62 protein-coding genes and 1 pseudogene (1 of these 63 cut by a window edge) are annotated in these 56,980 nt (G+C 45.1%); 54 read left to right on the forward strand and 9 right to left on the reverse strand.

Translation table 11 applies throughout. The annotated features are described in order from the left end of the window. Together BBA02S_RS21150 and pssA are read right to left on the reverse strand one after the other, a co-directional pair. A pseudogene (locus tag BBA02S_RS21150) lies at positions 1-181 on the reverse strand (hypothetical protein); the annotation flags it as partial. A gap of 271 nt (positions 182-452) precedes the next feature. Continuing rightward, on the reverse strand, positions 453-992 hold the full coding sequence (gene pssA, locus BBA02S_RS00005; RefSeq protein ID WP_041097377.1) for a CDP-diacylglycerol--serine O-phosphatidyltransferase: 540 nt from the start codon (positions 990-992) through the stop codon (positions 453-455). A 121-nt stretch (positions 993-1,113) separates the two neighbouring features. Between pssA and BBA02S_RS00010 the strand changes: the two genes are divergently transcribed. After that, positions 1,114-1,893 (forward strand): phosphatidylserine decarboxylase, encoded by a 780-nt coding sequence (locus tag BBA02S_RS00010; protein ID WP_041097375.1) that lies wholly within the window; start codon positions 1,114-1,116, stop codon positions 1,891-1,893. A gap of 33 nt (positions 1,894-1,926) precedes the next feature. Here BBA02S_RS00010 and BBA02S_RS00015 read toward each other — a convergent pair whose 3' ends face one another. Continuing rightward, positions 1,927-2,064, reverse strand: coding sequence for a sporulation histidine kinase inhibitor Sda (locus BBA02S_RS00015; RefSeq protein ID WP_061786744.1), 138 nt, complete (start codon positions 2,062-2,064; stop codon positions 1,927-1,929). A gap of 369 nt (positions 2,065-2,433) precedes the next feature. Between BBA02S_RS00015 and BBA02S_RS00020 the strand changes: the two genes are divergently transcribed. Genes BBA02S_RS00020 through BBA02S_RS00055 form a run of 8 tightly spaced genes read left to right on the forward strand, consistent with a single transcriptional unit; the run spans position 2,434 to position 7,439 of the window. Next, complete coding sequence (locus tag BBA02S_RS00020; RefSeq protein WP_041097373.1) at positions 2,434-2,955, forward strand: YqeG family HAD IIIA-type phosphatase; 522 nt, start codon at positions 2,434-2,436, stop codon at positions 2,953-2,955. Continuing rightward, a complete protein-coding gene (gene yqeH / locus BBA02S_RS00025) occupies positions 2,952-4,058 on the forward strand; it encodes a ribosome biogenesis GTPase YqeH (RefSeq protein ID WP_041097371.1) in 1,107 nt (368 codons plus the stop codon). The genes BBA02S_RS00020 and yqeH overlap by 4 nt, the downstream gene beginning before the upstream one ends. Positions 4,059-4,074: 16 nt before the next feature. Next, complete coding sequence (gene aroE, locus BBA02S_RS00030) at positions 4,075-4,923, forward strand: shikimate dehydrogenase (RefSeq protein ID WP_041097369.1); 849 nt, start codon at positions 4,075-4,077, stop codon at positions 4,921-4,923. Further along, positions 4,910-5,203 carry a ribosome assembly RNA-binding protein YhbY gene (gene yhbY / locus BBA02S_RS00035; RefSeq protein ID WP_041097367.1) on the forward strand — a complete coding sequence of 98 codons (294 nt, stop codon included), beginning with the start codon at positions 4,910-4,912 and terminating at the stop codon, positions 5,201-5,203. The genes aroE and yhbY overlap by 14 nt, the downstream gene beginning before the upstream one ends. Then, the gene (locus tag BBA02S_RS00040) at positions 5,200-5,772 is read left to right on the forward strand and encodes a nicotinate-nucleotide adenylyltransferase (RefSeq protein WP_041097365.1); all 573 of its coding nucleotides are present in this window, start codon (positions 5,200-5,202) and stop codon (positions 5,770-5,772) included. The genes yhbY and BBA02S_RS00040 overlap by 4 nt, the downstream gene beginning before the upstream one ends. Continuing rightward, on the forward strand, positions 5,762-6,334 hold the full coding sequence (gene yqeK / locus BBA02S_RS00045) for a bis(5'-nucleosyl)-tetraphosphatase (symmetrical) YqeK (RefSeq protein WP_041097363.1): 573 nt from the start codon (positions 5,762-5,764) through the stop codon (positions 6,332-6,334). The genes BBA02S_RS00040 and yqeK overlap by 11 nt, the downstream gene beginning before the upstream one ends. Then, positions 6,334-6,690 carry a ribosome silencing factor gene (gene rsfS, locus BBA02S_RS00050; protein ID WP_041097361.1) on the forward strand — a complete coding sequence of 119 codons (357 nt, stop codon included), beginning with the start codon at positions 6,334-6,336 and terminating at the stop codon, positions 6,688-6,690. The genes yqeK and rsfS overlap by 1 nt, the downstream gene beginning before the upstream one ends. After that, positions 6,687-7,439, forward strand: a complete 753-nt coding sequence (locus BBA02S_RS00055; protein ID WP_041097358.1) for a class I SAM-dependent DNA methyltransferase — start codon at positions 6,687-6,689, stop codon at positions 7,437-7,439. Before rsfS ends, BBA02S_RS00055 begins: the two co-directional genes overlap by 4 nt. 208 nt (positions 7,440-7,647) lie before the next feature. On the opposite strand, the gene comER is transcribed toward BBA02S_RS00055, so the two are convergent. Beyond that, positions 7,648-8,472, reverse strand: coding sequence for a late competence protein ComER (gene comER, locus BBA02S_RS00060; protein ID WP_041097356.1), 825 nt, complete (start codon positions 8,470-8,472; stop codon positions 7,648-7,650). Between the two features lie 70 nt (positions 8,473-8,542). On the opposite strand from comER, the gene BBA02S_RS00065 reads away from it, so the two are divergent. From BBA02S_RS00065 to BBA02S_RS00075, 3 genes are all read left to right on the forward strand, one after another. Next, positions 8,543-9,199 carry a helix-hairpin-helix domain-containing protein gene (locus BBA02S_RS00065; protein ID WP_169799342.1) on the forward strand — a complete coding sequence of 219 codons (657 nt, stop codon included), beginning with the start codon at positions 8,543-8,545 and terminating at the stop codon, positions 9,197-9,199. A 74-nt stretch (positions 9,200-9,273) separates the two neighbouring features. Then, a complete protein-coding gene (locus BBA02S_RS00070; protein WP_041097354.1) occupies positions 9,274-9,684 on the forward strand; it encodes a deoxycytidylate deaminase in 411 nt (136 codons plus the stop codon). Between the two features lie 22 nt (positions 9,685-9,706). After that, a complete protein-coding gene (locus BBA02S_RS00075) occupies positions 9,707-12,004 on the forward strand; it encodes a DNA internalization-related competence protein ComEC/Rec2 (protein ID WP_041113265.1) in 2,298 nt (765 codons plus the stop codon). A 61-nt stretch (positions 12,005-12,065) separates the two neighbouring features. Here the strand turns inward: BBA02S_RS00075 and BBA02S_RS20050 are convergent, their stop codons facing one another. Further along, on the reverse strand, positions 12,066-12,197 hold the full coding sequence (locus BBA02S_RS20050; RefSeq protein WP_041097350.1) for a YqzM family protein: 132 nt from the start codon (positions 12,195-12,197) through the stop codon (positions 12,066-12,068). A 283-nt stretch (positions 12,198-12,480) separates the two neighbouring features. Between BBA02S_RS20050 and holA the strand changes: the two genes are divergently transcribed. Then, a complete protein-coding gene (gene holA / locus BBA02S_RS00080; protein ID WP_041113266.1) occupies positions 12,481-13,503 on the forward strand; it encodes a DNA polymerase III subunit delta in 1,023 nt (340 codons plus the stop codon). A 137-nt stretch (positions 13,504-13,640) separates the two neighbouring features. On the opposite strand, the gene rpsT is transcribed toward holA, so the two are convergent. Then, entirely contained in the window at positions 13,641-13,895 is a 255-nt protein-coding gene (gene rpsT, locus BBA02S_RS00085) for a 30S ribosomal protein S20 (protein WP_041097348.1), read from the reverse strand. A gap of 191 nt (positions 13,896-14,086) precedes the next feature. Between rpsT and gpr the strand changes: the two genes are divergently transcribed. From gpr to BBA02S_RS00270, 38 genes are all read left to right on the forward strand, one after another. Further along, positions 14,087-15,190, forward strand: coding sequence for a GPR endopeptidase (gene gpr, locus BBA02S_RS00090; RefSeq protein ID WP_041097346.1), 1,104 nt, complete (start codon positions 14,087-14,089; stop codon positions 15,188-15,190). A gap of 140 nt (positions 15,191-15,330) precedes the next feature. Further along, positions 15,331-16,500 (forward strand): stage II sporulation protein P, encoded by a 1,170-nt coding sequence (spoIIP, locus tag BBA02S_RS00095; RefSeq protein WP_041113267.1) that lies wholly within the window; start codon positions 15,331-15,333, stop codon positions 16,498-16,500. A 24-nt stretch (positions 16,501-16,524) separates the two neighbouring features. Beyond that, entirely contained in the window at positions 16,525-16,803 is a 279-nt protein-coding gene (locus BBA02S_RS00100) for a hypothetical protein (RefSeq protein WP_041097342.1), read from the forward strand. 143 nt (positions 16,804-16,946) lie between these two features. After that, entirely contained in the window at positions 16,947-18,779 is a 1,833-nt protein-coding gene (gene lepA, locus BBA02S_RS00105; RefSeq protein WP_041097340.1) for a translation elongation factor 4, read from the forward strand. Between the two features lie 72 nt (positions 18,780-18,851). After that, complete coding sequence (hemW, locus tag BBA02S_RS00110; protein WP_041097338.1) at positions 18,852-19,997, forward strand: radical SAM family heme chaperone HemW; 1,146 nt, start codon at positions 18,852-18,854, stop codon at positions 19,995-19,997. A 108-nt stretch (positions 19,998-20,105) separates the two neighbouring features. Next, a complete protein-coding gene (gene hrcA / locus BBA02S_RS00115) occupies positions 20,106-21,134 on the forward strand; it encodes a heat-inducible transcriptional repressor HrcA (protein WP_041113268.1) in 1,029 nt (342 codons plus the stop codon). Positions 21,135-21,238: 104 nt separating this feature from the next. Further along, complete coding sequence (grpE, locus tag BBA02S_RS00120; RefSeq protein WP_041097334.1) at positions 21,239-21,808, forward strand: nucleotide exchange factor GrpE; 570 nt, start codon at positions 21,239-21,241, stop codon at positions 21,806-21,808. Between the two features lie 32 nt (positions 21,809-21,840). Continuing rightward, complete coding sequence (gene dnaK, locus BBA02S_RS00125) at positions 21,841-23,673, forward strand: molecular chaperone DnaK (protein ID WP_041097332.1); 1,833 nt, start codon at positions 21,841-21,843, stop codon at positions 23,671-23,673. A 148-nt stretch (positions 23,674-23,821) separates the two neighbouring features. Beyond that, positions 23,822-24,934, forward strand: coding sequence for a molecular chaperone DnaJ (gene dnaJ, locus BBA02S_RS00130; protein ID WP_041097330.1), 1,113 nt, complete (start codon positions 23,822-23,824; stop codon positions 24,932-24,934). A 22-nt stretch (positions 24,935-24,956) separates the two neighbouring features. After that, on the forward strand, positions 24,957-25,898 hold the full coding sequence (gene prmA / locus BBA02S_RS00135) for a 50S ribosomal protein L11 methyltransferase (RefSeq protein ID WP_041097328.1): 942 nt from the start codon (positions 24,957-24,959) through the stop codon (positions 25,896-25,898). Between the two features lie 64 nt (positions 25,899-25,962). Beyond that, a complete protein-coding gene (locus BBA02S_RS00140) occupies positions 25,963-26,715 on the forward strand; it encodes a 16S rRNA (uracil(1498)-N(3))-methyltransferase (RefSeq protein WP_041098213.1) in 753 nt (250 codons plus the stop codon). A gap of 5 nt (positions 26,716-26,720) precedes the next feature. After that, on the forward strand, positions 26,721-28,064 hold the full coding sequence (gene mtaB / locus BBA02S_RS00145) for a tRNA (N(6)-L-threonylcarbamoyladenosine(37)-C(2))-methylthiotransferase MtaB (RefSeq protein WP_041097326.1): 1,344 nt from the start codon (positions 26,721-26,723) through the stop codon (positions 28,062-28,064). Between the two features lie 521 nt (positions 28,065-28,585). After that, complete coding sequence (deoC, locus tag BBA02S_RS00150) at positions 28,586-29,269, forward strand: deoxyribose-phosphate aldolase (RefSeq protein WP_082028133.1); 684 nt, start codon at positions 28,586-28,588, stop codon at positions 29,267-29,269. A 135-nt stretch (positions 29,270-29,404) separates the two neighbouring features. Next, positions 29,405-29,578 carry a 30S ribosomal protein S21 gene (gene rpsU / locus BBA02S_RS00155; RefSeq protein WP_041097322.1) on the forward strand — a complete coding sequence of 58 codons (174 nt, stop codon included), beginning with the start codon at positions 29,405-29,407 and terminating at the stop codon, positions 29,576-29,578. Positions 29,579-29,597: 19 nt separating this feature from the next. Beyond that, positions 29,598-30,044, forward strand: a complete 447-nt coding sequence (locus BBA02S_RS00160; RefSeq protein WP_041097319.1) for a GatB/YqeY domain-containing protein — start codon at positions 29,598-29,600, stop codon at positions 30,042-30,044. A 201-nt stretch (positions 30,045-30,245) separates the two neighbouring features. Then, complete coding sequence (locus BBA02S_RS00165) at positions 30,246-30,806, forward strand: short-chain dehydrogenase (RefSeq protein ID WP_041113269.1); 561 nt, start codon at positions 30,246-30,248, stop codon at positions 30,804-30,806. A gap of 272 nt (positions 30,807-31,078) precedes the next feature. Continuing rightward, positions 31,079-32,359 (forward strand): NfeD family protein, encoded by a 1,281-nt coding sequence (locus BBA02S_RS00170; RefSeq protein ID WP_041097316.1) that lies wholly within the window; start codon positions 31,079-31,081, stop codon positions 32,357-32,359. Between the two features lie 14 nt (positions 32,360-32,373). Beyond that, on the forward strand, positions 32,374-33,372 hold the full coding sequence (floA, locus tag BBA02S_RS00175; protein WP_041097314.1) for a flotillin-like protein FloA: 999 nt from the start codon (positions 32,374-32,376) through the stop codon (positions 33,370-33,372). Between the two features lie 28 nt (positions 33,373-33,400). Further along, positions 33,401-33,793: a hypothetical protein gene (locus BBA02S_RS00180; protein WP_041113270.1), complete on the forward strand. Its 393-nt coding sequence runs from the start codon at positions 33,401-33,403 to the stop codon at positions 33,791-33,793. A gap of 57 nt (positions 33,794-33,850) precedes the next feature. Continuing rightward, positions 33,851-34,135 (forward strand): sporulation protein YqfC, encoded by a 285-nt coding sequence (gene yqfC, locus BBA02S_RS00185; protein WP_041097310.1) that lies wholly within the window; start codon positions 33,851-33,853, stop codon positions 34,133-34,135. Positions 34,136-34,147: 12 nt separating this feature from the next. Continuing rightward, positions 34,148-35,389, forward strand: coding sequence for a sporulation protein YqfD (gene yqfD, locus BBA02S_RS00190; RefSeq protein ID WP_041113271.1), 1,242 nt, complete (start codon positions 34,148-34,150; stop codon positions 35,387-35,389). Next, positions 35,340-36,302 carry a PhoH family protein gene (locus BBA02S_RS00195; RefSeq protein ID WP_041097306.1) on the forward strand — a complete coding sequence of 321 codons (963 nt, stop codon included), beginning with the start codon at positions 35,340-35,342 and terminating at the stop codon, positions 36,300-36,302. Before yqfD ends, BBA02S_RS00195 begins: the two co-directional genes overlap by 50 nt. Positions 36,303-36,475: 173 nt before the next feature. Beyond that, positions 36,476-36,949 carry an rRNA maturation RNase YbeY gene (gene ybeY / locus BBA02S_RS00200; RefSeq protein WP_041113272.1) on the forward strand — a complete coding sequence of 158 codons (474 nt, stop codon included), beginning with the start codon at positions 36,476-36,478 and terminating at the stop codon, positions 36,947-36,949. Next, the gene (locus BBA02S_RS00205) at positions 36,927-37,316 is read left to right on the forward strand and encodes a diacylglycerol kinase family protein (protein ID WP_041113273.1); all 390 of its coding nucleotides are present in this window, start codon (positions 36,927-36,929) and stop codon (positions 37,314-37,316) included. Before ybeY ends, BBA02S_RS00205 begins: the two co-directional genes overlap by 23 nt. 90 nt (positions 37,317-37,406) lie before the next feature. Continuing rightward, positions 37,407-37,805, forward strand: coding sequence for a cytidine deaminase (locus BBA02S_RS00210; protein WP_041097299.1), 399 nt, complete (start codon positions 37,407-37,409; stop codon positions 37,803-37,805). Then, positions 37,798-38,718 (forward strand): GTPase Era, encoded by a 921-nt coding sequence (era, locus tag BBA02S_RS00215; RefSeq protein ID WP_041097297.1) that lies wholly within the window; start codon positions 37,798-37,800, stop codon positions 38,716-38,718. The genes BBA02S_RS00210 and era overlap by 8 nt, the downstream gene beginning before the upstream one ends. Positions 38,719-38,828: 110 nt before the next feature. After that, positions 38,829-38,984 (forward strand): YqzL family protein, encoded by a 156-nt coding sequence (locus BBA02S_RS20060; protein ID WP_065849526.1) that lies wholly within the window; start codon positions 38,829-38,831, stop codon positions 38,982-38,984. A 24-nt stretch (positions 38,985-39,008) separates the two neighbouring features. Beyond that, positions 39,009-39,785: a DNA repair protein RecO gene (gene recO / locus BBA02S_RS00220; RefSeq protein ID WP_041113274.1), complete on the forward strand. Its 777-nt coding sequence runs from the start codon at positions 39,009-39,011 to the stop codon at positions 39,783-39,785. Positions 39,786-40,152: 367 nt separating this feature from the next. Next, positions 40,153-41,043 (forward strand): glycine--tRNA ligase subunit alpha, encoded by an 891-nt coding sequence (gene glyQ, locus BBA02S_RS00225; protein WP_041097293.1) that lies wholly within the window; start codon positions 40,153-40,155, stop codon positions 41,041-41,043. Beyond that, complete coding sequence (glyS, locus tag BBA02S_RS00230) at positions 41,036-43,108, forward strand: glycine--tRNA ligase subunit beta (protein WP_041113275.1); 2,073 nt, start codon at positions 41,036-41,038, stop codon at positions 43,106-43,108. The genes glyQ and glyS overlap by 8 nt, the downstream gene beginning before the upstream one ends. A gap of 219 nt (positions 43,109-43,327) precedes the next feature. Beyond that, positions 43,328-43,963, forward strand: coding sequence for a transcriptional regulator CcpN (ccpN, locus tag BBA02S_RS00235; protein ID WP_041097289.1), 636 nt, complete (start codon positions 43,328-43,330; stop codon positions 43,961-43,963). 30 nt (positions 43,964-43,993) lie between these two features. Next, positions 43,994-44,800 carry a pyruvate, water dikinase regulatory protein gene (locus tag BBA02S_RS00240; RefSeq protein ID WP_041098209.1) on the forward strand — a complete coding sequence of 269 codons (807 nt, stop codon included), beginning with the start codon at positions 43,994-43,996 and terminating at the stop codon, positions 44,798-44,800. Positions 44,801-45,318: 518 nt separating this feature from the next. Further along, on the forward strand, positions 45,319-47,133 hold the full coding sequence (gene dnaG, locus BBA02S_RS00245) for a DNA primase (protein WP_087903730.1): 1,815 nt from the start codon (positions 45,319-45,321) through the stop codon (positions 47,131-47,133). A 40-nt stretch (positions 47,134-47,173) separates the two neighbouring features. Beyond that, on the forward strand, positions 47,174-48,295 hold the full coding sequence (gene rpoD / locus BBA02S_RS00250) for an RNA polymerase sigma factor RpoD (protein WP_041097285.1): 1,122 nt from the start codon (positions 47,174-47,176) through the stop codon (positions 48,293-48,295). A 255-nt stretch (positions 48,296-48,550) separates the two neighbouring features. Then, a complete protein-coding gene (locus BBA02S_RS00255; protein ID WP_041097283.1) occupies positions 48,551-49,084 on the forward strand; it encodes a hypothetical protein in 534 nt (177 codons plus the stop codon). Between the two features lie 166 nt (positions 49,085-49,250). Next, positions 49,251-49,619 (forward strand): cytochrome c550, encoded by a 369-nt coding sequence (gene cccA / locus BBA02S_RS00260; protein ID WP_041097281.1) that lies wholly within the window; start codon positions 49,251-49,253, stop codon positions 49,617-49,619. Between the two features lie 98 nt (positions 49,620-49,717). Further along, positions 49,718-50,446, forward strand: coding sequence for a tRNA (adenine(22)-N(1))-methyltransferase (locus tag BBA02S_RS00265; RefSeq protein WP_041097279.1), 729 nt, complete (start codon positions 49,718-49,720; stop codon positions 50,444-50,446). Beyond that, positions 50,424-51,542: a Nif3-like dinuclear metal center hexameric protein gene (locus BBA02S_RS00270; protein ID WP_041113406.1), complete on the forward strand. Its 1,119-nt coding sequence runs from the start codon at positions 50,424-50,426 to the stop codon at positions 51,540-51,542. Before BBA02S_RS00265 ends, BBA02S_RS00270 begins: the two co-directional genes overlap by 23 nt. Positions 51,543-51,698: 156 nt before the next feature. Here the strand turns inward: BBA02S_RS00270 and BBA02S_RS00275 are convergent, their stop codons facing one another. Both BBA02S_RS00275 and vrrA read right to left on the reverse strand, forming a co-directional pair. Then, positions 51,699-52,655 (reverse strand): 4-hydroxy-3-methylbut-2-enyl diphosphate reductase, encoded by a 957-nt coding sequence (locus tag BBA02S_RS00275; RefSeq protein WP_041097277.1) that lies wholly within the window; start codon positions 52,653-52,655, stop codon positions 51,699-51,701. A gap of 91 nt (positions 52,656-52,746) precedes the next feature. Next, positions 52,747-53,289, reverse strand: a complete 543-nt coding sequence (gene vrrA / locus BBA02S_RS00280) for a VrrA/YqfQ family protein (protein ID WP_041113276.1) — start codon at positions 53,287-53,289, stop codon at positions 52,747-52,749. 170 nt (positions 53,290-53,459) lie between these two features. Here vrrA and BBA02S_RS00285 point away from each other — a divergent pair, with 170 nt between their 5' ends. Both BBA02S_RS00285 and BBA02S_RS00290 read left to right on the forward strand, forming a co-directional pair. After that, positions 53,460-54,779, forward strand: a complete 1,320-nt coding sequence (locus BBA02S_RS00285; RefSeq protein WP_041113277.1) for a DEAD/DEAH box helicase — start codon at positions 53,460-53,462, stop codon at positions 54,777-54,779. Positions 54,780-54,993: 214 nt separating this feature from the next. Continuing rightward, complete coding sequence (locus BBA02S_RS00290; RefSeq protein ID WP_156141423.1) at positions 54,994-55,890, forward strand: deoxyribonuclease IV; 897 nt, start codon at positions 54,994-54,996, stop codon at positions 55,888-55,890. A gap of 140 nt (positions 55,891-56,030) precedes the next feature. Here the strand turns inward: BBA02S_RS00290 and BBA02S_RS00295 are convergent, their stop codons facing one another. Beyond that, a complete protein-coding gene (locus BBA02S_RS00295) occupies positions 56,031-56,285 on the reverse strand; it encodes a DUF2624 family protein (protein WP_041097269.1) in 255 nt (84 codons plus the stop codon). Positions 56,286-56,395: 110 nt separating this feature from the next. Here BBA02S_RS00295 and BBA02S_RS00300 point away from each other — a divergent pair, with 110 nt between their 5' ends. After that, on the forward strand, positions 56,396-56,980 hold the 5' portion of the coding sequence (locus tag BBA02S_RS00300) for a YitT family protein (protein ID WP_041098205.1). 288 nt of this gene lie beyond the right edge of the window; the window shows 585 of its 873 coding nt (coding positions 1-585); the start codon lies at positions 56,396-56,398; its stop codon lies beyond the right edge, outside the window.

Consider the following 56,980-nt stretch of genomic DNA (forward strand, 5'->3'; position numbering starts at 1 on the left):
GGGGTCTCGCCTGTCCCGCAGCTCCCGCTGGAGTCTTTGCGCCTTCCATTCCAATTAACAGGTTGTATAAAAAGAGGATAGCTGTATAAAACGCTTGAGGTGAGGAAGGGGCTTTCAAGCGAATGGCTTTTATTGATGACTTGACGGAAGCGGGGTACGCGAAAATGGGCCCTGTAAGCATGGCTCCTGTTGGTGTTGTGATTAAAAGGATATTTGTTACACATGAATGAGGCAGATGTGTAAGAAGCCGATCCTCTCCGCTGTCATGAGTCTAAAGACAATGGCCAGGTGGACTTGGCAGGGGCTAGAAATGACCTGAATAAGTGACCTGGAGAGGCTTATTTTTTTCTCAGATGGCTTGAAAGTTATTTTAAAAAAAGAACGAGGTTCGGAATGATTTCATTCCGAACCTCGTTTGTTTGGTGATAAACTGAAACCGGAAAATCCGGTTTTTATACTTTTTTCAATTTGAAAGGACTGACCATTAATAAGGATAATGAAATAATAATAACCATAAATAAAGGCATTGGGAGATATGGAATGGCTAAATAGCTGAGGGTTAGCAAGCAGCCGGCTGCTGTGATCGGCAAGCCATGAAAATAGCCATTATTCTCGGAAATATTGAAGCGTGCCAGCCTAAAGGCACCGCAACCAATATAAAATACCGTGAAAAACCAGCCGGGGAAGCCGAATTCAGATAATATGCCGGTATACAATAGTAGAGCGGGGGCCACACCAAAAGAAATAATATCGCACATAGAGTCCAATTGTTTGCCCAGTTCAGATTCAATATTCATTTTTCGTGCGACCATTCCATCAAAGCGATCAGCTAAAGCGGCGACAAAAATAAGCAGCAGGCCCAAGTGATGTTGTCCATGCATCGTCATCAGGATGGAAAAGCCGCCTAAAGCCAAGTTCCCCATTGTAAGTACGTTAGCTGTTTGAGCTTTTATTTTTTTTATAGTGACGTCTATGACTTGAGAAATAAACAAATTTACACTCTCCTCGAATTTAGCAGGGAATCTGCCGGTAGTTTATTATATAATAATATTTTAACGATGATCTATTATACCATAAAGTGGATTGGATTTTTAAATTTTTGGAGGTTAAACCGTGCAACGGCATTTATATCGTTTTTTTATTGAGTTAACAAATAAAAGATGGTCTTCGCGATTGCTGGAGCGCTATACAAGCTCTTCTGTAAGCAAGCCGATGATCCGTCCCTTTATTAAAGCTTACCGAATCAATGAAGAGGAGATGGCCCATCCGGCTGATCATTACCAGACACTTCACGATTTCTTTATTCGTCAGCTGCTGCCCGAAGCAAGGGTGATTGAGTACGGGAAAAACCAAGTGGTCAGCCCGGTTGATGCTCTGCTCGCAGAAACAGGGGTGATTACAAGCCACTGTGAGATCGTAGTCAAGGAGAAGCCTTATTCTGTAGCTGAGATGCTCGGCAGCAGAGAAAAAGCTGCTGATTATGAAAACGGCACGTTTCTTGTTTTTTATTTAAGCCCTGGCCATTATCATCGAATCCATAGCCCAATTGATGGACAGGTGACGGAAACATGGGCGCTTGGCAGGCACTCTTATCCTGTGAACAGCCCCGGGTTGAAATATGGCAAAGCACCGCTTGCCAAGAATTACCGTGAAATTACCGAGCTGACCTTTGAGGGCGGGAAGTTGGCTGTAGTGAAAGTAGGAGCGATGTTCGTTAACTCGATTGAGCGTTCCCATAACAGGCCAACATGGAAGCAAGGGGAAGAGGTAGCCTATTTCAACTTTGGTTCTACGGTTGTCCTCTTGTTTGAGCCAGGTACATTTAGATTGAATGAACAATTGGCTGTGCCTTGCGAAGTAAAGGTCGGTGAGACCGTCGGCACTTTTGCATAAAAAAAAGCACTGCTTGAGCGAGTGCTTTCTATATTAGTGCGCTTGTACTTGGAAGTAAAGAGCTCTCTTTTTTAATTCGTCTTCGATTAATAAGATAAAATCGCGGCTAAGATCCAGCTTGCGTGCTTTTGCATAAGCTTCTAAAAGAACATCATCAGAGATGCGGTGCATGTCTTATTCACCTCCAAAGAAATAAGTGGTCTATAATAGGTGAAGTGGCATAAGATGGTAGGTTCAAGTTGTTTACTACCCCACTGTACTAAATATAAACAAAAAGAACAAGTGTTCCTTTATCCACAGAGTTAGGTGGATAAATTGTGGATAGATTGTGTTTAAGTAGGGGGAAAGGGCAGAAAACTAAAAGGATAATGTGTATAAAGTTATCCACATTTTAAAAGTGAAAAAAATGTCGGAAAATATTTTTCGTTTTTTAAAAAAATTTACAGTTTACTGTTGGGTGTTTTAACGTTTTATTTTGTCACGACAGCTAAAATCAGCTATGATAAAGGCAATGAAAGCCTAGAGAACGGAGTGTAGGGATTGTTAAAGAAATTTTTGCCGAGCGAGCATGTTAAAAGCATTTTTCACATTACACCGGAATATTTGAAGTCCAAAGGGGTGAAAGCCATCATTACCGATTTGGATAATACACTTGTATCTTGGGATCGCCCCGATGCAACGCCGGAATTACTGGAATGGTTCAAGGAAATGAAAAAAGCAGGCATTAAAGTGCTAATTGTTTCCAATAATAATCAAAAACGCGTAAGCACCTTTTCGCAGCCTATTGATATTCCATACATCTTTGAAGCCCGCAAACCAATGGGAAAAGCGTTTCGAAGAGCTGTAAAAATATTAGGCACGAAAAAGGAAGAAACTGTCGTAATCGGTGATCAGTTGCTGACAGATGTATTTGGCGGCAACCGAAACGGCTTTTATACCATTTTAGTGGTGCCGGTCGCCCAGACGGATGGTTTCTGGACGCAGTTCAACCGCCGGATTGAACGGCGGATTATGAACTTCTTTAAACGAAAAGGTTTAATTCAATGGGAGGAAAGTAAGTGAATAACGAAAAGATTATTTGTATAGGATGCGGAGTCAGCGTACAATCAGAAGATCCGGCCGGCCTTGGTTATGCGCCGGCTTCTGCTCTGGAAAAAGAAGAGATTGTCTGCCAGCGTTGTTTTCGCTTGAAGAACTATAATGAGGTTCAGGATGTTTCTTTGACGGATGACGACTTTTTAAACATCTTGAACACACTTGGACAAACAGACAGCTTGATTGTAAAAGTTGTTGATATTTTCGATTTTAATGGAAGCTGGCTGCCTGGCTTGCACCGTTTTGTCGGGAAGAATCCGGTTCTTTTGATTGGCAACAAAGCAGACCTTTTGCCTAAGTCAGTGAAGAAAAACAGGTTGATTAACTGGATGAAACAGCAAGCCAAAGAGCTTGGCTTAAAGCCAATTGACGTTCTGCTTGTCAGTGCGGCAAAGGGAGCCTCCATGCAAGAGGCAATGGAGGCAATTGATCATTATCGCAATGGAAAGGATGTATATGTCGTTGGGTGCACGAATGTAGGCAAATCCACGTTTATTAACCGTATCATTAAAGAGGGCACGGGAGACAAGGATGTAATTACCACGTCTCATTTTCCAGGAACGACGCTTGATATGATTGAGATTCCGTTAGATGACGGCCATTTTCTTGTGGATACGCCGGGGATCATTAATCACCATCAAATGGCTCACTTTGTTGATAAACGGGACTTAAAATACATTACGCCGAAAAAAGAAATCAAGCCGAAGATTTTTCAGTTAAACGAGCAGCAAACATTATTTTTTGGCGGTTTGGCTCGCTTTGATTATCTTTCAGGAGGGCGCCGTTCCTTCACGTGTTATTTGTCCAATGAATTAATGATTCATCGGACAAAGCTCGAGAAAGCAGATGAATTGTATGCTTCTCATGCAGGAGAATTGCTTACTCCGCCGCGCAGAGAGGAAATGGAAGGCTTTCCGGAATTTACCCGCCAGGAATTCATGATTAAGGAAGAAAAAATGGATGTTGTCTTCTCAGGCCTTGGCTGGGTGACCATTAATGAACCGGGCGCCAAAGTAGCCGCTTATGTGCCAAAGGGAGTTAGTGTCTTTCTGCGGAAATCCTTAATTTAGAAGGGGGAGAGAAGCCGTGAGAAAATTATTTGGGGTTATAGGCGATCCAATTGCTCATTCCATGTCTCCGCTGATGCATAACGATGCATTTGCCCAGCTTGGCATCGACGGATATTACCAGCCTTTTCATGTGAAATCGGCTGATTTAGCCGCTGCTGTTCACGGCATGAAGGCGATCGGTGTGCAAGGATTTAATGTGACAATTCCCCATAAAACAGCGATTATGCCCTTGCTTGACCAGATTGATCCGCTTGCGAAGGCAATCGGCGCCGTTAATACAGTCGTCCGCGAAAACGGCGGATGGACGGGATATAACACAGATGGAGCAGGTTTTGTGCAAGGGCTGCGCGAGGAGTGCGGCGGGCCGCTTGAAGACAAGAGGGTATTGCTCATCGGCGCAGGAGGAGCCGCGCGTGCCATTTATTATACGCTGGCTTCAGAAAAGGTCAATCAGATCGATATTGCCAACCGTACGCTTGAAAAAGCAGCCAGTCTTGCGGAGAGCTGCCCTTATTCTGTTGCTGGCACGGTAAAAACAACGCAGGAAGCGGAAGCGGAGCTGGCGGCATATGATATTATTATCCAGACCACTTCAATCGGCATGCTGCCGCTTATTGAAGCAGCTCCGCTGTCTGTTGAAAATATAAAGCCGGGCGCCTTTGTCTCTGATATTATTTATAATCCTTTTGAAACGAAGCTCCTGCAGGAAGCGAAAAAACAGGGAGCCCGTATACAAAATGGGCTGAAAATGTTTGTTTACCAAGGAGCGCTCGCTTTTGAAAAATGGACAGGCCAAACACCGGATATTGAACGAATGGCAGACATTGTACGACATCAACTAGGAGGAAACTATGTTAACAACTAAGCAAAAAACATTTTTACGCTCGAAAGCCCATCATCTGGATCCTATTTTTCAAGTAGGAAAAGGCGGGGTAAATGAAAATATGGTGAAACAAATCGCCAATGCGCTTGAAGCGCGCGAATTAATTAAAGTCAGTGTGCTGCAAAATTGCGGAGAAGATAAGCAAGAGGTGGCAAAGCTATTAGCGAAAGGAGCCCGTGCCGAGCTCGTGCAGGTCATTGGCAGCATTATTGTGCTGTATAAAGAATCGAGAGAAAACAAAAAAATCGAGCTGCCAAGATGAAGAAAAAAGCAGGCATTTTAGGGGGAACATTCAATCCCCCTCATTTGGGCCATTTAATGATCGCCAATGAGGTGCTTGAGGCCCTTCAGTTGGATGAGGTCCGCTTTATGCCGAACTATCATCCGCCGCATAAAGAGATGGATCATCGTGTGACTGATGAAGACCGCATCCATATGCTCCAAGCGGCTATTGACGGGCACCCGCGTTTTGTACTTGAGCTGATAGAAATGGAGCGTAAAGGTACTTCTTATACGTTTGACACGATGAAGGCGCTGCAGGAGCAGGAGCCTGAAACGGAATTTTACTTTATCATCGGCGGCGATATGATTGAATACTTGCCGAAATGGTACAAAATTGCCGAGCTTAGCCGGATGGTTACGTTTGCCGGGGTGCGCCGGCCGGGGTATTCCGTGGAGACCCCCTATCCGGTGAAGTTGGTTGACACACCGGAAATCTATCTGTCTTCTACCATGCTCAGACAAAGGGCTGCAAGTGGAGGCACGCTGCGCTATTTGCTCCCTGAGAAGGTAATCGCTTATATAAAGGAGAATCGTCTATATGAAGCGTGAAGAGGCACTCTCGCTAGTGAGAGATCAAATAACCGAGCATCGCTATACACATACTCTCGGGGTGGTAGATACCGCCATTATGCTGGCCGAGAAGTACGGGGCTGATGTTCAAAAGGCCGAGCTGGCTGCAATCTTTCATGATTATGCCAAGTTCCGCTCCAAAGAGGAGATGGCGGCTATCATTAAGCAGCAAAAAATGGACCCGCAGCTGCTTTCTTTTCATTCAGAGCTATGGCATGCTCCGGCAGGCGCTTATTTAGTGCAAAAAGAAGCTGGCGTGACGGATGAAGCTGTTTTGAATGCGATCCGTTACCATACGTCAGGAAGAATTGGCATGACGTTGCTTGAAAAAGTGGTTTATGTTGCAGACTATATTGAACCGGGTCGCCGCTTTCCGGGTGTCGAGGAAGTACGTGAGTTGGCGCAGCAAGATTTGGATGCTGCGCTCATTCAGGCACTAAAAAACACGATTCAGTTTTTGATGAAGAAAAATCAGCCGGTGTATCCGGATACTTTTCATACGTACAATGATTTAACGATGAAAAAAGAGGAGGCTAATTAATGGATCAACCAGAAATTTTACAACGGGTCGCTAATGCGGCAGACGATAAGCGTGCAGAAAATATTGTGGTGCTAAACATGAGGGGAATTTCGCTTATGGCCGACTACTTTATGATCTGTCATGGAAACTCTGATAAACAGGTGCAAGCCATTGCCCGTGAGATTAAAGAGCAGGCAGAGGAGCTTGGTTATGAAGTCAAGCGGATGGAAGGCTTTGATGAAGCACAGTGGGTGTTAATTGACTTGGGAGACATCATTGTTCATGTATTCCATCGTGAGGAGCGCCTCTATTATAACTTGGAACGCCTTTGGGGAGATGCTCCGGAGCTGGATGTGGAGAGAGAATTACTTTCATGACCTATGAACGCTTCGCCTATGTGTATGACTTTTTAATGGAAGATGTGCCGTACGGAGAATGGCTTGCTTTTTTCCGGCGGCATACATCGGCCTTATCAGGGAAAAAGGTGTTAGACCTTGCATGCGGCACTGGAGAATTTACTTGGCGGCTTGCGGAAGCCGGCTGGGACGTCACTGGGGCAGATTTGTCAGACAGTATGCTGCTTGCCGCCCGGCAGAAAATGGACAGCAAAGGGCTGATGATTCCGCTGTTCCAGCAGGATATGCGCAGCCTTGAAGGTCTCGGTCTTTTTGATGCTGTTACGATTTTCTGTGATTCCCTTAATTATTTAACAGAGGAGGAGGACATCAAGCGTACGTTTCAAGGAGTGAAAAAGCACTTGAAACCGGGCGGCTCGCTTTTATTTGATGTTCATTCCTTATATAAAATGCGTGCGATTTTCAAAGACGGTACATTCACGGCTGTCGATGATTCGGTTTCTTACATTTGGAATTGTTTTGATGGAGAGTATCCCGATAGCGTAGAACATGAACTGACCTTTTTCGTTCGTGAGGACAAGCTCGGTTTATATGAACGATTTGATGAGCTGCATGTCCAGCGTGCATTTGCTATTGAACAGTATAAAGCATGGCTTGAGGAAGCTGGTTTTACCAACATTGCCATAACAGCCGATTTTACTGATCAGCCGCCGGACGAAGCAAGTGAGAGAATTTTCTTCTCTTGTACAAGCGGCTCCGTCCGTCCATAAATGGAGAGAGGCCTGTCCAACAAGTCTCTGAAATAAAAACAGGCAGAGAAAAGGAGCCGCCTCAAAAGGTCGTTTTTCATGACCCTTTGGGGCAGCTCTTTCTTTTTTATGAAAATGACTGAAGCTCCCATTTTTTAATTGACCGCCGGGAAAGCCTATACGCCTATCGAAAAAATAAAAAGGATTTTCTGATTCAGCGGCGAATAAATTAAGGGATTCCAAATTGCGCCGCTGTTTCCTGTTTGTCTTCAGCAAACTTCTTATGGGTGGCTTGAAACAGCTTCGTGAACATATCCCCTGTCTCCGCTTCTAAAACAGCAATCCCTTTTCCGGTCACTCCTCCTTTTACGCATACTTTTTCTTCTAACTCGGCTAGTGTATACTCTTTTTGTTTAAATAACTCTCCAAGGCCGGCAAGCATGGATTCTGCCAGTTTTTCTGCTGTTTCTGCCTCCATTCCGGTTGTTTCGGCTCCTTCGATGAATTTCCTCGTCAGAAAGCTGATAAATGCCGGGCCGCAGCTGACAAGGTCAGAGGCCGCACGTGTCACTGCCTCATCAATTTCCACAGCCTCTTTGCACAATTTATCCATCCGCTTTTTCATTTCGACTTTCCATTTTTCTTCACATTTTTCTCCAAAGGTATAGAGAACGGTTCCTGATAAGACTTTATTCGTGATGCTCGGGATCATTCTCATGCATGAACATGGCAGGACCGACTCTAATTGGGCGGTACTGACGGGACTAGTAATAGATACGACGCATTGTTCAGGGCGAAACAAAGAACGGGCGCCCTGAAGCAGCGGATGGATGTCGTGGGGTTTTACGCAAATAAATAAAAGCTCACATGCTTGAACGAGCCCGGCAAACTCTTTGCTGACTGTAATGTCCGGGTGCTTTTTCTGAATCTGCTGTGCTTTTTCCGGTGTTCGGTTCGTAATGACCAGGTCGGAAGCAGAGACAGCTTTTGATGCCACTAAAGCATCAATTAAGATGCTTCCCATATTGCCTGTTCCGGCTACTCCTATTTTCATTCAGTATTTTCCCTCCTTATACAAGCTGCTTTTACAATGTATGAAAGAAAAGCTGGTTTATGAGAAAGAGGTGAGAAAGATCGATATAAAAACATGGATCACCCAGTACAAAATGTACATTTTGGCAGGAGGCGCACTTGCGGCGTTCGGGCTCTACCAGCTGACGGCTGAAGAGACTTCACCCGAAATACCGGCCGTGGAAGAAGCAGTGCCGGCCGGAGAAAGCATGGCTCCAGTGCCGGCACCTCCGCTGTCAGAGCCGCAGGAGCCTGCTGTTCTCATGGTTGATATTAAAGGAGCTGTAGCGGCGCCCGGTATTTACTCGTTAAAAAACGGAGAGAGGATTAACGACGCAATAACGAAGGCGGGTGGTTTTCAAAAGGAGGCTGACCGGACAGCCATCAATCTCGCACAGAAGCTGCAGGATGAAATGATCATTTATGTGCCGAAAGTCGGCGAGACGCCGCCGGAAGAGGCAGCAGGAGCTGCTGTCCCGGAGAAGAGCACAGTCGGGCATTCGGCAGGAGGGGGAGCAGCTCTTAATATTAATAAAGCGTCCGTCGAGGAGCTGCAACAGCTGCCGGGTATCGGGAAGGCCAAAGCTCAGGCAATTATCGATTACAGGGAAACGATAGGAGCCTTTACAAAGCCGGATGACTTGAAAAGTGTCTCGGGCATTGGAGACAAAACCTTTGAAAAGCTGGCGCCGCTTGTAGTTGTTCAGTAACAGGGATTGACGGAAGCGTTTTATTGCCGCTACACTAAAGAAAAATGAATTTGCTGAAGGAAGAGTGAGAACAGATGAACAGAAAGAGCTGGGATGAATACTTTTTGGATATTGCCCAAGTCGTTTCGACCCGTTCCACATGCAACCGTCTGCATGTTGGCTGTGTGATTGTGAAGGATAAGCATATCATCTCTACAGGTTACAACGGCTCTATTCATGGACATGCCCATTGTGAGGAGGAAGGCTGTCTGCTGTCAGATGAAAAGCGCTGCATCAGATGCCTGCATGCGGAGTTAAACGCCGTTCTGCACGCAGAGCGGGATAAATTGAAAGGCGCGGCTGCTTACGTCACGCATGAACCGTGTGAAAACTGTGCAAAGACATTGGCGCAGGCTGGAATCAAAAAAATTGTTTACAGAAATGCTTATCCGAATAAATGGAATAAACATTTTTTAAAGGACATCGAAGTCGTTCATTTACCTTAATAAAACTATTGAAGGGGGAGTTATGCGCGGAAAGCTTATTTATATGGCAATGGGTGTACTCTCAGGTTTATTGTGGGCGCTTCCTTCGTTAGGAAGCCTCCGTTTGCTTCTGACTGCTGCCGTTTTCTTTGTTATCATTCAGCTTGATAAGAGGGGAAGGGCAGCTCTTTTTAGTTGTGCCGTGTCCGGCTTTTTAGCCGGACAATGGGCGGAGGAACGAAACAATACAGCTTTTACTGGGGATGAAGAGAAATGGCTGGTAACGTTTTCGGGTGAGACGATGATTGATGGGGACCGGCTGAAAGCGACTGTCACAGCGGATCATAAAGAAAGGTTGCGCCTGATTTACCGGCTGTCTTCTGCTGAAGAAGCGGAACAGCTTCAGGCAGGATTGCTGCCGGGAACCGTTTGTTATGTTGCGGGCAAGCTGGAAGAGCCTGGAGGAAAACGCAACCGGAACGGCTTTGATTATCAATCGTTTCTCAAGAACAAGCATATTTTCTGGCAGCTGAAGGCTGACCGCTTGTCCTTATCATCCTGTGTAAACGGTGGAAAAACGATCAAGAAGGATATTCTGCAATGGCGGCAAAAAGGAATCAGCCATCTAAAAGCAGTTTTTCCTGAAGGTTTGCAGCCCGTTGCTGCTGCTTTATTGTTTGGGGACCGCTCTTTAACTGAGGAAGAGGTGCTGACCGCTTATCAGCGTCTCGGCATCATTCACTTGCTGGCTATATCAGGCCTTCATGTTGGCTTAGTGACTTCTTTGGCTTATTACGTGATGATACGGGCGGGGATAGTGAAAGAAACGGCTCAAACCGCTTTGCTTATCGCTCTTCCGGTATATGCGCTCTTAGCCGGCGGCTCTCCCCCTGTCGTCCGGGCGGCGTTAATGACGATTCTTATCCTGCTGGCCCTTCGCTTTCAGCGGCGATTTACTTCTCTGGATGCCCTTGGCGCAAGCTTTATCATCGTGATAATGCTTGATCCGTACTTGATTTATCAGGCTGGATTTCAGCTTTCTTACCTCGTTAGTTTCTCGTTGCTTCTTTCCTCTCCGTTTATCTTGTCTGCCCCGGCTTCTCTCTTAGGGAAAATGCTGGCAGTCACCTCTGTTTCCCAAATGGCCGGTTTACCAGTATTGATGTACCACTTTTTTGAGGTGTCTATTTATTCCTTTGTCGCCAATTTATTTTTCGTTCCCTTTTACTCTTTCTTCGTTTTGCCCCTGCTTGTAATTATTTTTCCTTTAAGTTTTTTGCTGAGCTCCGCCGTGATTTTATTAGAGCCGCTTCAGCTTCTGCTTGAAAAAGCAGATCAAATCGCGGTAGAAGTGAGCAGGTGGCCGGGGACCGTCGTTGTCACCGGCCGCCCGGGAGAGTTTCTGTTGACTCTTATTTGCCTCTTGGTGCTGGCAGCTTTTCTGCAATGGGAAAAAACACAGGACGGGAAACGGGTAATCGCTTTTCTGGTGATGATCATTGGTATTCCTGTAACGGCGCACACCTATTCGCCGATAGGAGAGGTGTCATTTATCGATGTAGGGCAGGGAGATGCGATTTTTATTGCCCTTCCGTTTAACAAAGGAAATTATTTGATCGATACAGGCGGGCTGCTGCCGTTTCAGAAGGAGGAATGGCAAAAGCAAAGAAACAGCTTTTCGATTGGTGACGATGTTCTAATTCCTTATTTAAAAGGAAGAGGAGTCACTCGTATTGATAAGTTGATTCTGACACATAGCGACTATGATCATATCGGGGCAGCCCAAGAGTTATTCCCTCATTTCTCTATTAGGGAAGTCATCATTAGCCCGGGATCAGAAACAAAACCGGTGATGCAGCAGGCCATCGAAAAGGCGCGCCTGCATAAAGCTTCTATCCGCTACGGAAAATACATGGAAAGCTGGCAAAGCGGCGGGGCCTACTTTCAAATTGTTTCTCCTGCAGACAGGCAGTATAAAGGAAATGATGATTCACTCGTCATTTATGCAGTGCTTGGGGGGAAGAAATGGCTATTCACAGGGGATATGGAGGCGCAAGGAGAAGCACAGCTCATGGAACATGCAGCTATTGATATTGATGTGTTAAAGGTCGGACATCATGGGAGCCGTTCGTCAACGACAGAAGCTTTTCTGAGCAAAGCGGCACCTGAAACGGCTGTCATCTCTCTTGGCAAAAACAACCGGTATAGCCATCCGCACAGAGAAGTGACCGACCGTCTTCAAGCCCATGGAATAGAGATTTGGCGTACAGATCTTCATGGAGAGGTGGTGTATAAGTATAGAGCGGGGGAAACAGGCACGTTTTCAGCCATCTATCCGTAAACTATACAAGAGGTTGTCGGAAGCGGAAAAAAGCCCGTCAATTGACGGGCTTTTGCGGCAGTTATCCAATCGCTTTGATAACCTGTGCAATAATGAAGATAATAGTAAAAAAAGCGAAAGAAACACCAAAAGCCACTCCAGAATCTACTGCGTCATTACGCGTTGATTGGACATTTTTTTCAAATTCGTTCACAACTACCCCTCCTATTTCATTTATAGTATAGACGAACCTTTTTAAAAAATCTAGACTGTCCTTGCTAATTCCTGCTTTGACAAGAGTTAACTGCAATAAGATTGACAAATTCGGTGAAAATACAATTAACATGATCACCGTCTGTAAAGCTGTTTCCCGGGGCAGCGTTGCCGGCGTTCATATAGATCACGGGGAGGCTTCTTCAGAAGTTTCCCCTTGTCAAATGAAAGAAGCTTTTTTAACATGGGAGTATCATACATGAAAATGGAGAGAAAAGCCATTGATGCCCATTTGGAAAAAACTAGAGCAAAAACAATTATCAGCCCTTTATTTGCTGTATGGAACAGAAGCGTTTCTAATCCATGAAACAAAGCAACGACTGATTCAATCTGTGCTGACAGCAGAAGAAATGGATTTTAACTTTTCATCGTACGACCTTGAGGAAACCCCTGTAGAAACAGCGCTGGAAGAAGCGGAAACCTTTCCTTTTATGGGAGAAAAAAAACTTGTTATTTTAAATAATCCAGTGTTTTTAACTGCTGAACGTTCGAAGGATAAAATCGAGCATAATATCAAAAAGCTCGAAGAATACATAGCCAACCCTGCTCCTTATACGATCCTTGTTTTTTCTGCTCCTTACGAAAAATTAGATGAACGCAAAAAAATAACCAAGCTGCTGAAGAAAAATGCGGAAGTCATGGAAGCGAACAAGCTGAGTGATAAAGAATTGAAGTCCTGGCTTCGTTCCCAGGCAGCAGCCAGCGGAGCGCAAATTGATGAAGAGGCGCTGGACCATCTTCTTGCGATTGCGGGTACAGATTTAATGATGCTTGCCTCTGAGATGGATAAATTAGCCCTGTACGTGTCCGGCGCACAGCCGATTACGGTCGATATCGTCGATCAGCTGACAGCCCGTTCGTTAGAGCAGGATATTTTCTCTTTAGTGGATAAGGTGGTAACCGGGCAGGCCGAGAAGGCTTTTCGTATTTATTACGATCTGCTGAAGTTGAACGAGGAGCCAATTAAGATCCTTGCCGTAATCGCTAATCAGTTCCGCCTCATTTATCAGACGAAGGAGCTGGCGCGAAAAGGATATGGCCAGCAGCAAATAGCCAGCTTTTTAAAAGTGCATCCATTTCGGGTGAAGCTTGCAGCTGGCCAGGCGCGCGGTTTTTCGGATGAGCAGCTTGCAGCTATCATGATGCTGCTGGCCAATAGCGACCTGGACATGAAAACGAGTGCAATGGCTAAGCCGCTGATCGTTGAAATGTTTCTGTTTAAGCTGCAAAGTCTTATGAGCAGATGAATGAATTCATAAAATGAAGAGTGTTTTCCTTGCAAGCGGGTGCCTGGCTTGCAAGGAAAAGAGGAATAAAGAAAATGAAACAAAAAATCCTTCAAGCGGGGCTTGAAGGATTTTTTGTTGAGCGAAACGGTCATTGATTACGCGTTAAGCTGTTTCAATAGACGAGATTTTTTACGGTTTGCAGCGTTTTTATGGATTAAACCTTTAGCGGCAGCTTTATCAAGGCTTCTTGCTGCTTGAGCGAAAAGATCCTTTGCGTTTTCCTCATTGTTGGCAGCTGCTGTTTCAAATTTCTTCACAGCTGTACGCATTGCAGATTTTTGCTGGTTGTTGCGCTCTGTACGATCTTGGATCGTTTTTGTGCGTTTAATAGCGGATTTAATATTTGGCATTCCGGTCACCTCCTAAAGCGATCGAGATTCTATCTTTTACTCGACTTCCATTTTCCTTATAAGAACAAAAGTTATTCTATCAAACAGAAGGGGAGATTGCAATAGTTACATTCGCAATTTGTGTCAAGGAATGAACTTTTACACAGTTGGGCAGACTAAAAGAAAAGTTTATTTAAAAGGGGGCACATATGATGGAAGAATCATCTCTTGATTTAAGCCGGTATGCAGTTAGAACAGATTTAGCTGTGGAAGCAAAGACGCTGGCAGAGGAACGCCAGCAAGGCAATCAGCAAGTAGCGGGCGTTTTCACGGAAGAGCGGACAATTAATGATATTACTGTCACTTCCGTTACGATTGATGAGGAAGGGCAAAAGGCAACGGGGAAAAAAGCCGGTCTTTATTTAACGATAGAATCGCAAGGAATCCGCACTCATGATACAAGCCATCAGCATGAAGTCGAAAAAGTGCTGGCAAGCGAGTTTGCCGCTTTTTTAAAAAAGAAAGGCATTCAGGAAGACGCAAGCTGTCTGGTTGTTGGTTTAGGAAACGAAGATGTGACACCCGACGCGCTTGGTCCGCTCGTATGCGGGGAAATCATGGTAACGAGGCATTTGTTTGAGCTGCAGCCAGACCGGGTGGAGGAAGGCTACCGGCCCGTTAGCTCTCTTATTCCCGGAGTGATGGGAATGACGGGAATTGAAACGAGCGATATTGTGTTTGGGGTAGTAGAAAAAACAAAGCCCGACTTTTTAGTCGTCATTGATGCGCTTGCTTCCCGGTCTATTGAACGGGTCAACGCCACTGTGCAAATCGCCGACACAGGTATTCAGCCGGGAGCAGGCGTAGGAAACAGAAGAAAAGAGCTGAGTGAGAGCACGCTTGGTATTCCGGTCATCGCGATCGGTGTTCCCACTGTGGTAGATGCTGTATCGATTACAAGTGATACGATTGATTTTATTCTTAAGCATTTAGGAAAGGAGATCCAAGAAGGGGACCGTCCTTCTGGTGCTCTGGCTCCAGCCGGCTTTTCTTTCGGCAGAAACCGGCTGTCGGAGAATCATTTGCCGGATGAGGAGAAGAGACAGTCTTTTCTGGGAATGATCGGCACCTTGCCTGAGGAGGAAAAGCGTCAGCTGATTCGTGAAGTATTGTCTCCCTTGGGACACAATTTGATGGTCACACCAAAGGAAATTGATTTATTTATTAAGGACACCGCTAATTTGTTAGCGAACTGTTTGAATGCTGCTTTGCACTCGGCAATCGATCAGGAAAATACTGGATTTTTTACAAAGTGATCAAGGTTCCTAGCCGTCGATAGAGCAGCCTTTCTTCGGCCAAGAGAAACGATTGTTCTCATCCTTCCCAACAAAAATTGTTCTGCTTTTTCTGATGAAGTCATACGATAGTACAAGACTTTTGCAGAAAGGGTGGAGCAATGAAGGAGAATCAGCCGTATGAACTTTTTTCAATTAATTTGTCAACGATCTTAAAGGGAACGATGATTTTTACACTCTCTCTCCTCTCACTTTTTTCATTTGCCGGCATGTTAACGTCTCTCACTTACAATTATCGCCTCTCTTCCCACTCGGTGAATGAGGCAGCGGAGAATGTGTCCGGCGGTGCGCTTTATTATTTGTATACAATGGAAAACAAGCTGTTTGCGGCCCATGCACCTGAGGGCGCCCGGCCGCCTTCATTAAGCGAGGTAGCTTTTCGGTATGCGACCAATGTCCGCTTTCAGGACCCGCGCAGCTTTTTAGGAAGAGAAGTTCCCGGCTTTTCTATTTATGATGGGGAAATCTTAGTAGCCGGAGAAGGAACGGACTATACAAACATGCCGATTGAGTCCGAGCCTCCTGATAGAGTCCTTGATAAGGGAAATGATGTGGCAGTCAAGCCCGCCAAAGAGATTCCGAGAGAGAAAGACAGTCCGCCGCCGTCTTTGGCAACCGGCGGGAAAAAGCGGGTGTATTTGTATTTTACCCATACGAGGGAATCATACTTGCCGCATCTGCAAGGAGTATCTTCGGCGGATTCTGCTCATCACTCTGCCTTAAACGTGACGAAAGTGGGCGAGATGGTGCGCAAAGCGCTTGAAGCTAAAGGCATCGGCACCACGGTCGACAAAACGGATATCGTTGCTAAGCTGGACCAGTCGGGCAGAAAGTACAGCCAATCATATCAGGAGTCGCGGGCGCTTGTTGCTTCCGCGCAGTCTAATCATCGAGATTTGCAATATTTTATTGATATTCATAGAGACTCGCAGCGCAAGGAAGTGACGACAGCGTCTATAAATGGGAAAGATTATGCGAAGGTAGTATTTGTCGTCGGCGGCGAGCATGCAAACTACGAAAAAAATGTCAAGCTGGCCACGCAATGGCACAATCTATTAGAGAAGAAATATAAAGGGTTATCCAGAGGAGTTATCTTAAAACAGGGGAAAAATACGAATGGTAAATTCAATCAGGACCTGTCCGATAAAGCCATGCTGATTGAGTTTGGCGGGGTAGATAATACATTTGAAGAATTAAACCGCACAGCGGAGGCATTCGCGGATGTATTCGCAGACTATTATTGGCAGGCAGAGGCAGTACAAGCTGACTGAAGGCCGGTAAGAAAGGATCTTCCCATGAAAATTTTTCTGTTGAAAATAAGCCTTGTTCTCTCTCTTTTTTTTATTGGTGTATTAATCGGTTCTTTCCATAGCCAAAACGCTCAAACGCCGTCCTTCTATGGGCAAGCGGAGGAACCGCCGTTTTCTTTTTTTGAACAAGATGAAGCGGAGATCGACCTGCAGAAGAAACGAGAGAGATTGCAGGACGAAGAGAATGTTAATCTATTTTCTAAAGCGGGGCAATCTTTGGCTGAAGCCGTTACATTTGCTGCTGCTTCCTTATTTAATAGTTAGAAACCGCATGCCTGTTTTTCAGGATGCGGTTTTTTCTTGGCAAAAGCAAAGGCTCTTGCATTTTTGCGAATTGTCAATTGCTTTTCTGGCTGATATAATCAATCCTAGTATACATGCGCCGACTAACAGGAGTGAAGAAAAACATGAATAATGAAGAGAAAAAAAGAAGACAAGAGCATATTAGAAACTTCTCGATTATTGCTCATATTGACCACGGGAAGTCTACTTTAGCCGATCGGATTCTAGAGTATACAAATGCTCTGTCTGCACGGGAAATGAAAAGCCAGCTGCTCGATTCCATGGATCTTGAACGCGAGCGGGGAATTACTATTAAATTAAATGCTGTTCAGCTGAAGTATCAGGCAAAGGACGGCGAAGAATATATTTTCCATCTAATCGATACACCAGGACATGTCGATTTCACGTATGAAGTGTCCCGCAGCCTGGCTGCCTGTGAAGGGGCGATCCTCGTTGTAGATGCGGCGCAAGGAATTGAGGCGCAAACGCTTGCGAATGTTTATCTTGCTTTGGATAATGATTTAGAAATCCTTCCAGTTATTAATAAAATTGATTTGCCGGCAGCAGAACCGGAGCGTGTCCGCCAGGAAGTGGAAGATGTCATCGGTCTTGATGCGTCGGAAGCTGTGCTTGCCTCCGCAAAAGCCGGAATCGGGATTGAGGAAATTCTGGAGCAAATTGTGGAAAAGGTTCCTGCTCCTGCAGGAGACCCTTCCGCTCCACTAAAGGCGTTAATCTTTGACTCTTTATATGATGCTTACCGCGGAGTAGTCGCTTATATTCGGGTTGTAGACGGCTCGGTAAAAGCCGGTGATAAGATTAGAATGATGGCTACTGGAAAAGAATTCGAGGTCACTGAAGTCGGTGTATTTACGCCGAAAGCGACTGTTCGTGATGAGCTGACAGTTGGAGATGTAGGCTTCTTGACGGCTGCCATTAAAAATGTGGGAGATACAAGGGTAGGGGATACGATCACTTCGGCTCATAATCAGGCTGCCGAAGCGCTGCCTGGATACAGAAAGCTGAATCCAATGGTGTATTGCGGTCTTTATCCGATTGACTCATCCAAGTTCAATGACCTGCGTGAAGCGCTGGAAAAGCTTGAACTAAATGATTCGGCGCTGCAATTTGAGCCAGAAACCTCACAAGCTCTGGGCTTTGGCTTCCGCTGCGGGTTCCTTGGCCTCCTCCATATGGAAATCATCCAAGAGCGAATCGAGCGCGAGTTTAAAATTGATTTGATTACGACAGCGCCAAGCGTTATTTATAAAGTCCGCTTAACCAATGGGGAAGAAATTAATGTCGATAATCCTTCCAATATGCCGGATCCGCAAAAAATTGATGTTGTGGAAGAGCCGTATGTGAAAGCCTCTATTATGGTGCCGAACGACTATGTCGGTGCAGTCATGGAGCTTTCCCAGAATAAACGCGGAATCTTTATCGACATGCAATATATGGATGAAAACCGGGTAAATGTAATTTATGAAATTCCGCTTTCAGAAATTGTTTATGATTTCTTTGACCAATTAAAATCAAGTACAAAAGGCTACGCCTCTTTTGACTATGAACTGATTGGATACAAGCCATCCAAGCTTGTTAAGATGGATATTTTGCTAAATGGCGACAAAGTTGATGCTTTAAGCTTTATCGTCCACCGCGACTTTGCTTATGACCGCGGAAAAGCCATTGTTGAGAAGCTGAAAAGCCTCATTCCGAGACAGCAATTTGAAGTTCCTGTCCAGGCGGCAATCGGCCAGAAGATTGTTGCGCGGTCAACCATTAAATCGATGGGCAAAAACGTTCTCGCTAAATGTTATGGCGGCGATATTTCCCGGAAACGCAAATTGCTAGAGAAGCAAAAAGAAGGGAAAAAGCGGATGAAGCAAGTCGGATCAGTTGAAGTGCCGCAAGAGGCCTTTATGGCTGTTCTGAAGATGGATGACGAGAATAATAAATAAGGAAATGAGAGAGGGAAAGCGCAGATGCTTCCCCTTTTTCTCGTTATTGAACAAACAAAGAGGAGTTTTTACATGATACGTTCCGCTTACATTCACATTCCTTTCTGCCATCAGATTTGTCATTACTGTGATTTTAATAAGGTTTTTTTGAAAAATCAGCCGGTGGAAGACTATATCAAGGCACTGGCCGGCGAGATGAGTATGACGATGGAACGTTATCCGTCAGACCGGCTTGATACGATCTTTGTCGGCGGCGGCACACCGACGGCTCTCACCGCTGCACAGCTGGATCAGTTGTGCCAGGCCATTCGCAAGCACTTGCCTTTTGAAAAAGGGGAATTTACATTTGAAGCAAATCCGGGCGATTTAACGCCAGAGAAGCTGGCGGTGCTAAGTGATTATGGAGTGAACCGTTTGAGCCTTGGGGTCCAGTCTTTTAATGATCAGCTGCTTCAGGCGATTGGCCGCACGCATTCAAGCGCCGATGTGTTTGCCACAGTTGAAAATGCTAAAAAAGCTGGATTTTCTAATATAAGCATTGATTTAATTTATGCCTTGCCGGATCAGACGCTGGCGGATTTTCGGGATACTTTGAAGCAGGCCCTGAGCCTGCAACTTCCCCATTACTCGGCCTACTCACTGATTATCGAACCGAAGACCGTGTTTTATAATTTAATGAGAAAAGATGCATTGCCGCTTCCGAAGGTGGAAACTGAGACAGCAATGTACGAGCTGCTTGCAGAGGAAATGGCAGCTTCCGGCTTGCAGCAATACGAGATCAGCAACTTTGCCGTCCCTGAGTTTGAAAGCCGTCATAATCTTGTATACTGGAATAATGAATACTATTATGGATTCGGAGCGGGAGCCCATTCTTATATGGAAGGGATCAGGCGCTCCAATCACGGTCCGTTGAAAAAATATATGGCCCCTATACAGGAGGGCCGCCTCCCTTGGCTTCATGAAAATAAGCTTTCTGAGAAAGAGAAGATGGAAGAGGAGATGTTTCTTGGTCTTCGAAAGACAGCAGGCGTGTCAGCCGTCCGTTTTGAAGAGAAATTTGGCCGGTCCCCTCAATCTTTATTCGGGAAGCCGATAGCAGAAATGACGGCCAGAGGACTGCTCACAGCAGATAAAGACGGGTCCATCCGCCTGACAGCACAGGGAAAACTGTTAGGGAATGAAGTATTCCAAGCATTTTTGCTTGCTGAAGAAAAATAACAGAGCAGGATAATCGGTGCTCTGTCGTTGACATTAACCGCCGATTTTGATAATTTATTTATAGATTTAGCACTCATAACAAGCGAGTGCTAACAGAGGTGATCAACGATGTTAACCGATCGTCAACTTTTTATTTTGCAAATAATTATTGATGATTTCATTCGATCTGCTCAGCCGGTCGGCTCCCGCAGCCTCGCAGAAAAAGAAGAAATAACATTTAGCTCGGCTACGATCCGCAATGACATGGCGGAGCTGGAGAACCTTGGCTTCATCGAGAAGCCCCATACATCCTCGGGGCGTGTGCCGTCAGAAAGAGGCTACCGCTATTATGTAGATCATTTGCTGCGGCCCAAAAAGCTGAACTATCAGGAAGTAGAGACGATCAACTCTATCTTCGGCGGACGCATTTATGAGCTTGAGAAAATTGTACAGAAATCAGCGGAGATTTTATCGGAACTGACCAATTACACGGCCATCGTGTTAGGGCCGGAATTAAAGGATAATAAGCTGAAGAAGCTGCAAATTGTGCCGCTTGGCCAAGATGCCGCTGTGGCGATTATCGTGACAGATACTGGCCATGTGGAAAATCGGACGTTTACTTTGCCGGAGCGGGTGCATCCTTCCGATATTGAAAAGATGGTCAATATCTTAAATGAAAAGCTTATTGGTGTACCTCTTTCTGAGCTGCATGATAAATTATATAAAGAAATTGTTGTATTGCTTCGCCGGCACATTCAAAACCATGATGCCTTGCTGGCGATGTTTACGCAAGCTGTTGATTTGCATGCGAATGAAAAACTATTCTTCGGCGGCAAAACAAAGATTTTGAATCAGCCGGAATTTCATGATGTGGAGAAAATCCGGCTAGTGATGAACATGATTGATCAGGAAGAAGGGATCTATCGCCTGATCAGCGGTGTTCCTGCCGGCATTCAAGTCAAGATCGGCAAAGAAAATAAAAATGCTGCTATGCAGCACTGCAGCTTGATCACCGCTTCTTATTCCGTCGGCAATGAACAAGTCGGAACGATTGCGATCCTTGGCCCGACGAGAATGGAATACTCGCGCGTCATCAGTCTTGTTGACTTTTTAAGCCATGATATGACCAAAGCGTTAACTAATTTTTATCATAGCTGAAGTGGAGCAGGCGGAAATTAGCGATTTTTGGCTAATTTCCTTCTCTTTGTGCAAAAAGCGAGAAGGGTCCGTCCTCCCTTTATTCTTTAAAGGAGGTGAAACGAATGGCAGAAGAGAAAGAATTGAAGAAAGAAGAAAATGAACAGCAACCTGTAACAGCAGAAGCTTCCGTACAAGAGGAAAATGCGCCGGCTGAAGAAGAACAGCCTGCAGCAGAAGCTTCTCTTGAAAAAATAAATGAGCTTGAGCAAAAGCTTGAAGAAGCGGAAAACCGTTATTTGCGTCTCCTTGCGGACTTTGATAACTCCCGCCGCCGCGCGCAGCTGGACCGTGAAGCAAGCGAGAAGTATCGAGCCCAAAGCTTAATTTCTGACCTTCTTCCACTGCTAGACAACTTTGAGCGCGCCTTAAAGGTGGAAGCGACGAATGAACAGACACAATCCGTTCTCCAAGGAATGGAGATGGTCTATAAAGGTCTGGTTTCCGCCCTTGAGAAAGAAGGCGTGGAAGTGATCGAGGCGATCGGCAAAGAATTTGATCCTAATGTCCATCAGGCTGTAATGACGGATAGCAATGATCAATACGGCCCTAATGAAGTGATTGAAGAATTTCAAAAAGGGTATAAGCTGAAAGATCGCGTGATTCGTCCATCCATGGTAAAGGTCAATCAATAACTATTACATATTCTAAAGGAGGCATATTGCAAATGAGCAAAATCATCGGTATTGACTTAGGAACAACTAACTCCTGTGTAGCGGTTCTTGAAGGCGGAGAACCAAAAGTTATTCCAAATCCGGAAGGCAACCGGACAACGCCATCTGTTGTCGCTTTCAAAAATGGCGAACGCCAAGTAGGGGAAGTGGCCAAACGCCAGGCGATTACTAACCCTAATACAATTATTTCCGTTAAACGCCATATGGGAACCAACCATAAGGTAGAGGCAGAGGGAAAAGAATACTCTCCTCAAGAAATTTCAGCAATGATTTTGCAATACTTAAAGTCTTATGCTGAAGATTATTTAGGCGAAAAGGTAGAAAAAGCAGTCATTACTGTGCCAGCTTATTTTAACGATGCAGAACGCCAGGCAACTAAAGATGCCGGAAAAATCGCTGGCCTTGAGGTCGAGCGTATTATCAACGAGCCGACAGCAGCGGCGCTTGCTTATGGAATGGATAAAATGGACGAAGACCAGACTGTACTTGTGTACGACTTGGGCGGCGGTACGTTCGATGTTTCTATTCTTGAGCTGGGCGATGGCGTATTTGAAGTTCGCTCCACAGCCGGTGATAACCGCCTTGGAGGAGACGACTTTGACCAAGTGATCATTGATTACTTAGTACAAGAGTTCAAAAAAGAAAACGGCATTGATTTGTCAAAAGATAAAATGGCTATGCAGCGCTTGAAAGATGCAGCAGAGAAAGCGAAGAAAGACTTATCTGGTGTTACTTCCACTCAAATCTCTTTACCGTTTATCACAGCTGGTGAAGCAGGACCGCTTCATTTGGAATTAACGTTAACGCGCGCGAAATTTGATGAATTGTCCGCTGACTTAGTTGAGCGTACAATGGGACCTGTGCGCCAGGCGCTTTCTGATGCGGGCATTTCAGCGTCTGAGCTGGACCGCGTCATTTTGGTTGGCGGATCCACACGTATTCCGGCTGTTCAAGAAGCGATTAAGAAAGCAACAGGAAAAGAGCCTCATAAAGGCGTAAACCCAGACGAAGTAGTAGCTATGGGTGCAGCGGTTCAAGGCGGCGTGTTAACTGGTGATGTGAAAGATGTCGTTCTTCTAGATGTTACACCGCTTTCACTTGGAATTGAAACAATGGGCGGCGTATTTACAAAGTTAATTGATCGTAATACAACGATTCCAACATCTAAGTCCCAAGTGTTCTCGACAGCTGCTGATAACCAAACAGCCGTTGATATTCACGTTCTTCAAGGAGAGCGCTCAATGGCTTCTGCCAACAAAACGCTTGGCCGCTTCCAGCTGACAGATATTCCGCCGGCACCGCGCGGCATTCCGCAAATTGAAGTATCATTTGATATCGATAAAAACGGAATTGTAAACGTGAGCGCGAAAGATCTTGGCACGGGCAAAGAGCAAAACATCACGATCAAATCTTCTTCCGGCTTATCCGATGAAGAAATCGATCGCATGGTGAAAGAAGCGGAAGAGAATGCAGAAGCAGACAAGAAGCTGAAAGAAGAAGTGGAATTGAAAAATGAAGCGGATCAGCTTGTGTTTACTGCAGAAAAAACATTAAAAGAGCTTGAAGGCAAAGTCGATGCTGATGAAGTGAAAAAAGCAGAAGAAGCCAAAGAAGAATTAAAGGCGGCTCTTGAGAAAAATGAAGTGGAAGATATCCGCGCGAAGAAAGATGCGCTATCTGAAATTGTACAAAACTTATCAGTAAAATTATATGAAGAAGCAGCGAAACAAGCACAGCAAGGTCAAGAAGGAGAAGCGCAAGCATCCGGAAAAAAAGGCGATGATGTGGTTGACGCTGAGTTTGAAGAAGTAGACGATCAGAAATAATTTCGCGTACGTCTGCCTTTCAGACATTGAAAAGTCAAAGTCAGGGGTTTCTTGGCTTTGGCTTTTTTCAATGAATAATGTTCACTATTGCTAAGCAATTATGTTAAAATAGCCTTTATGTGAAATGAGTCGGGGAGTGGGCAATGATATGAGTAAACGAGATTATTATGAAGTGCTCGGCGTTGAAAAAGACGCCTCAAAAGAGGAAATAAAAAAAGCATACCGGAAGCTTTCTAAAAAATATCATCCTGATATTAATAAAGAAGCTGGTGCAGATGAGAAGTTTAAGGAAATAAAGGAAGCATATGAAGTATTAAGCGATGATCAAAAGAAAGCGCAATATGACCGATTTGGCCATACTGATCCGAATCAAGGATTTGGCGGACAGGACTTTGGCGGATTCGGCGGGTTTGAAGACATTTTCAGTACGTTTTTCGGCGGCGGCCGCAGAAGAGATCCGAACGCTCCGCGGCAGGGAGCCGACTTGCAATATACAATGACCATCAGCTTTGAAGACGCTGTATTCGGCAAAGAAACGGATATTCAAATTCCTAAAGAAGAAACGTGCGACACATGTCAGGGAACAGGCGCTAAGCCGGGAACGACTCCGGAAACGTGCAGCCACTGCCACGGCACCGGCGAGTTAAACGTTGAACAAAACACACCGTTTGGCCGCATCGTTAACCGGCGGTCATGTCCTTATTGCCACGGCACCGGCAGTCTAATTAAAGACAAATGCGCGACTTGCGGCGGGGATGGGGCAGTTACGAAAAACAAAAAAATTCATGTGAAAATCCCGGCAGGCATTGATGATGGCCAGCAGCTGCGCGTAGCAGGACAGGGTGAAGCTGGAATCAATGGCGGACCGGCAGGAGACTTATTCATTGTTTTCCGCGTGCTTCCTCACGAGCTGTTCGAGCGGGAAGGTGACGACATTTATTGTGAAATTCCAATCACCTTTGTTCAATCAGCGCTCGGAGACGAAATTGAAGTGCCAACCATTCACGGTAAAGTCAAGCTGAAGGTGCCGGCTGGAACGCAAACGGATACAAAATTCCGCCTGCGCGGAAAGGGTGTCCCTAATGTGCGCGGCTACGGTACAGGCGATCAGCATATTCGAGTGAAAGTCATTACTCCAACGAAGTTAACGGAGAAGCAAAAGCATTTGCTGCGAGAGTTTGCTGAAGTAAGCGGCGAAGTGCTGGATGAGCAGGAGAACAGCTTTTTTGATAAAGTGAAACGTGCGTTAAAGCGCGACTAAATGAGAATGGAGCTGGCAATACGTGAAGTGGTCTGAGATTAGTATTCAAACAACGAATGAAGCCGTGGAACCAATTTCAAACATTTTGCATGAGGCAGGTGCGAGCGGAGTTGTCATTGAGGATCCAGTGGAACTGATCAGAGAAAGGGAAGATCAGTTCGGTGAAATTTATGAGCTCAATCCTCAAGATTATCCGGAAGAAGGCATTGTAATTGTGAAAGCTTATTTGCCTGTTAACAGCTTTCTCGCTGAAACAGCGGAAGGGATCGAAGAATCGATCAAAAACCTGTCCAGTTACGGAATTGATATTGGCCGCAATGAAGTGAAAATCACGGAAGTACATGAAGAAGATTGGGCAACAGCTTGGAAGCAATACTATCATCCGGTTAAAATCTCTGAAAAATTCACTATTGTGCCAACCTGGGAGCAATATGAACCTGTCAGTACGGATGAGCTCATTATTGAGCTCGACCCGGGAATGGCCTTTGGCACAGGAACGCACCCAACAACGGTGATGTGCCTGCAAGCGCTGGAGCGTTACGTCCATCCGGGAGATTATGTGGTTGATGTCGGCACGGGCTCTGGGGTTCTTAGCATTGGGGCGGCCATGCTTGGAGCTGAAAGAGTAACAGCTCTTGATTTAGATGAAGTCGCTGTTGAAGCCGCGAAAGAGAACATCCGCTTAAACAAGGTCGAAGAAAAAGTAACGGTATTGCACAATAACCTGCTTGACGGCATTACTGAACAGGCCGATGTTGTGGTCGCCAACATACTTGCTGAGGTCATCCTTTCGTTTACAGGGGATGTGGCTAAAAAGGTGAAAACCGGCGGATACTTTATTTCATCAGGAATTATCGGACAAAAGAAAGAGCAAGTGAAAGAAGCCGTGCAGGCAGTTGGATTTGAGGTAGAAGAAACGGTTCTTATGGAAGACTGGGTGGCCATTATCGCCAGAAAGAAATAAGGAACCGAACAATGAGGCAATGGATTTTCAACAGAACGATATTTTGGCAGACGGGGTGACAGCTGTGCAGCGATATTTTTTAAATGACAAGCCGGACAATGATGAAAGAGTAACAATTACGGAAGAAGACTTCTATCATTTGGCGCGTGTGATGCGTGCGAAAGAAGGAGACAGGATTGCTGTCGTTTTTCCTGATGGAAGATCAGCAGAAGCAGAGATTAAAGAAGTTTCCGCCGACTGTGCCCTCGCCTTTATTGTGGAATGGCTGCATGATGAAAAAGAGCTGCCGGTAGCTGTCACGATTGCGAGCGGCTTGCCGAAAGGGGATAAACTCGAACTCGTTATTCAAAAGGGAACCGAGCTTGGCGCAAGCAAGTTTGTCCCTTTTCATGCGGATCGCTCCATCGTTAAATGGGATGAGAAAAAAGCTGCGAAAAAGACGGAACGCTGGGCAAAGATTGCCAAAGAAGCGGCGGAACAATCGCAGCGGAACCGCGTGCCGGAAGTGAATGTTCCGGTGAATTTTCAAGAATTAATTCGAATTGGAGAACAGTATCCATTTAAATTATATGCGTTTGAAGAAGAAAGCAAAAAGGGGGAGAAGACGGCGTTTCATCACTTGTTGAGTGAAATGAAGCCGGGCGACGAACTGCTGATTGTTTTTGGGCCGGAAGGCGGAATTTCAGAGAAGGAAGCAGAAAAGCTAAAGAGCAGCGGATTTGTTCCATGCGGGCTCGGGCCGCGGATTCTACGGACGGAAACGGCGCCTCTTTACGCTTTGTCTGCAATCTCCTACCATTTTGAACTAATGAGGTGACGATTATGCCTACAGTGGCATTCCAAACACTTGGATGTAAAGTAAATCATTATGAAACGGAAGCCATCTGGCAGCTGTTTAAAGGCCAGGGTTATGACCGTGTAGAATTCGAATCGACTGCAGACGTGTATGTTATTAATACATGTACAGTAACAAATACGGGGGACAAAAAAAGCCGCCAGGTGATCCGGCGCGCCGTACGTAAAAACCCTGATGCGGTAATCTGTGTAACCGGCTGTTATGCGCAAACATCTCCGGCAGAAATTATGGCGATTCCCGGAGTAGATGTTGTGGTTGGTACACAAGACCGCACAAAAATGCTGGAATACATCGAACAGTATAAAAGAGAACGCCAGCCTATCAATGGTGTCGGCAATATTATGAAAAACCGTGTATATGAAGAGCTGGACGTTCCGGCTTTTACAGACCGTACACGCGCTTCCCTGAAAATTCAGGAGGGCTGTAATAACTTTTGCACGTTCTGCATTATTCCGTGGGCGCGTGGTTTGATGCGCTCCCGCGACCCTGAAGAAGTCATTCGCCAGGCTCAGCAGCTAGTGGACGCCGGATACAAAGAAATCGTTCTGACGGGTATTCATACCGGCGGATATGGTTCCGATATGAAGGACTATAATTTAGCGATGCTGCTCACAGATCTGGAACAAAAAGTTAAAGGCCTTAAGCGCATCCGGATTTCTTCTATCGAAGCGAGCCAATTGACTGATGAAGTAATTGAAGTAATTGACCGTTCCAATATCGTGGTCAGACATCTGCATGTACCGCTTCAATCTGGCTCCAACACAGTGTTAAAGAGAATGCGGCGCAAATATACGATGGAGTTTTTCGCTGACCGTTTAAACCGTCTGAAGGAAGCTCTTCCAGGTCTGGCGGTTACTTCAGACGTCATTGTCGGCTTCCCTGGCGAGACAGAAGAAGAATTCATGGAAACGTATCATTTTATTAAAGAACATAAATTTTCTGAGCTTCATGTGTTCCCATATTCCAAACGGACAGGCACGCCGGCAGCACGTATGGATGATCAAATTGATGAAGAAGTGAAAAATGAGCGGGTTCACCGTTTAATCGCTCTTTCCGACCAGTTGGCTAAAGAATATGCTTCTCGTTTTGAAGGAGAAGTGCTGGAGGTCATCCCTGAAGAGCCGTTTAAAGAAGGCTCTGAAGAAGGCTTGTATACTGGGTATACCGATAACTATTTAAAGGTAGTGTTCCCGGCTACAGAAGAAATGGTTGGCCAGCTTGTGAAAGTAAAAATTACAAAAGCCGGTTATCCGTTCAATGAAGGACAATTCGTTCGGGTAATGGATGAAGAGTTAAACCCGACAGTTTAATAACAGAACAAAGCCTTTCATGCGAAGTGCATCAAGGGCTCAGACCGCGGACCAACTCAATGAAATTGAAGTTGGTCCGCGGTCTTTTTATTTTCTTGCGGATGGGTTCTGTTGCTTTCCATTCCAGGCGCTTCGCTTTCCGCGGGGCGGGCGGTGAGCCTCCTCGGCCCCCAAGCGCCTGCGGGGTCTCCCCTGTCCCGCTGCTCCCGCCGGAGTCTGCGCGCCTTTTGTTCCGATCAACAGGGTGTATAAAGTTAGGGTAGACCTACAAAACGCTTGGTAGGATGGAAGAGATGGACCCAGGAGTGAGCCGTTTAAGCATTTTTCCCATTCTGAACCTCTTTTGTGGGCAAACTGGGCCTTTTATGCAAAAGTGTATGAAAGGCTTTTAAATTCGCGGAAAAAGGGTATGGTAAGAGAAAATAAAGGTGAAAGTTTCTAAAGTAACTCGCCATTTTACTGATTCGATGGTACGATAGGAAAAGAGGTACGTACAACTTGTTGAAAAGGAGATAAGTCACTTGATAACAGATCAATTTGGAGATGTAGCAAAAATCATTGACCATACGTTATTAAAACCGGAAACGACAAAGGATCAGGTGAAGAAGCTTTGCGAGGAAGCAAGAGCCTATGAATTTGCTTCCGTCTGCATTAATCCTGTCTGGGTTGCTTATGCGAGTGAGCAGCTGCAAGGCACAAAAGTAAAAGTATGCACGGTCATCGGTTTTCCGCTCGGAGCGACAACCTCCACAGTGAAAGCTTTTGAAACAAAAGAAGCGATTGAAAACGGCGCAACAGAAGTGGACATGGTGATTAATATCGGCGCTTTAAAAGCCGGCGATGATGAAACGGTGTTAAAAGACATTCAAGCAGTAACCGCCTCTGCGCGCGGAAAGGCACTGACAAAAGTCATCATTGAAACGAGTCTGTTAACGGATGAAGAGAAGGAGCGGGCTTGCCGATTGGCGGTTGAAGCCGGCGCTGATTATGTAAAAACATCTACTGGGTTTTCTACAGGAGGAGCGACAGAAGAAGATATTCGCTTCATGAGAAATACAGTCGGCCCGGATATCGGGGTGAAAGCTTCCGGAGGCGTTCGCAGCCAAGAGGACGCCTTGAACATGATCAAGGCTGGAGCGACAAGAATTGGAGCCAGCTCAGGCGTTCAAATCGTTCAAGGGCTCAAAGGCACGTCAGATTATTAAAAGTCCGCATAAACATATTGGTGGTTAAAAAGGAATTTCTTGACCGTCATACCGGCTTGTATTATAATTATTTGGTACATGGAATTTCCGTTACGGAACATGTAATCGTAAGTGTTCGGAGGGAGGGAAAGAGATATGTCAAAAACAGTTGTTCGTAAAAACGAATCGCTTGAAGACGCTCTACGTCGGTTCAAACGTGCTGTTTCCAAAACTGGAACTTTACAAGAAGCAAGAAAACGCGAATTTTATGAAAAACCAAGCGTAAAGCGTAAAAAGAAATCAGAAGCGGCTAGAAAACGTAAGTTCTAAAGAGAGAGAGGGTATTACTTTGAGTCTTCTCGAGCGTTTAAATGATGATATCAAGCAAGCGATGAAAAACAAAGACAAAGAAAAATTGACTGTAATCCGCATGCTGAAAGCTTCTTTGCAAAACGAAGCCATTAAAGCAGGCAGCCAAGGATTAACAGAAGATGAAGAGTTGGCGGTTCTTTCTCGTGAAGTGAAACAGCGCAAAGACTCCCTCCATGAATTTGAAAAGGCGGGGCGTGCTGACCTCGTTTCAAAAATTCAAACTGAACTGACTTACGTGAACTCATATATGCCAGAACAGCTTTCAGACGAAGAGATAGAGGCAATTGTTCAGGAAACGATTGCTCAAGTTAATGCTTCCTCTAAAGCAGACATCGGCAAAGTAATGGGCGCATTAATGCCGAAAATAAAAGGCCGGGCTGACGGCGGTCTCGTCAATAAGCTCGTGCAGCAAAAACTTTCGTAAAAAAGATGACAGGTTCTCCTGTCATCTTTTTTATTTGATCGTTTTTAACAAGCGCCGCTCTTTTTAGGATATTAGCGACCGCTTTGTTCATGAAAAATAAATTTTTGGCCCATGCTCAGCCATAATATAAAAAGGATAAACCGAGCTAGCTTTCATGAATGGCCCGCTCATTTTTACAATTGTTTAAACGGGGTGAGAGAGATGAAACATGCATTAGTCATAGGAGGAACTGGTATGCTGTCGGGTGTGTCTCTTTGGTTGGCAGAAAACAATTATTATGTTTCGGTTGTTGCCCGTGATCCGCACAAAATGGAGCGGATGATCAAGCGATCTGCGAATCCATCGAAACTTATGCCTATATTCGTTGATTACAGCCATGAGGATGAGTTGAGACGGGCGCTTCTGCCGCCTATAAGGCAGAAGCGCCCGTTTGATTTAGTAGTAGCCTGGATCCATTCATATGCCAATGGCGCTCTTTATACGGTTGCTGAAATAGTGTCAAAGAATAATAACAGATGGAAGCTTTATCATCTTCTTGGAAGCAACCGTGACGCAGATGCGGTTAAAGCTAGTTTGGCTATTCCGGATAACTGTGACTATCATCAAGTCCAGCTCGGCTTTGTGATCGAAAACAATCGTTCCCGATGGTTAACCAATGACGAAATTTCAGCAGGAACCATTGCGGCTATAAGAAACAGGAACGATAATTACACGCTGATCGGAGAATCTGGCCCTTGGCATAGATGGCCGGGAAACATTTAAACAATCATGCCGCTCCATATGAACCGGTGATATGATCATGGGTTTTGTCTGATGCTTATCAAGAAAGCGCCATCCTCTTTTAAGCGCCATTCCAGGCATGAAACCAAAAGCTGCTCCTTGCTGTAAAGAGCCTTTTCATTCAAAAGCCGTTCAGACATTTCTGGTTTTTTGTTATATTTTTGAAACTTTTTCTTTACAATAACCGTATAGAAGGAAAAGGATGCTGAGGGGTGGTGAGTTTGATAAGAAGGTGGTTCGCTTTAATATTTGGTATGCTGCTCCTGTTGATGGGACTGGGCTTCCCAGTTTTCTCGCAGGCTGAGGAGCAGCCGGTGTATGTAGTGCCTGTGCATCATGAGGTGGAAAAAGGGCTTTATGCTTTTATGGAGCGTTCATTTGAAGAGGCGGCGGAAAATGGAGCACAACTGATTGTCCTCGATATTCATACACCGGGCGGCGCAGTAGATGCAGCCGGAGAAATTGGCAAGCTGTTAGATGAAACAGATATACGGACCGTCGCTTTCATTAACGATCGCGCGCTATCGGCAGGAGCCTTTATTTCTCTTCATACCGATGCGATTTATATGGTGCCGAACGGACAGATTGGGGCAGCGGCTATCATTGACCAGCAGGGAAATATGGCGGACAAAAAAGCCCAAAGCTATTGGCGCTCAGCGATGAAAAGCGCAGCCCAGACAAACGGCCTGGATCCAAAATACGCAATAGCGATGGCTGATCCGGAGGTTAACTTGCCGGAATATGGGGCTGGGAAAGGCGAATTGTTGACCTTTTCAGCAAAAGAAGCACTGGAAACCGGTTATTCAAAGGCGACTGTCCGTGAATTAAAACAAGTTTTACAGCATGAAAAAGCAGGAGAGGCACAGGTTATAGAGGTAGAAGAGAGCTGGGCGGAAAAAGTCGCCCGATTTGTGACTAATCCGATTGTGGTCCCGATTTTGCTGTCACTGGCCAGTCTCGGGCTCGTTCTGGAATTGTATTCGCCAGGATTTGGCTTGCCGGGTTCTGTTGGTCTCGCTTCCTTGCTGCTGTTTTTCTACGGTCATTTAGTTGCCGGTCTTGCAGGATACGAATCTGTGCTGTTATTTATCATCGGTGCAGTGTTAGTTGTTGCTGAGCTGTTTCTTCCAGGCGGAATTGCTGGCATATTAGGCTTTTCTGCTTTAGCCGGAAGTATTTTGCTGGCTGGAGATAATGTAAAATGGATGGGCGTTTCTTTGGTCATAGCAATGGCCATTTCTATCACAGCAATGATTCTAATGGTGAAGGTGTTTGGTAAAAAGATGAAATTTTTTAAAAAGATGATTTTAAACGATGCTACGAATACAGAAAGCGGCTATGTATCCAACGTTAATCGCTCTGAACTTCTTGGCAAAACAGGCATCACCAAAACCCCATTTCGTCCCTCTGGCACAATGATGATGGAGAAAGAGCGAATTGATGCGGTAAGTGAAGGCGGTTTCATTGCGCCAGGAAAAGAAGTGGTTGTGGTCAAAGTGGAAGGGGCGCGAATTGTCGTGCGGGAAATTGATTAAGGAGGGAAAAGGTCATGGATCTTGGATTTGGATTTATTATTGCAGCAGTCGTTATCGGTATTATTGTTTTATCGGTGTTCTTTACGTTTGTTCCTGTTATGCTATGGATTTCTGCCTTGGCAGCAGGAGTAAAAATCAGTATTTTCACGTTAATTGGAATGAGACTCCGCCGGGTCATCCCGAGCCGTGTCGTTAATCCGCTGATTAAAGCATCGAAAGCAGGGTTAGATGTTACAACGAACCAGCTTGAAAGCCACTACTTAGCAGGCGGAAATGTTGACCGTGTGGTTAATGCGCTAATTGCTGCCCAGCGAGCCAATATTGAATTGTCCTTTGAACGTTGCGCGGCCATTGATCTTGCGGGCCGTGATGTGTTGCAAGCTGTGCAAATGAGCGTTAACCCCAAAGTGATTGAAACGCCATTTATTGCCGGTGTGGCAATGGACGGGATTGAAGTGAAGGCAAAAGCCCGTATTACCGTGCGCGCCAATATTGAGCGTCTCGTCGGGGGAGCGGGAGAGGAAACCATCGTTGCCCGTGTTGGTGAAGGGATTGTTAGTACCATCGGTTCAAGCAATAACCATAAAAAAGTACTTGAAAATCCGGATATGATTTCGCAGACGGTTTTAAGTAAAGGGCTTGATGCCGGTACAGCCTTTGAAATTTTGTCCATCGACATTGCGGATGTAGATATCGGCAAAAATATCGGAGCCGAACTGCAAAGAGAGCAAGCGGAAGCGGACAAAAATATTGCCCAGGCCAAGGCAGAAGAGCGCCGGGCCATGGCGGTAGCCAATGAGCAGGAAATGAAAGCGCGCGTACAAGAGATGCGGGCAAAAGTAGTCGAAGCAGAAGCAGATGTGCCGCTCGCCATGGCAGAAGCCTTGCGCACAGGAAATATTGGTGTGATGGATTATATGAACTATAAAAACATCGACGCCGATACTGGCATGCGCGGATCAATCGGCAAGATGGCTGGCGGCAAGGACGGCAATAAAGGCCAAGACAGCTAATGCACTTGTTTTTTAAAGGAGGGGCGCCATGGAATCCATTATTATAGCCATTATTATTGGTGTCATTTCGGTGATTACCGGCCGTCTCAAAGGAGAGAACGAGAAAGCGAAAAAGCAGAACACACAGCAGAAAAAAATGCCGTCACCGTCTGGAGCCAATGTGTTTGCTCAAGCAGAGCAGAAAAAGGAGGCACTTCAGACAGCACGGCGGCAAACACCTAAACAGACAAATGAAGAAGAGAGAAAAGAAGCAGTCCGAAATGAAAGCACCTCCGGCCGTTTAAGACGTCTGCAGGAAGAAGATAAAAAAGAGCAGAAAAAAGACTCTGTTCCTAATTTAGAAGTAGGTGCTGACGATTTAACGAAGGGAATTATCCTCGCAGAGATTCTTGCTCCTCCTAAAGCATTAAGACGGAAATAAACTGACATGTTCCCTCCTCCCCTTTCATACATTTGAAAGGAGAGGGGGGTTCTTTTTATGGCAAAAAAGTGGGGAGAGCAAATGAGAAGCTGGCTGACAAAATCGCTGAACCTGCCCGAAGATGTCATGATGGACCTTCCCCGGATCACGATGATTGGCCAGCTTCATATCTATATTGAAAATCATAGAGGATTGCTTGCTTTCTCAGATAAAGAGGTGCGGTTAATGCTTACGAAGGGCCAGCTGCTCATTAAAGGCCAGTCATTTACAATTAAGACTATTTTGCCGGAAGAAATATTAATCGAAGGAAAAATTGAGAAGTTCGTTTATTTGGATGGGTAAGGGGGAAAAAGCTTGAACAATCAGTGGCTTGCTTTTTTTCAAGGGATTATTTTTGTGAAGGTGCAGGGACAAGGAGCGGAACGTTTGATTAACCGTTTGCTTCGTTCCGGCATTCCCATTTGGAATGTAAGCAAACAAGGCGAACAGGCCATTTTATTTTCCTGTTCCCTTCAGCATATCCACAAGGTAAGGCGGGCGGCACGTACATTTGAAGGGGATCTGCACTTCTACAGGGGAGAAGGCTTCCCTTTTTTGCTGAAAAGGCTGTGGAGAAGTTCCGGCTTTTTAGTTGGAGCGGCTGCTTTTCTGGTGGTCGTCCTGCTGCTATCAAACATTGTCTGGCGAATAGATATCGGTGGAGCAAGCCCGAAAATGGAGCACCAAATCCGCAAAGAGCTTGCTGGTATGGGCATTGAGAAAGGGAAGTTTATCTTTAGCGCAGACGACCCCGAAACCGTTCAGCATAAGCTTTTGAACCGTATTGAGGGATTGACATGGGTTGGAGTAGAAGTGAGAGGCAGCACCTTTCACTTTCGCGTGGTGGAAAAAACTGCCCCAAAGGAAAAGAAAGTGAAAGGTCCAAGGCATCTTGTAGCGGCAAAAGAGGCAGTGATCGCCAAGCTGTTTGTAAAAAAGGGACAGGCTGCCGTCAAAAGAGACCAATTTGTTCATAAAGGCCAGTTGCTTGTATCCGGCTTTATCGGCACAGAAGACAGGTTAAAGGAAGTGGCTGCTGACGGTGAAGTATGGGCAGAGACTTGGTATAAGGCGAAGGTGGAAATGCCCGTCTCTACAGAATTCCAAGTGTTGACTGGCCGTCAGGTGAAAAAACATCGGCTTGAAGCAGGATCATTTAAACTGCCGGTATGGGGATTTAAAAATCATTCTTTTGCGGATTATAAGAAGGACGAGCAACTGCATTCTATTTCGTTTCTCGGGATGAAACTGCCGGTCAGCTATGCGGAAACAACTTATTATGAAAGCAAGCAGACAAGCCGGTCGTATACCGAAAAAGAAGCTGAACTTCGGGCATTAGACATTGCCAGAGGGGATCTTGAAGCGAAGCTCCCCGAGAAAGCAGAGATACGCGGTGAAAAAATTTTGCAGAGACAGTTCACCAATGGTAAAGTAAAATTATCTATACACTTCCAAGTACTAGAAAATATAGCCGTAGAGAAACCAATCACTCAAGGAGACAAAAAGAATGCCAGAAGAAAAAAACATAATGAATATCCAGCTCGAAAATCCGAATGAAGCAGCTGCGCTCTTCGGAGTGTCGGATAAGAATCTGACCATTTTAGAAGAAGAGTTTGATGTGTCTCTCATTACAAGAGGAGAAACGCTTCATATAGCTGGTGCAGAAACGAATACAGCGCTAGTGAGAGAAATTGTGTACCGCTTGCTCCTTATTATTCGCAAAGGCATTAATATTGGAGAGCGTGACGTTATGAACGCTGTTCAAATGGCGAAAAATGGAACGATTGAATATTTAGATGAACTGTATGATCAGGAAATTACAAAGAATGCGAAAGGCAAGTCGATCCGTATTAAAACGCTTGGACAGCAGGAATATGTAACAGCCATCCGCAAGCATGATCTTGTATTCGGCATCGGCCCGGCAGGTACAGGAAAAACCTATTTAGCCGTCGTCATGGCTGTTCACGCATTAAAAACAGGACAAGTAAAGCGGATCGTGCTGACGAGGCCGGCTGTAGAAGCAGGTGAAAGCTTGGGGTTCCTGCCTGGAGATTTAAAGGAAAAAGTTGATCCGTATTTGCGTCCTTTGTACGATGCCTTGCATGATGTGCTTGGTACAGAGCAAACGCAGCGGCTCATTGAACGGGGAACGATTGAAGTGGCGCCGCTTGCTTATATGCGCGGCCGGACGCTTGATGACGCCTTCGTTATTTTAGATGAAGCACAAAATACAACAAAAGCCCAAATGAAGATGTTTTTAACGCGGCTTGGCTTTGGATCAAAAATGGTGATAACGGGTGACCGTACGCAAATTGATTTGCCAAAAGGGGCACAATCCGGACTCGTCTCAGCAGAGCAAATTTTAAAACGGGTTCCGTCTCTCTCTTTTATTTATTTAGAGCAAAGCGATGTTGTTCGTCATCCACTCGTGGCCCGAATTATTCAAGCCTATGAAGAACTTGATAGTTAACAGGCAGTCTGCGGACTGCCTGTTTTTCTTTTCTTTGAGCGGTACATGATTTTTTGGGGGAAACCTGTTATGATTTTACGTACAAGAGAAATAAATACTATACGGAAATAAAAATTAATTGCTTGAATAGTAACAGGAAAGACAGGAAGAAAAGTGAAGAACGGAGGAAAGCAATGGGCTTAGTGATAGATATGGTGGATGAAACAGAAGAATTGGCAGCGGAAGCCTTTCAACTGGTGGAGGCATTGCTAGAGTTGACCGCTCAAAAGGAAGGCGTGGCTGAAGGAAGCGAGGTCTCGGTAACATTTACCGATAATGCCCGAATCCAAGAAATCAACCGCGAGTATCGCGAGAAAGATGCACCGACTGATGTCATTTCTTTTGCTCTGGAAGAAATGGGAGAAGGGGAAATAACAATTAGCGGGGTGGAAGGACTGCCGCGCATGCTGGGCGACATTGTCATTTCCGTGTCGCGAGCGAAGGAACAGGCTATTGATTATGGACACAGCTTTGAACGGGAGCTGGGTTTTCTGGCTGTTCACGGGCTGCTTCATTTGCTCGGTTATGATCATATGACAGAGGAAGAAGAAAAAGTCATGTTTCAAAAGCAAAGGGACATCTTAAATGAATACGGATTGGAACGGTAAAAAAGCGATCGGCTTCCAGCGGTTCTTCTTTTCCTTCCGCTATGCGCTCAACGGCCTGCGAATTGTTTGGCAAGAGCCTAATTTCCGATTTCATTTGGCCGCGGCAGCCGCAGTAGTCGCGGCGGGCGTATTTTTCTCATTATCGCGAACCGAGTGGCTGTTTATTTTAGTAATGATCTTTGGAGTCATGACGCTTGAAGCAGTCAATACTGCCATCGAAAAAACCGTCGACTTAGTAACAGAAGATCGCCATCCGCTGGCTAAAGCGGCCAAAGATGTAGCGGCAGGAGCGGTTTTATTGTTTTCTCTTCTCGCCTCTTTAGTCGGAACAATCATTTTTTTGCCGAAAGTCTTTGAGTTATTTTAGATAATTTCGATTTTTCAGAAAAAAGGAAACGTAAATAGATTACAACAAAGCTGTTTTATATTAAAATAGAAAGCAGAGGAGCAGGAAACATTGAAAAAAGAACAATTAGTTAAGGAAGCGATCATCGCAAGAGAACGTGCATACGTGCCTTATTCAAAATTTAAAGTAGGTGCTGCACTTCTGACAAAGGATGGAAAGATCTTTCACGGATGCAATATAGAAAATGCTGCCTACAGCATGTGTAATTGCGCAGAAAGAACCGCTTTATTTAAGGCCTGGTCCGAGGGCGAAAAAGAATTCGCTGCGCTGGCGGTAGCTGCCGATACCAAGCGGCCGGTACCTCCATGCGGTGCCTGCCGTCAGGTGATTTCTGAGCTTTGTCCGCCTGAAATGAAGGTCATCTTAACGAACCTGCAGGGAGATGTACAAGAAACAACTGTTGAACAACTATTGCCAGGAGCATTTTCACCGGAGGATTTACATGAATAGACAAGAGACAAATTCAACTTATAAATCAGGTTTTATCTCCATTATTGGACGCCCGAATGTAGGGAAGTCGACCTTCCTGAATAGGGTGATCGGCCAAAAGATTGCCATTATGAGTGATAAGCCGCAAACGACAAGAAACAAAGTGCAAGGAGTTTATACGAAAGAAGACGCCCAAATGATCTTTATTGATACCCCGGGCATTCATAAACCAAAGCATAAGCTTGGCGACTTTATGATGAAGGTTGCCGTTAATACGCTAAAGGAAGTGGATCTGGTTCTTTTTATGGTGAATGCCGAAGAAGGATACGGCCGCGGGGATGAGTTTATTATTGAAAAACTAAAGGGCATCCAAACGCCGGTTTTTCTTGTGATCAACAAAATCGACCGCATTCATCCAGATCAGTTGATGGAATTAATCGACCGATATAAAGATTTATATTCATTTGCAGAGATTATTCCCATTTCTGCTCTTGAAGGAAACAACGTAGAGCGCCTGCTTGGACAAATTGAAGAAAATTTGCCTGCCGGGCCGCAATATTATCCGGCTGATCAAGTGACAGACCATCCGGAGCGTTTTATTGTGTCCGAGCTGATTCGGGAAAAGGTTCTCCATTTGACAAGGGAGGAAGTGCCGCATTCCATTGCCGTGGTTATTGATAAAATGGAGCGGCGCGGTGACAAAGACATTATCAATGTTATGGCTACGATCGTTGTGGAGAGAGACTCCCAAAAAGGGATTGTCATCGGCAAGCGCGGTGCTTTGCTCAAGGAGATCGGCCAGCGGGCCCGGCATGACATTGAACATTTGCTGGGTTCCCAAGTATTTCTCGAGCTGTGGGTGAAGGTGCAAAAAGATTGGCGCAACAAAGCATCCAACCTTCGTGACTTCGGGTTCCGTGAAGATGAATACTGATCAATCAATAATTAGAAATTTTTGCTCCTCATAATCAAAAAGGAATCGGTGAAGCTAATAGGGAAGCCAAAGGTAAATGCCAGTTCTAATTAAGAAAGGCGGGAAAGAGCATGTTAGATTTTACGTGGAAAGTCTTTTCGGAGACAGGAAGTGTGGAAATGTACCTTTTGTATAAGGAGATTGAACAAGGCCGCAGCTATCCCCCATTTGAACAAGAGCAACAATTGGCTGATCCCGACTTCCCGGTTGCCGGAGTGACGAATTGAGGAGGGTGAAAGGATGGCCTTCTCATGCTTCAAAAGATTGAAGGGATTGTAATTCGAACATCCGATTATGGAGAAACTAATAAAGTTGTAACTATTTACACACGGGAGAAGGGCAAGCTCGCTTTTATGGCGCGTGGAGCAAAGAAGCCCAACAGCCGCCTTTCTTCCGTCACCCAGCCGTTTACACATGGAAGCTTTCTCGTTCAGTCTGGCAGCGGTCTCGGCACATTGCAGCAGGGGGAAATGATGACATCCATGCGCCATATCCGGGAAGATTTGCTTATGTCTGCACATGCGGCCTACATGGCCGAACTGCTTGACAAAAGCACAGAAGAAAAAAAGCCGAATCCATATTTATATGAGCTTTTTGAGCAATGTCTTCATTACTTGAACGAGGGATATGACGCAGAAGTGATCACAGCCATTTTTGAAATGAAAATGCTGCAGGTGATCGGCTTGCACCCGGAGCTGTCCGGCTGTGCTCATTGCGGGAGCCGAGAAGGCCGATTTGCCTTTTCCATTCGAGAAAACGGCTTTTTATGCCATCGCTGCTTTGAAGTAGATCCATATTTGCTGCCGTTATCACAAGCTGCAATTAAACTGTTGCGGCTGTTTTATTTTTTCGACCTGAAAAGACTGGGCGATATCAAGGTGAAGGAAGAGACAAAAAAAGAATTGCGGACGGCGATTTCTCTCTACTACGATGAGTATTCCGGCATTTATTTAAAATCGCGCAGGTTTCTTGACCAGATGGAGAGAATGCAGTCTTTTCTTGTGAATAAAGAGCAAGAAGAGGATTGACAAACGGCCTGTTTTCGATTAAGTTTTTTATATTCAATCCAAATAATGATTAGCTGCAGTGAAGGAATGGAGTACATGATTTCCCTCTTTTACAAGCGAACCCGGGACAGTGAAAGCCGGGGAAAGAGCATCATGGAAGGGCGGTCTGGAGCAGCATGTTGGAAAAGAGGCCGTGTGTTAGTATGCGGCAAATAGGGTGGAACCGCGGGTAACTCTCGTCCCTATGTACAATGATGTGCATAGAGACGGGAGTTTTTTGGTTTGTTACAGATGCTCCAGCCACTAAGTTATCTAGTACAGCAATGGTGCTTCGCTTTCTTCACAACAGGGAGCGCCATTCACCAATTATAGAAAGAGAGGCATCGATATGAATATTCAAGAAATGATTTTAACCTTGCAAAAACACTGGTCTGATCACGGCTGTATTTTAATGCAGGCATACGACGTAGAAAAAGGAGCAGGCACGATGAGTCCTTATACGTTCTTGCGGGCGATCGGACCTGAGCCTTGGAACGTGGCTTACGTAGAGCCGAGCCGGCGACCGGCAGACGGCCGCTACGGGGAAAACCCGAACCGCTTGTACCAGCATCATCAGTTTCAAGTGATTATGAAGCCTTCACCGGATAACATTCAGGAAATGTATTTGGATTCCTTGCGGGCACTCGGCATTGAACCGCTTGACCATGATATCCGTTTCGTAGAGGATAACTGGGAAAATCCTTCTCTCGGCTGTGCCGGGCTTGGCTGGGAAGTATGGCTTGATGGAATGGAAATCACTCAATTCACCTATTTTCAGCAAGTTGGCGGACTCGAATGTAAGCCAGTTTCGGTAGAGATTACATATGGAATTGAGCGTCTGGCGTCTTATATTCAAGAAAAGGAAAATGTGTTCGATTTGGAATGGACAGAGGGCTTCACTGTCAGAGATATCTTCTATCAGCCGGAGTTCGAGCATTCGAAATATACCTTTGAAACTTCAGATGCTGACATGCTTTTTAATCTCTTTGCGATTTATGAAAAAGAGGCGAAGCGCCAAATGGACGAAGGACTTGTTCATCCTGCTTATGATTATGTTCTAAAATGCTCTCATGTGTTCAACGTTCTTGATGCAAAAGGAGCGATTTCAGTCACAGAGAGAACAGCTTATCTGGGCCGTATGCGCAGTCTGGCTAGACAAATCGCCAAAACATTTTATGAAGAACGCGAAAAACTTGGATTCCCAATGTTGAAAGAGAAAGGGGAGGCGGAACATGAATAAGAGAGATATGCTGTTAGAGGTTGGCCTGGAGGAAATGCCAGCGCGCTTTGTAACGGAGTCCATGAATCAGCTTGGAAAGAAAGTGGAAGAATTCCTGCAAGAGCAGAAAGTCTCTTTTGAAGGAGTAAAGCTTTATTCTACTCCGCGTCGATTAGCTGTCCTGGTAGAAGGGGCAGCGGAAGCGCAAGAGGATATCGAAGAAGAAGCGAAAGGGCCGGCTAAAAAAATCGCCCTTCAAGAAGATGGTTCCTGGTCCAAAGCAGCGATCGGATTCACGCGCGGTCAAGGGATGACTGTTGATGATATTTATTTTAAAGAAATCAACGGTGTAGAATATGTTCATGTCAATAAATTCATTAAGGGCCAGCCGACGGTTGATTTGCTGCCGAAGCTGCGTGAGATTGTCATTGGCCTGCATTTTGGAAAAAATATGCGCTGGGCAGACAATGACCTGCGGTATATTCGCCCGATTAAATGGATGGTTGCTTTATTCGGCTCAGAAGTGATCCCATTCCAAATCACAAATGTATCTACCGGCCGGACAACAAAAGGGCACCGCTTTTTAGGAGATTCAGTGACGGTGGAGATGCCAGGAGACTACGAAGAACTGCTGAAGAATCAGTTTGTTATTGCAGATCCGGCGGAACGGAAAAAGTCTATCCGCCAGCAGCTGGCCCAGCTGGAAACAGAAAACAAGTGGGTTATTCCCGTCGATGAAGACTTGCTTGAAGAAGTCACTAACCTGGTAGAATATCCGACTGCTTTATCTGGATCATTCAACAGCAATTTTCTTGAATTGCCTGAAGAAGTGCTGATTACATCCATGAAAGAGCATCAGCGTTATTTTCCGGTAAAAGATAAAGAAGGCACGCTCCTTCCTCATTTTGTCACTGTCCGCAATGGTGACAGCCGTTCGCTTGATACGGTCGCTCGCGGAAATGAAAAGGTATTGAGAGCCCGGCTTGCCGATGCTGACTTTTTCTATAAAGAAGATCAAAGCAAAGAAATTGATTTCTTCTTAAACAAACTGCAAGCTATCGTATATCATGAAAAAATCGGCACGCTAGCTGAAAAGGTCAGCCGGATTCGCCGTTTGGCGGCCAAGCTGGGCGAACTCACTGGCACAGCCAAAGAAGAAAAAGAAAAAATCGATCGTGCAGCAGAAATTTGCAAATTTGATCTTGTTACACAGATGGTATATGAGTTTCCGGAATTGCAAGGGATCATGGGCGAAAAGTATGCTCGGCAAAAAGGTGAAGATGCGGACGTGGCCCGGGCCGTTAACGAACATTATGAACCGCGCCATGCTGGAGATAAAGCGCCTGAAACATTTACCGGAGCCATCGTCAGCCTGGCTGATAAGCTGGACACGATTGTTTCTTGCTTCGCCGTCGATATTATTCCAACCGGCTCTCAAGACCCTTATGCTTTAAGAAGACAAGCAGCAGGTATTGTTCTTATTCTGGAAGAGAAGAAGTGGGATGTTTCGCTTGAAACGGTTCTGCAAGCAGCTATCGATGTGGTGAAAGCAGACCAAGTCGGTGAAAAAGAAACGGAAGCTCTCTTGGAAGAATTGGTCGCGTTCTTTAAGCTTCGCATTAAACACAGCTTGCAGGAAAGAGACGTTCGCTATGATTTAATTGACGCTGTGCTGGCAGAGCAGATCGGCTCCTTGCCTTCTTTGTTTGCAAAAGCAGCTGTGCTGATGGCACACAAGGAAGAAGCCGGCTTTAAAGAGGCGACTGAAGCATTGAGCCGTGTTGTAAACATTGCCAAAAAAGCGTCCGCTGCAGGAGCAGTGAAGGAACAGCTCTTTGAAAATGGGGAAGAAAAGGCATTATACAAGGAATTTGTTCGTGTACAGAAAGGGCTGGAAGCGGCAGAAACAGCAGAACAGCAATTTGCTCTGCTTGCAAGCTTAAAGCAGCCGATCGAACAATATTTTGACCATACGATGGTTATGGCGGAAGAAGCAGCTGTCCGGGAAAACCGTTTAAATCAAATGAGAGAACTTTCGGTGCTTATTCTCAATTTTGCTGACTTTAATAAAATTTTAGTAAAGTAAAGGAGCAGTTGTTTTTCTGCTTTCATTGATCATTCATCTATACCAGCGCAAAATATAGCGGCCGAATGAAACTTTTCTTTTCATTCGGGTTAAATAGTATATAATATTTATTATATGGTATAACACTTTTAAAGACGGAGGCACAGGTGCTTGTTGGCTCAGCTGTAAGAATGAAAGGGGTAACGGGCTGCCGGCACTTGTGCTGTTATTGCGCATTAGGTGGTGAGGGAGATCGAACTTAATAATCGGCAGGAGAAAATCCTGCAAATTGTCAAAGAAAACGGGCCAATTACCGGTGAAAATATCGCGGAACGGCTGAATTTAACAAGAGCTACGCTGCGTCCGGATTTAGCTATCTTAACGATGGCCGGCTTTTTAGATGCACGGCCCCGCGTCGGCTATTTTTATACAGGCAAATCCGGCACCCAGCTTCTTACGGAAAATTTAATGAAAATCTATGTGAAAGACTATCAGGCGGTGCCTGTTGTTGTACGCGAACATGTATCTGTCTACGATGCCATCGTCACAATGTTTTTAGAGGATGTCGGCACGTTGTTTGTAGTAGATGAGAACAGTCATTTAGCCGGTGTGCTTTCACGCAAAGACTTGCTGCGGGCCAGCATCGGCAAGCAGGAATTAAATGCAATTCCAGTCAATATTATTATGACAAGAATGCCAAACGTTACTGTATGCGAAAGAGATGATTTGCTCGTTGATGTGGCGAAAAACTTAATTGAACGACAAATAGATGCTGTACCAGTCGTGAAAAAAACGGCTGCCGGCCAAGAAGTGATCGGCCGCATCACTAAAACGAATATTGCCAAAGCATTTGTCTCATTGGCAGATGACGAATGATGCAGCTAAGAAAGGAGGTTCTATTTTTTGCTGAATGACCCAATCATCTACATCGTCTCTGATTCAGTAGGCGAGACAGCCGAACTTGTGACAAAAGCGGCTGTCAGCCAGTTTAATGGATCACACGCTGTGATCAAACGATTCCCATATGTGGAGGATTTATCGACCATTGATGAAGTCATTGACCTGGCGAAAATCGAGCGCGGAATTATTGTTTATACACTTGTTAAACCACAGATCAGAAATTATATGAAGCAGCAAGCTGAAAAAGAAAATATTATGATTTTTGATTTGATTGGTCCGCTGATGGATGAATTAGAATCGTTATACGGCCATCAGCCTTTAATGGAACCGGGTCTCGTGAGGAAGCTGGATGAACAATATTTCAAAAAGGTAGAAGCTATCGAGTTTGCTGTCAAATATGATGATGGGCGGGATCCTCGAGGTCTGTTGAAAGCGGATGTTATTTTAATCGGTGTTTCACGGACGTCAAAAACGCCTCTTTCACAATACTTGGCGCATAAGCGTCTGAAAGTAGCTAATGTTCCGCTTGTACCAGAAGTGGACCCTCCAGAGGAATTATTTAGCCTTCCGCCTGAAAAGTGCTTTGGATTAAAAATCAGTCCGGATAAACTGAACCAAATCCGCAGGGAACGGCTGCTATCTCTTGGTCTTAATGACAGTGCGAGTTACGCGGATCTTGAACGGATTAAAGCGGAAATTTCCTATTCCGAAAAGATTATGAACCGCATTGGCTGCGAAGTGATTGATGTAACAAATAAAGCGGTGGAAGAAACGGCTAACATTATTTTAAGCCGGCTTGGCAAACGCAAATAATAATTGCCTGAGGACGTGCGGTTTTACAATTGAACAGTTGATCGATCAGTTTTATGGTTTAGGCGGCCAATGAGAAAGAGAGGCTTTTCATTTTGGAAGAGCTTCTTTTTCTTTGGCTTGCAGAAATCAATGGTTTTTTTTTATGAAATGTACTATAATAAAAAATTGTGATAAAAATGTATTTAAAAAGGTTTAACACCTAGCGTAAAGGAATAAACTAATTGTATGCCACTTGGAAGGATATTTGCCGGACGGCAGATAATTGTTCGTTTTTTTTTAGTTTATTTCTCATTTGAGAAGGATTCTAATCAACATTGTAGAATAATAATGCATAGGGAAGAGAAATTTGAGAGGATTTGTCGATTCTCTTGCCTATGCCTGCTTGGCGGTTAACCAGCAGCGCACAAGGTGCCAGAACGGATAATCGCTGGCAGAAGCCGCTAAAAGAAAACAAATAGCGGAAAAAGCTGCAGGAACTTTAGTTTTTTTATCGAACAATAGTATAGCTGGTGATGTATGTGACAGGAAAGATTCCTGAAGAAACAATTCAACAAATTAAGCAATCACTGGATATTACTGAAGTGGTCAGCGACTATGTTCAGTTGAAAAAGCAGGGAAGAAATTTTTTCGGGCTATGCCCGTTTCATGGTGAGAATTCACCATCCTTTTCTGTATCCCCCGACAAGCAGATTTATCATTGCTTCGGGTGCGGAGCGGGAGGAAATGTTTTTTCTTTTTTGATGGAAATAGAAAACATTTCCTTTCAGGAAGCTGTGGCCAAATTGGCCGAACGTGCAGGAATAACCCTTGACTCTGCTGTTACACGCCATGAGCATGGAGGCTCGATTTCGAAAGAGCATGATCAAATCATGGAAGCTCATGAGCTATTGGCAAAATTCTACCATCATTTGCTGATGAATACAACAGAGGGACAGGAAGCGCTGGATTATTTGGAGAAACGGGGTTTTTCAAAGGAAGAACTGGAAGCTTTTCAAATCGGCTGGTCGCTTCCCAATTGGGACTTTACCGCCAAATTTCTGCAAAAGCGCGGGTTTGACTCTGAATGGATGGAAAAAGCTGGATTGATTATCCGCAAAGAGGAGGATGGAAGCTACTTCGACCGTTTCCGCGGGCGCATCATGTTTCCGCTTCATAATGAAAAAGGAAAGGTCGTCGCTTTTTCCGGCCGATCGCTCCATGATGAAAAGCCCAAATACTTAAATAGTCCCGAAACCCCGCTTTTTAATAAAAGCCGTCTCCTGTATAACTTTCATCGGGCTCGGCCAGCTATCCGCAAGCAGCATTATGCTGTCCTCTTTGAAGGATTTGCCGATGTAATTGCAGCGGCAAGCGCCGGGGTGGAAACAGGGATCGCGACGATGGGAACCTCGCTGACTGATGCTCATGTCCAGCAGATTAGACGAATAGCCGATCAGGTCATTATTTGTTTTGACGGCGATTCGGCAGGCATACAAGCAGCCTTTCGTGCGGCTAATCTCTTAAGTGACAACGGCTGCGATATCAAAGTCGCCCTCATTCCAGATAAACTGGACCCGGATGACTATATAAAGGCCTATGGCGCTGAAAAGTTTCGTAACAATGTGATTGAAACAGCTATGACCCTAATGGCCTTCAAGATGGAATATTATAAGCAAGGAAAAAATTTACAGGACGAAGGCCAAAAGCTTCACTATATTGAAGAGATAGTAGCGGAAATTTCCAAGCTGAAAAAAGCAGTGGAGCGGGATTACTATTTAAGGCAGATCGCCGAGCAATTTTCGCTCTCGCTTGATGCGTTAAAGCAACAGGAAAAACAGCTGTTCTTCAAGGAAAGAAAGAAACATGCTTCAAATGAACAAACACTCCGGCCAGCACCTGCTGTACGTGCGCCGGTCAAACTGTATCCGGCCTTTCAAACAGCAGAACGAAGGCTCATTGCTCATATGCTGAAGGATGTGGACCTGACATATAAAGTCAAGGAGCTGTTAAATGGCGAAACATTCAATCTAGATGAGCACCAGGCCATCTTTACGTATTTGCTGGGTTTTTATGAAGGAGGCAATGCGCCGGATTCAAGTGCATTTATCAGTTTTCTCCCAAACACCAATTTGCGCCGCCTCGTTTCAGATATAGAAATGATGATGGTCAGTGAAGCGATAAATGATGAAGCAGTCCATGATTATATAAAAGAAATATTGCAATACGATAAAGTATTGAAAATAAAAGCAAAAAAACAACAGCAAGTGGCAGCGGAAAAGGCCAAGGATTATGGAACAGCCGCCCATCTTGCTATGGAAATTGTCAAGTTGAAAAAGGAATTGAAAAATAAGTAATCACTCTGAGGCAAGGATTTTGGAAGGAGGGGGACGACGAATGGCTGAAAAGTCTACACGTTCCAAAGAAGCTGAAGTAACACTGGAAAGAGCGAAAGAGCAAATTGTTGAGATAGGGAAAAAGAGGGGCAAATTATCTTATGATTATGTAGCGGATAAGTTGTCGCCGTTTGAAGTAGAATCTGATCAAATTGATGAATTTTATGAGTACCTTGGGGAACAAGGGATTGACATAACAAACGATGAGGACGAGGATGAGGATCCGAATATTCATGAACTTGAGAAGGAAAGCGAAGAGTTTGACCTCAACGATTTAAGCGTTCCTCCGGGCGTAAAAATTAATGACCCTGTACGCATGTATTTAAAGGAAATTGGCCGTGTCGACCTTCTTTCCGCTGAAGAGGAAATTGAACTAGCCACGCGCATCGAAGAAGGCGATGAAGAAGCCAAGCGCCGGCTGGCCGAAGCGAACCTTCGTCTTGTAGTCAGCATTGCGAAGCGTTATGTAGGACGCGGCATGCTCTTCCTTGACCTTATCCAGGAAGGAAACATGGGCTTGATTAAAGCGGTCGAAAAGTTCGATTACCGCAAAGGGTTTAAGTTCAGTACGTATGCTACCTGGTGGATACGCCAAGCGATTACGCGTGCGATAGCTGACCAAGCAAGAACGATCCGGATTCCTGTTCACATGGTTGAAACCATTAACAAATTGATCCGTGTCCAAAGACAGCTTCTTCAGGATCTTGGCCGCGAACCTTCTCCTGAAGAAATTGCTGAGGAAATGGACTTAACACCGGAAAAAGTCCGCGAAATTCTTAAGATTGCCCAGGAGCCAGTTTCTCTGGAAACACCGATTGGAGAAGAGGATGATTCTCACTTAGGTGATTTCATCGAAGATCAGGAAGCTACGTCACCTTCCGAACATGCTGCCTACGAGTTGCTGAAGGAGCAGCTGGAAGATGTCCTTGATACTTTAACTGATCGCGAAGAAAATGTCCTGCGCCTTCGTTTTGGGCTGGACGATGGCCGCACCCGCACGCTTGAAGAAGTCGGTAAAGTGTTTGGCGTAACACGCGAACGGATTCGCCAAATTGAAGCGAAAGCGCTGCGCAAGCTTCGCCATCCAAGCCGCAGCAAACGACTGAAAGATTTTCTTGAATAAAAAAGACGATCAAATGGCTTGACAGTCGAGCAGGCTGAACCGTTCTGCATTTGCTTTGTTTAATCTGCTGATAAACGCTTCTTTTCTGCATTGCTCACTTTTCGTGCCTTGTCATTGAAAAGCTGGGCTTGCAGCATAAAGCCGGCTTTGTTTGCACCTGCAGTTTACTTCTTGTCTAAGAAGTAAACTTTTTTTATTGCAAGCAGGTATTTCCCGATTTTTCTTGAATGTGTTTATGACAGGATGTGACAATGGATGAAAGATGAAAAAAAACAAATTATCCTCAATGAAATTTCTTTTTGGAAACAGAATCATATGTTGCCTGAACAATACTGCGATTATTTGCTGACGCTGTATACGCAAGGAGAAGAGCTGCCCGAAAACGCTGCCAAAAGAATAAGCGCTAAGCGTCTGTTCGCTGTCAGTTTGTTTGCGGCCCTGTTATTGACAGGTATTTCTTTATTTGTTCTATATTTTACTGAATTGTCTTTCCCTTTGCAAATGACGATTTTGGCAGCTTTTGTCGTTTTATTGACAGCTTTTGCTATTTATTTTTCTAAAAAAGGTTTTTTTCTTCCGTTTTTATACGCCGCCGCTGCTGTTTTGTTTTTGATTTTCACTGTGGAGCTGCATGAGAGATTATGGGGAGAAAACGCTGCTTCTCTTTATGCACTCTTATTTTTCCACTGTTTAATCTGGTGGGCAGCAGGCAGAAAGCTAGGTCAGATTTATTTTACAATCTCTGCATGGCTGGGAGCGGCATTGCTGCTGATTTTTATGTTTGTATAATATAAAAAATCTGTTGCAGAAGAAAAAAGGGCCGAAATTGTGTCTAATTTACGACAAACGGGTAAAAACTTCTATGTAAGGGCTTTTCGTCTTCTCTATTTTCAAGTAGAATAATAAGTGTTTGTACTTTCTATTTGTTATTTGTGTACATAAGGGAGGTTAAAAAATGAAACGTAATCCGATCATTCCGTTCTTGCTGATTGCTGTGTTCGGCCTTGGTCTGATTTTCTTCCTTTCTTTAGAGGGATTGGATAACTCTAAAGAAATGGCGAAAGAGGAAAAAGGCGGAGAGCAAGCAGAAGGTGAAACAGCAGGTGCTTTTGAACCAGAAGGTTTTTATAAGCAAACTTGCGCAGGCTGCCATGGCGGCAACTTCGAAGGAGGAGCAGGTCCTGCTTTGAAAGGTGTTGGCGGCAAATTGTCGAAAGACGAAATTAAAGAGATCCTCACAAACGGTAAAGGCGCTATGCCTCCGGGTCTTGTGCCAGCTGAAAACGCTGACGCAATGGCTGACTGGGTCAGCAAAATTAAATAATGCAGAAAAAGTTCTTTGTCTAAGGGCAAAGAACTTTTTTACATTAACCGTTTTCTATTAGAATAGAGAAGATACATTAAATTAAAAGTGGTGACACGATGAATATTAATCAATTATCAAAACGACTCATGGCGGTAGCCTCCCGGATTCCGGCTGGAGCGGTTATAGCAGATATCGGCTCCGATCATGCGTATCTGCCTTGTTATGCTGTCCAAAGAGGAGTGGCTGCACAGGCGGTGGCAGGGGAAGTAGCCGATGGTCCTTTGCAGGCGGCCAAGCAGCAGGTGCAAGCCGCAGGGCTTGAAGAGAAAATCGCCGTGCGAAAAGGAAATGGCCTGGAAGTGATTGCAGCCGGCGAGGTGGACTGTGTCACGATTGCCGGAATGGGCGGTCCGTTGATCACTTCTATTCTCAATGAAGGAAAGGAGAAGCTCGTCGGGGTCAAGCGGCTTGTGCTTCAGCCCAACCTCCGGGCAGATCATATTCGCAGATGGCTGTTAGTGAACGGGTGGCAATTAATCGATGAGGAAATCATGGAAGAAGACGGGAAAATTTATGAAATCTTAACTGCTGAACAAGGAGATGCCGACAAGCCCTACGGCAAGAGGAAAGAAGTCGAGTTGCTGACTGGCCCGATGCTGCTGGCTGAAAAAAGTGATGTATTCCTCAAGAAGTGGAGAAGAGAAGCAGATCAGCTTGAGGTGGTGCTAGAAAATCTGAAGAAGGCAGAAGATCAGCAGGCGGCCGATCAGAAAAGGCAAAGTGTGCTTCAAGAACTTCAGTTAATCAAGGAGGCAATCAATGGTGAAGAAAACGAACGGACATGAAATTATTCAGCTGTTTGAACAATTCTCTCCTAAAAGATATGCAATGGAGGGCGATAAAATCGGCTTGCAAGTTGGCCGCTTAAACAAACCGGTTGAGCGGGTGCTGATAGCGCTTGACGTATTGGAGGAAGTGGTGGATGAAGCGATTGACAAAGATGTTCAGCTGATTATCGCCCACCACCCGTTAATTTTCCGGCCATTGAAATCGGTTGTTACGAGCGATCCAGCCGGGCGGCTTTTAGAGAAGCTGATTAAGCATGACATCGCCGTGTATGCAGCTCATACAAATTTGGATGTGGCCAAGGGCGGTGTGAATGATCTGTTGGCAGAGGCGCTTGAGCTAACAGAAACAGAAGTGCTCGTACCGACGCTCCAAGAGGACTTGAAGAAGCTTGCGGTGTTTGTGCCGTCAGACCATGCCGGAAGTGTTCGGGAAGCATTAGGCAGAGCGGGAGCGGGCTTTATCGGCGAGTATAGCCATTGCTCATTCTCCGTGGAGGGAACAGGACGATTCCTGCCTGGCGCGCAGACAAGTCCATATATTGGAGAAGCTGGCCGGCTGGAAACGGTAGAAGAGGTAAAGATAGAAACCATTTATCCAAGAAGCTTGGAGAAAAAGGTTCTTTCTGCCATGCTGAAGGCCCACCCTTATGAGGAGGTCGCTTACGATATTTATCCGCTTGATAATGAGGGAGAAACACTCGGCCTTGGAAGAATCGGCCAGCTGGAAAAATCTATGACCCTGCATGAATTTGCTGAATTCGTGAAAGAGAAGCTGGATGTGAAAGGCGTGCGTGTTGTTGGCCAATTAACTGAAGAGGTCAAGAAAGTAGCCGTGCTTGGAGGCGATGGAAACAAATATTTTCAATCCGCCAAATTTAAAGGGGCAGATGTGTATGTAACGGGTGACTTCTATTACCACACTGCCCATGATGCGTTAGCAGCAGGCTTAAAGGTTGTTGATCCTGGCCATAATGTGGAAAAAGTCATGAAAGCGGGAACGGCAAATAAAATGGCTGCTTTGGCAGCGGAGAAAGGCTTGGATGTGCAGTTCATTCCTTCTTCCATTCATACAGATCCGTTTACGTTTATATAAAAACGAACAGCGGCGGGCGACCTTAATGGGAACCTGAAAGGCCTGCCGCTCTCTAAGTTCTTGAAATCCAGAACGGGGTTATTTCGACTCCCTTTTGCTGACAAACAGAAAGCGGCAGATCCTTTTACAAGGATCTGCCGCTTTCTTTGTTTTTGCTTAACGGGTTGTAAGTGTGGATCTTTTTACTTTCGGCAAGATTTTATTTAGCGGAACCTTCTTCTCGCGTGCCCATGTACTCTCATCGTTTGGATCAAATTGCTCTATAAATTGGATCACTTCTTTAACAATCGGTGTCGGTGTGGACGCTCCGGCAGTGACAGCCGCTACTTTAGCGTCTTTAAGCCAGTCAATTTCAATTTCTGAAACATCGGCCACCCGGTAAGCGGTTGTCCCGGCAATTTCTATGGATACTTGAGCGAGGCGATTAGAGTTGTTGCTCTTTGGATCGCCGACAACGATTAGCACGTCAGCAACGCCTGCTTGTTCGGCTACTGCTTCTTGCCGAACTTGGGTAGCCAGGCAAATCTCCTTGTGCATTTCTGCATGCGGATATTTTTCTTTAATTTCGTCCATGATATCAGCTACATCCCATTGGCTCATCGTTGTTTGATTGGTTACAATCACCTTTGGGCTTTGAATGTTCAATTTGCCGATATCCTCAGGCTTTTCGACTAGATGAATGATATCAGGGGCAACCCCTAACGCACCTTCCGGCTCGGGGTGCCCTTTTTTCCCGATATAGATGATTTCATAGCCTTCAGCTTTTTTCTCAAGAATCAATTCGTGCGTTTTTGTTACATCAGGGCAAGTCGCATCGATAGTGACAAGGTTCTTCTCGCGGGCCAGCTCCCTGATCTCTGGAGAAACGCCATGGGCGGTAAAAATGACCGTTCCTTCGTTGACCTTTTCCAAAATCTCTTTGCGGTTACTGCCTTCAAGAGTAATAATGCCTTCTTCTTCGAATGCATCGGTTACGTGCTTGTTATGGACAATCATTCCAAGAATATAAATCGGACGCGGCAAGCTTTTATCTAAAGCGGCGTTCCGGGCAATGACCATTGCATCTACCACGCCGTAGCAATACCCTCTTGGGGCAATTTTAATCAGTTCCATAAAAAAACCTCCTATTTTTAGGGCGGAGTGAAAATGTGTACGAATTCATTATATAGGAGGAGGCTGAACTTTGGAAGTGAACAGCCGCTTCTTAAATATAAAGTTTGGGAGACGATGATTTCGTTTCCAGTGCTGGAGCTGATTTATCGCCATCATCCTCCGGCGGAGCTTTTTCTGCTTTAGCTGGCTGTTTTTCTGTTTTTTCAGTGTCAGCTTCTTGCTGCTTACTTTCGGGCTGCTTCGATTGGCTGTCGCTTTCTTTGCTTTCCTCTGCATTAGGAAGGGATTTTAATCCTTTATACAGCTTCCACATGGAAGGCAGGTTTTTGACCATGGGACCATACTGTTCGACAATCGGACCGAATTGCTGGACGGTTTTCAATACTTGCTGGGTGTTGGCCAGCATTTGCTGCAAGTTCATGGGATTGGCTAACTTTTGGGCAGCAGCTCCGGCCCCACCACGCTCAAACCCGGTCATGCCGGATCCGGCCCCTTGCCTTAAAAGGCCAAGAAGCCCTCGTCCGCCTGTTCTTCTTGGCATGCCTGGGGGCGGCATGGAGGGAGAAAATCCCCGCATAGGAGGCGGATAGCGATAGGAGGGAGGAAGCCCGTTACCGCGCGGAACAGGAATCATCACTTGTTCATCCTTTCATATGTTCTTCTTCGTTATTGTATGCAGCAAAAAGCAAAAAGGTTTTTCCCGAAAATAAACGAATCCATAAGGATGCCTTTGATTTATGAAAGGTTTTGATATAATATCAAGATGGAGAAAAAGGCTGTTTTCAGCCAAAAGGAGTGTCACATTTGACAAATCATCAATTTGAAAAGTACGGATTTCAGCCGTTTATTAATAAAGGAATAAAGCAATTAGGGTTTCGTGAGCCGACGGCCATTCAAACCAAAATGATTCCTCTAGTGTTAAAGGGGGAAAGCGCGATCGGCCAATCGCAAACGGGAACCGGGAAAACACACTCGTATGTTCTGCCGATTCTTCATAAAATTAACCCGGCCAAAAAAGAAGTGCAAGCGGTAATTACAGCACCAACGAGAGAGCTCGCTAATCAGATTTATCAGGAGATTCTTAAGATTGCCCGTTTGTCTGATGAGGAAATTACCGCCCGCTGCTACATTGGAGGCACCGATAAGCAGCGCGATATTGAAAAGCTGAAAAATCAGCCGCATATCGTCGTCGGCACACCTGGAAGAATCAATGATTTAATACAAGCCCAAGCGCTGTCTGTGCATAAAGCTCAGATGCTCGTGATTGATGAAGCGGATTTAATGCTCGACATGGGATTTATTGTCGATGTTGACCAGATTGCTTCGAGAATGCCAGAGCAATTAAGCATGTATGTTTTTTCAGCGACAATTCCGGAAAAGTTGAAACCGTTTTTGAAAAAATATATGGAAAACCCAGAGTATATTCACATTCAGCCTAAGCATATTTCAGCAGAAAATATTGATCATATCCTTGTTCCCAAAAAAAGCCGGGAGAAGATTGATTTGCTGTCTGACATGCTGCAGGCATACAACCCGTATCTAGCGGTTATTTTTACAAATACGAAGCAAAAAGCCGATGAGGTAGCAGATGCTCTTTTAGAAAAAGGCTTAAAAACAGGGCGTATACATGGTGATTTATCCCCCCGTGACCGCAAGAAGATGATGAAGCAAATCCGCGATCTGGATTATCAATTTATCGTGGCCACGGATCTGGCGGCACGGGGAATTGATATTGAAGGGGTAAGCCACGTAATTAACTATGAGCTGCCAAAGGACTTGGATTTCTACATTCACCGGGCAGGGCGGACAGCGCGGGCAGGCTCCTCAGGAATATGCGCGACCATTTATCTGCCATCTGACGAGGATGCACTCGTTCGTTTAGAGAAGCTCGGCATCACCTTCCGTTCTGCTGATTTGCGCCAAGGAGAGTGGATAGAGCTAGCTGACCGCAATCAGCGGAAGAAACGGGAAAAAGCCGCTGATGAAATTGACGCAAAAGCTAAATCAATCGTCCGTAAACCGAAAAAGGTAAAACCAGGCTACAAGAAGAAAATGCAAAGAGAAGTAGTCCAATTTAAAAAGCGTGCCCGCCGTCTAGAAGGGAAACGCAACAACAAAGGGTAAGAAACAAGCCGGCAAATCCGCTGCTGCAAGCAAGAGAACGGCGGACCATACCGAACCTTCTTGAAGCAATGGCTTTTCAAGAAGTATGACTTGGCAGCTGGCCAAAAGAAGAAAGCAAGTATTTGTCAACGGACCGGGACCTGCTGTGGCAGGTCTTTTTTGCTGAAACAAGCTCTTTTTTTTAGTAAAATAAAGAGATAAAGGAGAGATACATATGTTGAAAATTGGTTCTCACGTTTCTATGAGCGGGAAAAAAATGCTCCTTGGAGCAAGTGAAGAGGCGGCTTCCTATGGGGCAAATACATTTATGATTTATACAGGGGCTCCTCAAAATACAAGAAGAAAGAAAATCGAAGAACTGAACATTGATAAGGGATGGCTTCATATGAAAGAAAATAATATGAGCGACATTGTTGTCCATGCCCCCTATATTATTAATATCGGCAATACAGTAAGCGAAAGCACGTTTGAGCTTGGAGTGAACTTTTTGCGTTCCGAAATAGAACGCACTGCTGCTCTCGGCGCTAAACAAATTGTTCTTCACCCCGGTGCTCATGTCGGAGCGGGGGCGGAAGCGGGCATCAAAAAAATTGTTGAAGGGCTCAATGAGGTGCTGACCAAAGACATAGATGTCCAAATAGCGCTCGAAACAATGGCTGGCAAAGGATCGGAGTGCGGCGCGTCGTTTGAAGAGCTGGCGATGATTATCGACGGCGTACATTTAAACGATAAATTATCGGTTTGCTTTGATACGTGCCATACCCATGATGCGGGTTACGCCATTAAAGAAGATTTTGACGGAGTGCTTGACCACTTTGACCGTGTCGTTGGAGTAGACCGGATCAAGGTTTTGCATATCAACGACAGCAAAAATGAACAAGGGGCGAGAAAAGACCGTCATGAAAACATTGGGTTTGGCCACATTGGATTTGACGCGCTTAATTATATCGTTCATCACCCTCAGCTGATGGAGGTTCCTAAAATTTTAGAAACTCCGTACGTCGGCGAAGATAAAAAATCACGCAAACCGCCTTACAAATTTGAAATTGAAATGTTCCGTCAAAAAGCCTTTGATGATGAGGTACTAGAGAAAGTGATAGCTGTTCATTAACGAGCGTATTTTCTCTATGAGCAAGCGGATGCGCGGCAGCAAAAGAAGGGACAAGCGCTTCTTCTTTTGCTGCCTAACCGCAAGCTTCTAATCCCTGTTTGACTCGTGAGCTGGGCTGCAAATGAGCATCTTTGTGTTTTTTATTGTAAAAATGTGGTCAGCAATTTATTTAGTTTATTTGCGGTTTGTTCGTTCGTGATGGCGGCAATTTCCCTCAACAGACTTGCCCTCGCCTGTTCATTAAATAAATTGACTTTTTGTCTGCGCAGAAGGCTGGAAACTTTTTCAGCCTCTTCCCTTTTTAACGGGATATCTAGCCCCTTTGCATAATTTAACAATTCATCTGCCGTAATTGTTTGCGCCTTTTGATTAATGAGGTGCTGTAAGAATTTCATTAGCAGTCACTCCTTTTCTTCTATGTTTAATGTATGAGAGAAAGAAAAAGAGGTGATTGAAGGACAGAATGGAGCGAAAAGAATATTCTAAAATAAAAAGGAATGATGGTATGCCTAAACAACACAAAAGAGAAAGTAAATCCCGCTCTTTTTACCGCCTCGTTATGATCTTGGTGGGAGCAGCTTTTGCCGCTGCCGCCATTGAATTATTTCTTGTTCCTAACAATATCATTGACGGGGGAATCATTGGGATATCACTAATCCTAAGTTACTTATTCCAGCATCCGCTGCTGAATTTCTCCACATTTGTTGTTCTATTAAATATTCCATTTCTCTATTTTGGTTACAAGCAGATCGGAAAGACGTTTATGTTTTCTTCGCTTTTTGGAATCATTTGTCTTGCTTTTCTGGAAAACAGCTTTCATCGATTCGATCCATTTACAAATCAGCCGATTTTGGCGGCTATCTTTGGCGGGCTTCTTCTTGGCCTGGGAGTCGGGCTTGTGATTCGCCATGGCGGTACGCTTGACGGCACGGAAATCCTCGGCATTTTGATGACGAAAAAATTACCTTTTTCCGTCGGGGAGTTTGTTATGTTCATTAATATCTTTGTATTTGGCTGGGCCGCTTTTGTACTGGGCACGGAGAATGCAATGTACTCCGTTATGACGTACTATATTGCATTTAAAGCGATT

It is taken from the genome of Bacillus badius NBRC 15713 (genome assembly GCF_001591605.1).
Taxonomy (GTDB): Bacteria; Bacillota; Bacilli; order Bacillales; family Domibacillaceae; genus Pseudobacillus; species Pseudobacillus badius.

What these genes read in the sequence shown, in the direction of transcription:
- BBA02S_RS00015 (WP_061786744.1), bottom strand. Translation starts at nt 2,064, where the DNA reads ATGCACCGCATCTCTGATGATGTTCTTTTAGAAGCTTATGCAAAAGCA.
- yhbY (WP_041097367.1), top strand. Translation starts at nt 4,910, where the DNA reads ATGTTAACAACTAAGCAAAAAACATTTTTACGCTCGAAAGCCCATCAT.
- BBA02S_RS00040 (WP_041097365.1), top strand. Translation starts at nt 5,200, where the DNA reads ATGAAGAAAAAAGCAGGCATTTTAGGGGGAACATTCAATCCCCCTCAT.
- yqeK (WP_041097363.1), top strand. Translation starts at nt 5,762, where the DNA reads ATGAAGCGTGAAGAGGCACTCTCGCTAGTGAGAGATCAAATAACCGAG.
- rsfS (WP_041097361.1), top strand. Translation starts at nt 6,334, where the DNA reads ATGGATCAACCAGAAATTTTACAACGGGTCGCTAATGCGGCAGACGAT.
- BBA02S_RS00055 (WP_041097358.1), top strand. Translation starts at nt 6,687, where the DNA reads ATGACCTATGAACGCTTCGCCTATGTGTATGACTTTTTAATGGAAGAT.
- comER (WP_041097356.1), bottom strand. Translation starts at nt 8,472, where the DNA reads ATGAAAATAGGAGTAGCCGGAACAGGCAATATGGGAAGCATCTTAATT.
- BBA02S_RS00070 (WP_041097354.1), top strand. Translation starts at nt 9,274, where the DNA reads ATGAACAGAAAGAGCTGGGATGAATACTTTTTGGATATTGCCCAAGTC.
- BBA02S_RS00075 (WP_041113265.1), top strand. Translation starts at nt 9,707, where the DNA reads ATGCGCGGAAAGCTTATTTATATGGCAATGGGTGTACTCTCAGGTTTA.
- holA (WP_041113266.1), top strand. Translation starts at nt 12,481, where the DNA reads ATGCCCATTTGGAAAAAACTAGAGCAAAAACAATTATCAGCCCTTTAT.
- rpsT (WP_041097348.1), bottom strand. Translation starts at nt 13,895, where the DNA reads ATGCCAAATATTAAATCCGCTATTAAACGCACAAAAACGATCCAAGAT.
- gpr (WP_041097346.1), top strand. Translation starts at nt 14,087, where the DNA reads ATGGAAGAATCATCTCTTGATTTAAGCCGGTATGCAGTTAGAACAGAT.
- spoIIP (WP_041113267.1), top strand. Translation starts at nt 15,331, where the DNA reads ATGAAGGAGAATCAGCCGTATGAACTTTTTTCAATTAATTTGTCAACG.
- BBA02S_RS00100 (WP_041097342.1), top strand. Translation starts at nt 16,525, where the DNA reads ATGAAAATTTTTCTGTTGAAAATAAGCCTTGTTCTCTCTCTTTTTTTT.
- lepA (WP_041097340.1), top strand. Translation starts at nt 16,947, where the DNA reads ATGAATAATGAAGAGAAAAAAAGAAGACAAGAGCATATTAGAAACTTC.
- hemW (WP_041097338.1), top strand. Translation starts at nt 18,852, where the DNA reads ATGATACGTTCCGCTTACATTCACATTCCTTTCTGCCATCAGATTTGT.
- hrcA (WP_041113268.1), top strand. Translation starts at nt 20,106, where the DNA reads ATGTTAACCGATCGTCAACTTTTTATTTTGCAAATAATTATTGATGAT.
- grpE (WP_041097334.1), top strand. Translation starts at nt 21,239, where the DNA reads ATGGCAGAAGAGAAAGAATTGAAGAAAGAAGAAAATGAACAGCAACCT.
- dnaK (WP_041097332.1), top strand. Translation starts at nt 21,841, where the DNA reads ATGAGCAAAATCATCGGTATTGACTTAGGAACAACTAACTCCTGTGTA.
- dnaJ (WP_041097330.1), top strand. Translation starts at nt 23,822, where the DNA reads ATGAGTAAACGAGATTATTATGAAGTGCTCGGCGTTGAAAAAGACGCC.
- mtaB (WP_041097326.1), top strand. Translation starts at nt 26,721, where the DNA reads ATGCCTACAGTGGCATTCCAAACACTTGGATGTAAAGTAAATCATTAT.
- rpsU (WP_041097322.1), top strand. Translation starts at nt 29,405, where the DNA reads ATGTCAAAAACAGTTGTTCGTAAAAACGAATCGCTTGAAGACGCTCTA.
- BBA02S_RS00165 (WP_041113269.1), top strand. Translation starts at nt 30,246, where the DNA reads ATGAAACATGCATTAGTCATAGGAGGAACTGGTATGCTGTCGGGTGTG.
- BBA02S_RS00170 (WP_041097316.1), top strand. Translation starts at nt 31,079, where the DNA reads ATGCTGCTCCTGTTGATGGGACTGGGCTTCCCAGTTTTCTCGCAGGCT.
- floA (WP_041097314.1), top strand. Translation starts at nt 32,374, where the DNA reads ATGGATCTTGGATTTGGATTTATTATTGCAGCAGTCGTTATCGGTATT.
- BBA02S_RS00180 (WP_041113270.1), top strand. Translation starts at nt 33,401, where the DNA reads ATGGAATCCATTATTATAGCCATTATTATTGGTGTCATTTCGGTGATT.
- yqfC (WP_041097310.1), top strand. Translation starts at nt 33,851, where the DNA reads ATGGCAAAAAAGTGGGGAGAGCAAATGAGAAGCTGGCTGACAAAATCG.
- BBA02S_RS00195 (WP_041097306.1), top strand. Translation starts at nt 35,340, where the DNA reads ATGCCAGAAGAAAAAAACATAATGAATATCCAGCTCGAAAATCCGAAT.
- ybeY (WP_041113272.1), top strand. Translation starts at nt 36,476, where the DNA reads ATGGGCTTAGTGATAGATATGGTGGATGAAACAGAAGAATTGGCAGCG.
- BBA02S_RS00205 (WP_041113273.1), top strand. Translation starts at nt 36,927, where the DNA reads ATGAATACGGATTGGAACGGTAAAAAAGCGATCGGCTTCCAGCGGTTC.
- era (WP_041097297.1), top strand. Translation starts at nt 37,798, where the DNA reads ATGAATAGACAAGAGACAAATTCAACTTATAAATCAGGTTTTATCTCC.
- BBA02S_RS20060 (WP_065849526.1), top strand. Translation starts at nt 38,829, where the DNA reads ATGTTAGATTTTACGTGGAAAGTCTTTTCGGAGACAGGAAGTGTGGAA.
- recO (WP_041113274.1), top strand. Translation starts at nt 39,009, where the DNA reads ATGCTTCAAAAGATTGAAGGGATTGTAATTCGAACATCCGATTATGGA.
- glyQ (WP_041097293.1), top strand. Translation starts at nt 40,153, where the DNA reads ATGAATATTCAAGAAATGATTTTAACCTTGCAAAAACACTGGTCTGAT.
- glyS (WP_041113275.1), top strand. Translation starts at nt 41,036, where the DNA reads ATGAATAAGAGAGATATGCTGTTAGAGGTTGGCCTGGAGGAAATGCCA.
- rpoD (WP_041097285.1), top strand. Translation starts at nt 47,174, where the DNA reads ATGGCTGAAAAGTCTACACGTTCCAAAGAAGCTGAAGTAACACTGGAA.
- BBA02S_RS00255 (WP_041097283.1), top strand. Translation starts at nt 48,551, where the DNA reads ATGAAAGATGAAAAAAAACAAATTATCCTCAATGAAATTTCTTTTTGG.
- cccA (WP_041097281.1), top strand. Translation starts at nt 49,251, where the DNA reads ATGAAACGTAATCCGATCATTCCGTTCTTGCTGATTGCTGTGTTCGGC.
- BBA02S_RS00265 (WP_041097279.1), top strand. Translation starts at nt 49,718, where the DNA reads ATGAATATTAATCAATTATCAAAACGACTCATGGCGGTAGCCTCCCGG.
- BBA02S_RS00275 (WP_041097277.1), bottom strand. Translation starts at nt 52,655, where the DNA reads ATGGAACTGATTAAAATTGCCCCAAGAGGGTATTGCTACGGCGTGGTA.
- vrrA (WP_041113276.1), bottom strand. Translation starts at nt 53,289, where the DNA reads ATGATTCCTGTTCCGCGCGGTAACGGGCTTCCTCCCTCCTATCGCTAT.
- BBA02S_RS00290 (WP_156141423.1), top strand. Translation starts at nt 54,994, where the DNA reads ATGTTGAAAATTGGTTCTCACGTTTCTATGAGCGGGAAAAAAATGCTC.
- BBA02S_RS00295 (WP_041097269.1), bottom strand. Translation starts at nt 56,285, where the DNA reads ATGAAATTCTTACAGCACCTCATTAATCAAAAGGCGCAAACAATTACG.